We start from the raw sequence: 41566 nt of genomic DNA on the forward strand, positions 1-41566 counted from the left end.
AGATCGATTGTGGGTGAAAAATTCCCTGGATCCCGAAGTCGAAAAACTACGTATCCCAAAATAGGTGCGGTTTAAATAAAAAACTTCATTTTTTCTTTTTATTTAAGTTCAAGAGCAAATTCAAAAACGGAGAATGAAGCTTTTTGTTTATAGTCAAAACCTTGAGAGGAAAAGTCCCCCAAACCCCTTTTTTCTTTCGATAATTTTATAACTATGTATTTCAAGCTGGGTGCGGCTTAATGTAGGGGGGGGAGGAAGAGCTGAACGGTTATCAGCCCGAAGCGACTGAAATACAGAGATGAATCATGCCAATTGATGCTGATCGGTTTCCCATGTCATCCATCAGGGCTTTCTGTGAACGCTGGAAGATCACGGAATTTTCCCTGTTCGGTTCTGTGCTGCGGAAGGAATTTTCGGGCAGCAGCGACGTCGATATTTTGGTCTCCTTTGCAGACGATACCCATTGGACCCTCTTTGACTTTGCCGACATGCGGGATGAGTTGAAGGGGATGTTCGGACGAGAAGTGGATCTGGTAAGCCGCAGGGGGATTGAATCCAGTCGGAATTTTCACCGCCGTCAAGCCATCCTGGAGTCCGCAGAGCGCGTCTATGGATCGTGATACGGGCTACCTGATCGACATGCTGACCTCCGCGAAGCTGGCCGTTGAATATTTGGAAGGAACCGACAAGGCGGGTTTCGTCACAGATGTGCGCACGCAGGATGCGATAGTACGGCGACTGGAGATTATCGGAGAGGCATCCAGGCGATTAACTGAGCAGGGCCGTGCCTCATTGCCAGAGTTACCCTGGCGTGCCATGGTGTCCATGCGGAATTTAATGATCCATGAATACGATAGTGTGGACTACGCCCTGGTGTGGGAGACGGTCAAACAGGATCTTCCGTCGTTGATCCAACTTTTGGAAAGAAGACTTGGAAAGGGAACAACCCAGCGCGCCCTGTGAGGAGGGAAATGCAAGACCTGACCCCATTCTGTCACAATTCAAGACATGATCCCATTCTGCATTCATTCTGACATTCTGTCGCAATGCAAGACCTGACCCCATCCTGTGACCGCAAATCGACCTGGTTCGAACCCGAATTGCGCGATGGCCTCGTGATCCAGCCTGTTTGAGCCGCGCCGCGACATCCCCAACCTCCAGGCTTTTCTGTTCTGCGGCGGTTCGTGTACCTTTATCATTGTCAAAATAAGGGTCAAGTCTTGCATTACGGCATTCAAGACGGCACAATGTCCGGGCAGACGGGCAATAGAACGTTTCGAAAGGCAATCTGACCCAATGAAAAATAATAAATACTCCATAAATTTATTGATTACCACTCGCAGGAAATGTACCTTAATATTAATAACCATTTTTATTTTCTTTCTGCCAATAAATTGTTTCTCTTTTGATTATATTTGTGAATCAAACAATATCGTTCTTGATGAATTGGGAATTAAATTAATTTCAAATAATTATGGGTACTGTACCATATCAGGAATTATAAAAGTGATCAACTGCACCAAGGATATGAAAACTCTTACAATACGAATTGATGGCCTTGACTCCTCTGGATATAATATTGAACATTTCTATGTTCGCGGGAAAATTGGCCCCCTGAGGTGGGAAAAACTATCGGAACAGAGTGGTATTGATTGCAAATATCTTAATAAAATAAAAACATGGAAGGGCACCATATCATACTTTGACTGAAAGATATTTCATGTTTCGTCTGATGTACTAAATGCGGCAGGAGACGTCGTCATCAAAGACTTGATAGAGGCAGATCGAGTCGTAAGGTTATCCCGTTTGCACATCACTTGGCAGGCCCGAAGAGTCGCACCGCTTCAAACGAGGATGGGAATTCCTGATCTGAAATAGCGCATCGAAATTAGTATAGTCCCTCGGACGACAGAAAGCGTTTGGGTGGTCGTCCCAGGAACAGGTCAACCGTCGTCCTTCTTCCCGAGTCACAGCACCGAAGCGCACAAGGCACACGAGAAGATCCAGGACATCCCCAACTTCCAGGCGTTTCTGTTCCGCAGCGGTTCGGGCGCCTTTATCATTGGAAATAAATGCGGGTCTTTGACCTTTGGGCTGCCCCGTGATCCAGGCAATCGCCTCGGCCTCGCCCTTATGCACACCATTTTGGATCAAACGTCGATATTCCTTGTATTCGTCTGTCCCTGCGAAAACCTGGACGATTGTCAGACAACCGTTTTCCACCAACGACGTTATTTCCTTGGCGACATCTCTCAATTCATGATGCGCAATATAACTCGTCATCATTACCGACAGCGCATCCGTGCGGCACAGAAGTTCCAGGATGGAAAGATTCCGCAAACAATGGAAAACATCCGAATCGAGGAGGATACCCAGGCCATTCATGCGTGATCCGGCAACATCGGGGGGTCTGTGTCGAAAAAGTCCAAGACCATTTCCAATGCCGCACTCGGAGGCACACCCAACATCTCGGCAAAGAAATCCCTTTGAATATGACGCTCCGCGTACAGATAGGCCGCATGCCGAGCAACAAACGTGCGGCGTTCCACCGAAACCTCGGGAAGCGGGAAATCGGCAACACCTGCCGGGGCCTCACAGTCCTGCCAGCATTGATCAATACCAACGCGCAAACCTGGCACTGGTCGAACTGGAATGGTTCTGCCACAAGTATGCGATAGATAATTTCTCGCCGCACTATACGGCAAACCAAATTCCTTGATCAGATATTCGGCAGTTTTTTCAGCATCATTGCTTTTGTCAAGGTGACGTTGAACCACCGATTCCGGACACAAAAGACGAATGGCGAATGCATTGGCGCGTTGTTCAATCTCCTTCTTCCGGTCGGAAAGATACCCGGATAGCGTCGCCAGAGGATCAGGACGGCGCCAATCGATCCAATAGTGACAAAGTTCATGAGCCAAACTCACGCGCCTGGCAGTCGGATTGGTGTTTTTTCCATCCATATTGAGCGCCAGGACCGCCCCTTCCTGAGAATTGGCAAAGGTTAATCCGGCAGGCCCATCCGCACCCAATTTGCAGTACAACAATGTGACAGTGATAACATCCAGTGCCAAATCACGAACAGACGGTAAAGGTTCTTCCCCAAGACAAAAATATGTTCTGAATGCCTGCGCCAATTCACGCCCTTGCTGCCAGGGCGGAGAATTGTTGTTGATTACGGGCAAGGGAGGCAGATCCGCTCCAGGCCGGACCCGGTCACCATCCGCGGGAACCATCGACCGAAGCCGGGCCAAATCTTTTGCCGCATTGTGAATCTTGACGATGCCATGACGAATATGCTCATTCCATTCCTGGAATTCATTGTTTCGTGCCAAAAGATGAACGCCATCTTGCGGCAAAACGCGGATTGGATCTTCGGCAAGAACCTCCGGGGAAATACCATACACCAACGCCATCGATTCGATCTCTGCAATATCCGGCGCTTCTCCATTCTCGATGCGTTCAAGCCGATCCAGGGGAATCCCCGTGTACCGGTGAACCGTTTCCAGACGAAATCCAAGGATGGTTTGGCGAAGCTCTTTCAGGTTCATTTTTCATTTTGTCCCGAAACTGGAAGGGATACCAAACGGATTGAATCAATGCGCAGGGAACATCTTGAGAATGGCGATAATAAACATTGCCTGTCCAGCGGCGATGCCGAACATCCACTTGATGGTCTCGGCTTTGAGTTCAGCAATATCTCTCTTGGTAGCCAACTCCTTGAGAAGAGAGGCTTCGACATGATCCAGGAGGTCCGTCTGGGCTTCGGCCAAAGCCTCGGCCTGTTTTTCATCAAAACCGAAGGTTTTAAGCGTCTTGACATATTTACAGGAAAGCATACCACACCACCCTGCCTATCGAGCAACAGGAGCGTATCGTAGAACCGTTCTTTGATCCGGCGTCAATACCTCCTGCGCCGACCGCACCCCGCCCCACGAGGTAAACGGCGTCCAAAACATCAGATTATCCGCCCCGGCCCCGGCACATTCTTCCAATTCCAGGGTTCCCGAGGCATTGACGTCCATGAAAGGGAGACATTCGGGCGTATCGTCCAGAGGATCCTGGGGGGTGCCGGTCGATTCACTGGTATGAAACAACCCCAGAAAATGCCCCATCTCATGAGCCGCCGTCTCCCCGAGAAAATCGGTATCCACCCGCCCCGCGACTCGATGCGGCGCCAGGCCGATCAGGATACCGTTGAAGCCACCCGTCATCCCCATCGAACCGGGAATGGCGGCAGCAATGCCCAGAGCGCCATAATCGGTAAAATCATCGACGAAAAAAATGTTGATCGCATCGACAGCCCCACGCGAAACCAGTTCCGCCGTCACCGGATGGGTAAAATCAAGATCAAGCACCTCGAACCGGGGATCGTCGATCACCGTCATGGCACGCAGTTCGACGATCAGGTCATTCTTTGCATAAATGGCCACAAGGTTCGCCAACGCCTTTTCAATGTCGTCCGTGGCGCCCCGCGTTCCCCGGACCCAATAGGGGGCAACGATCAGACGGGTATCCGCTCCCGGAGTCGCACCCGAACGCATGGTAACCGACACGGTGAAATTGTCCGGATTGGCCATGGCGCTTTGAAGACGAAAGCTCCAGACAGAATCCACACCGATCATGGAAGGGGTGCGGGGGATGAGCACGGGACAATAGTAGGTCACGCACGGTTGCTGGGAGAGATCCAGCGTTTCCCCTCTGGAATTGGTCACCGACTGGAACGAAACCGCACCCTCTCCGACACTGGTTCCGCTCAGATGGAGAAGCAAGGAAACCGGAGCCAATGAATCGCTCCGGGCATTGGTCCGTGACCCTGCCAGGGCCGCCACCGCGGAACCGTCGAAAGTCATCACCGACGAAAGATAATTCGTTCCCTCCCTGGAAAAGGAAATGTCGCTGTTGCCTCCCAGGGATACCGCAACGATCCCCGGTCCCACGGTGGTTGCAACCATGTTGCCGCTGCGCGCGGTCGTCGTGGAAGACGCCGTGGATCCGCTCGTGGCACTGGTAATGCTCGTGCTTGTGGTTGCGGAGGTCGATGATCCCGATGACCCGGATCCCTCCGCCCCCCCGCCACCACATCCGCCCAAAATCATCAAGCCCATCGCCAACAGGCCGCCGATCAGCAAACGCCCGGATTTGCACTCCACCCGGCCAGACCCGTCCCATGCACCCGGCATCCATCCCACCCCTTTGTCCTATTGAAACAAGGACTCCCGCCCAGACACGTTGCCGGACGGGAATCCCCACGCCAATCGACTACCGCGCCTGCAACATGCCATTGATCACGGCAGGGGCCTCGGGAAGACCGGTCAGAGCGCCCGGATCACCCAGCCGGGTCGCCGGATCAACCTCTCCCATCCAGGACACGGTCGCCGGAAAGACCTGTTTCTCGATGGAAAGCGCTGTACAGCCGGCATCGTCCTTGAGCATCCGTTCTTCCAGGTCCAAGGCCTTGACAAGATAGGTATTTCCATCCTTGTCCGCAACCACCGCCCCGGTATCGATGGAAAAGTCGGGTACCCACCGCGACTCCGGACCACAGGTGATCTCCTCATCACTGCCAAACCCGACACAACGCCCCGGAATCCCCTGCAAATTGCCCGCTCCCTCATAGTTTAGACTGTATTTGGCAGTGCTGTCGGCACTCCAGGAATGGCTGTAGCTCACGACCAATGGCGGATCGAATTTCAGGAAATTGCCGCTGGAATCCTTGAGCGCCGCATATTTGTTCCAATCGTTCGGGCCGGTTTCCCAGGTGTAAAAGACATCCAGACGGTCCCAGGCCTGCCAGGGACAAATGAAATTCTTGTCCCAATCACATTTGATGGCATCAAGGTTGGTACTGGTGTTTTCAAACAGGGGACCGCTGTGAATCCCGAACTGATACATCGCATTATTCGTCGAGCCCACGACACTTGCGCCATTGTATTTCAATTCCATGGCGGTCTTGTCGAAGGTAAACGTATAGAACTTTTGACTGAGATCGGTCGTGGTCCCTTCACCGCCCATTTCCTTGTTGTCAAGAAAGGGACTGGAAGCATCGGTGGCGGAGATTTTTTCAGGGTTGGGACAGGACTCACCACACAAAAGACTCGAAGGTACCGCATCGAACGAGGCAGTCCCCGGTTGGATCATCTCCTCACGATTGAAAATGACAGAGGTGGTGTCGGCGGCGGAACAGGACCAGGTATCGCCAGAGGTATCGTTGATGATCGCCTGTTCCTTGATCCGTGCGGCATCGGCATTGTTGGCGGCGTATAATGTCTCCACTTCCTGCCATTGACTCTGTTTCGAATTGACGCAACCATCCAGCTTGACCCGGACATTGCCGCCAAGGGCCTCGCCCCAGAACTGCAAACCATCCCAGGGCAGGGTGGTCAGTTCCATCGGTTGTTCCGGTGTCAGTTTTTCAAAAAACCAGTTGGTTTGATTGAGTTTTGCCTTCTTGATGAACTGGGTCCCATTCCATTCGACCGTGTATTCGGTACGCATCCCGGTCGTCTTGTTTTCCTCGCTGTATTGCAACGGAATATTTTTTATGTCCGCCAGGGTCTGCGCCACCTTGGTATGGCGAATCAGTTTGCCGCCGGCGCGGAACAGGGTATAAGGCGATTCCTGAACGCCCGTGCGTTCGAACACCTGTTTGGTGACCGAGGCCCCGTTGGCAATCGCCACATCGCCGGGAAACCACGGGCCATGATAACCAACCCATCCGTGCCATTCCTTGCCGCTGGCATCGGTATAGCTGATGGGGAACCCTGAATTGACTTCGACATGATCGCCCGGCGCCCAGGTCGTGGTCGCTCCGACGGGCGGGGGGGAAAGATGATAGAGACCATAGCTCCAGACATCGACCTTGTAGGCATTGCGGGACAGACACGCCCTTTCGGCCCCCGAATCATCCTGGCGCAAAAACCAGTTTTCATCAAACGCAAAGTGAAAAACCTGATTCTTCAAGGTCATCTTCTGCGCCGATTCATCCCACTGCGGTTCGGTAAAATCGACACTCCCCGTTCCCCCCTTGCCATCGGCGGAACGGACAAGGATCACCTTTTCGGTAACCGTATCCTCATGGTGCTTGTATTGGTCCATGAATGTCACCTTGACGCGGTTGTCCGCCGTCTCTTCGACATCCATGGATCCCCGCGTCGTCTCCACCAGGGTCGGCCTGCCATCGTCCCCCTTGGCGACCCCCTTGAAATCCATGTTAAATACGCCATAGGGATTGGTCGCGCTCGCCCCCTTGTCGATTTGGGTGTAGGCATAAATCAAATCCCCGTTTCCATCCGGTTCCTCGTCCCCGCCATCGCCATCGTCCACCCACACCTTGACAATCTGCGGCACCTCGTCACTGTCACGTTGGGAATCGACAATCCAGGTTTCAAATTCCGGAGCGCCCGCCCCGGAGGATTGATTCTGGGCCCCCTTGCCCGCCTTGGAGGCATCCTTTTTGTCAGCACTGCATTTGGACAAGTCCAACTGGGACTTGTAAGGCCCCAGATTGAGCATCCTGTCATAACGGGTCTGACCGATGGAACACAAAATTTCGTTCACCGTCTTGAGCGCCTCGCCCGAGCGCTCGCTGACGAACACATTGGGCTCATCCATGTAGAAATCGGAAACCGGACTGATCGCTTCCATCTCGGTGGCACTGGCCGTCCGCAGGGCGCGATTCCACGGCGCCGACCGCGTGGTCGTCCCCTTGGCGGAGGCACCCTTGGATTTGGTATCAACGACACTCACCTTGTTGCCCAAGGTCAGGGCATGGGCCAGTTTCTTCTTGAGCGAAGGATCGGTGAAATCAACCGATCCCGAACTTATTTTGCTGGTGTCGATGACCGCCTTGGTCACATCGAGCGTCGCCACGCTGCCACTGAGAAGGGTGGCTTTCTTTTCACCCTCGGCGACAAGTTTAAGTTTGTCGATCACCTGATAGCCCCCGGCGGCGTTGACGGAAATCTGAACGCCATCGAATACCTTGTCCAATCCCTTGCCCTGCTCGATCTTCGCCGCGAAGGGATCGACCTGGGCGCCGGAATATCCCTGGTCCTCCATCGTCTTGAGAAAGGTTCCCTTGAATTCGTTCACCTTGGCTTCGAGTTCGGCAGGCGTATCGATTTTGGCAACCTTCTCGGCAACCGCGGAACTTCCCAGATTGCTGAAAACAGCCGCGGGATCCCCCCCGATGGCGTTGGAAACCACCAGGTTGGTCATGGGATTGACGTTGGCCTGCCCCGCCTGCTGGGCCACGGAAAAGAGGGTGAATTCCTTGCTGGCCGCCTTTCCGGTCACCTGAATGAAATAGGGCGGATTGGGGGTTTTCATCGTGTCAAGGTTACAGGTATAAGTGGCCCCGGAGGTTGCGCAGGTGACGGAATCGCCATCCTTGTCCTTCATGATGACCGTCACATCGGTATTGATCAGCGCCCCCGCGCTCATCGTGCCGGTCACGACATTCGTCCCCCCAGATCCTGTCGCGGTCGATGCTCCCGATGTTCCTGTCGCCCCCCCGGTCGTGCCTGAAGTTGCCGTGGCACCGCTCGAAGCGCCCGAAGATCCACTCCCCCCCGAGGTGGAACTTCCAGCCGGCTTGGCTGGAGCGATCGCCGAAACCGCCGAAACGAGCACCTCCGATGAATAGGTTTTGTTCCTGATCCCCCCCGTGACGGTATTGACGGATGATTCGACATGGGAAACGATGGTCGGATCGATCTTGCTCGTCCCGGTCTTGCCGACCTCCAGGTTGCCGATGGCACTTTCAAGCGAGGTCATGGTGGCGGTATTCACCCCCAGGGTTTCCATGACTTTCTTTGCATTTCCAACATCAAGCGTCATCTGGGTCTTCAGTTTCTCGGAGACCGGCACCGCCTCCATCTTGGCCAGGGCCGTATTCTGGCTCAGGCTTGAATCGACCTTGTTGATCGACTGGGAAAACCGGGTCTTGACCTCGTCGGAGGTGAGTTGCGTACCGTCCGCCTTGGTCACCTTCATGGTATTGTTCACCACTTCCATGCCAACCAGGGCCTTCTGCTGGGTTACCGCCGAAACCATGGTCGTGGCGTCGAACCCGGTGGGCATGGGTTTGCTCAGGGTGGCGCCACTTTTCTTGCCATCCATCGCCCCGTCCGCCATGTCTTCGCCGATGACCTGGAACGCCTTGGCCATGGTCTCCGGGTTGGATCCGACCGCGCGCCGGACCGTCTCCGCCATCGCCTCCGAGGACTTCATGACCGATGCAATGTTGTTCGAGGTAATGGGACTGGATATGGGATCGAAGGCGGCATCCTCCGAATCGATCCCAAAACCGAATTTGGACACGACATCGGCCTTGACGGTGGTCACCGTCGTCGCCGTCACCTTGTCCAGGCTGCCGGCATTGGCCACTGCCGCCTGATACACCACCGAAGTGATGGGGGTGACGTTGGCCGTGGTTTGGGTGGCGTCGGTCACCAGCGAATCCATGGCCATCGGGGTCTCTCCGGTCACCTGATCGGTACCGCCCGAGGTCGCGACCCGCAGCGGAAATGTCGTTCCCGCCGGAATGGGGATACTGAATTTTGCATCCGTGCCACTCGTCGCCGTTCCGATGACCTTGTTGTTGGCGTCATACAGGGTCACGGTGGAACCCGTGACCGGTCCGTCGATGACGGTACCCGACAAACTGGTCGATGAAGCGGCGGAATCGGAACTGCCGCCACCGCCGCCACAACCCGAAGCCGCGATCCACAATGGAAGTGCCCACGCGGCCAGGGCCGCCTTGCGTAACGTGTGTGTCATGAAACACCCTCATTAAAAGTTAATCCCATGAATCATGAGAAAAGTTACCTGAGGACAGGAAGTTCCGCCGATTGAAACTGTTCGGTTTCCAGGGCCAGGCGGGTTGACGGAGACAGCGCATCCCAGGGCAGTTCTTTCAAGGTGGCGGCGGCCTGGGATCGTATCTGCCCATTGTCATGACGGAGCAGTGGCGCGGCAAGTTGCGCAACCCTGTCCGGATCGCTTTTGCCAAAAGCCTGGGTGTAGGCTGCAAGTCCGCGGCGCAGCAGCTCTGGGGATGGGTTCTGTCCGATCAGCGTCTCAAGGAAAGAAGCCACTGCGGCATTGGGAAAAAAGCGCAATACCGCCAGGGCGCGAAAACGGAGGACGCCATGCCATCGGGGGTCGGAGGCGATCTCCATCAACACCCGGTCCGCCCCCTCCCCGACCGCGACAAAACGATCCGGACGATCATTCCATTCGAATCCCTGAAGGAGTGGCAGGATACGATCCGACGTGGCCATCTCCGCGGCAACCGGAAAAACAACAGAAAATGCCAGGGTCAGAATCAAGGGGACAACCATCCCCCTGCCAGAGACCTTTCGCCGGACTGCCGCACCGTCCCCATTCAAGACCATCCCCGATACAATTCCCTTCACGCTCAAGGCCCCTTCACACGGTCGGCCCGCGAGGCCCTGTTCAGAGGGCCTCCCTCAAGGCAATGACCTCCAGCCGCGAGGTCAAAAGACGATCGACATGTCCTTACGGCAAAAAAAAGATTGTTCAGTATAACGCATCGGAATGATAAAGTCCATTTCATTTTGCAATATCTCCCTGCACTTCCAATGTAACCGTTCAGACCCCCTCTCCCTCCGGGAGAGGGTCGGGGTGAGGGGAAACAGAAACTCCATCATTCAAAAGGCTGTGGTGATCCTTGAAGAACCATTCCAATTGCTTGATTTCGTGACGAGATCTTTCTATGGAATTACCGTTGATCAAAGCGCCGGTTCCCTCACCCCTGCCCCTCTCCCAGAGGGAGAGGGGAAAAAATCCAGGGGGGGTCTGAACGGTTACCTTCCAATTCAATCGATTTTCTTTAACCTTATGGGTTAAACTTTTTTATGTCGATTTCCTTTACCCGATGGGTTAAACTTTTTATGGAAATTTTTTTTCGCGACCGGAAGCTGAAAAAAGAGTGTAACAGCCAACAATCCTTGCAAAAAGCCTATGGAGAGAAGCAGGCCCGATTGATTGCCCTCCGTCTCAAGGCCATTCGTGCGGCGGTTCACCTTGGTGAATTCTGGCCGACCCAAAAACACACGGGGCGTTGCCATGAACTGAAGGGCAATCGGGCCGGTCAGTTGTCCATGGACCTGGACCATCCCTATCGCCTGATCTTCGAACCTGCCAATGTTCCCATCGAACAACGTCCCGAAGGTGGGCTCGACTGGCATCGGGTCACAGCCATTTTGATCATTGGTGTGGAGGATACTCATGAATAAGCCGATTGCAAATCAGTATGTTCCGGACCATGCCGTTCATCCAGGCGAAATCCTGGAGGAGTACCTCTCCGCTCTGGGAATGAACCAAACCGAGCTGTCGGCACGTACCGGCATCGTACTCAAACATATCAACGAGATCATTCGTGGAAAAGCTGCAATCACGGTCGATACCGCACTGAAATTGGAACGCACGGTTGGCCACTCCGCCAGTTTTTGGAACAACCTGCAACAACTGTATGAACAGGACATTGCCCGTTTGGCCGACAATAAGCGTCTTGAAGAAGATCTTGGATGGCTGAAACAGATTCCGGTTCGGAAGATGGCGGAGGCTGGGTGGATCAGGACATTTCAGGACAAGAAAGAACAGCTTGCCGAGATTCTCCGATTCTTTGGCGTGGCTTCACGGGCGCAATGGGAGTCTGTTTGGAGTGGATCCCCCGTGGCAGCCTTTCGCCAGTCCAGAAATGGAACGATCAGCGAAACCGCCGTGTCTGCCTGGTTGCGTCAGGGAGAAATTCAGGCGCAGGCAACCCAATGCGCGTCGTTCGATAAAGCGGGATTCGAAAATGTATTGACGGAGGCCCGCCATTTGACCAGAGAGCCGCCACGGATTTTTCAGCCCCGCCTGATCGAACTGTGCGCTGGAGTTGGCGTGGCCGTGGTCTTTGTCCCGGAACTGCCCAAAACCGGCATCTCTGGCGCAACCCGATGGCTCACCCCCAACAAGGCATTGATTCAACTCAGTCTGCGTTACAAGGCTGACGACCAATTGTGGTTCACGTTTTTCCATGAGGCGGGGCATATCCTGCGGCATGGAAAGAAGGATGTGTTTCTGGAAGGTGTTGCGGGTATGAATCAAGAGAAGGAGAATGAAGCCAACCAGTTTGCCGCCGATTTTCTCATTCCCGCCGACCGTTGGGCTACCTTCAAACAAAAGCACCCATACACCTTGGCCACGGTGAGGTCTTTTGCCGAAACATTGGAAATCGCCCCCGGAATCGTCATCGGGCGGTTGCAACACGAGAAGATTGTGGCTTTCAAGTGGGGCAATAATCTGAAATGTCGATTGACATGGCAGAAGGCCGGGCAAGACAACTCGGGTTGGAGAAATACAAATGACGCCATCCTTGACGAATGACCACGGCATGATCCGGTATGGAGCGATTTCATCCGAAACCATCGATAAGATTGTGCGCACCATCGTGGAGCATTGCCATCCTGCAGAAGAGCGATCATGATTTGATCACGGCGCGTAGCGTTCTGGTTCCATGCGTCAAAACAATCCCTGGCGCGGATCGAAGGAAAATTCCCTGGAAAACCGTTGATAGGCTTCGATCTGTTCCGGGGATCGAGCCTCGGGGATAACCATTTTCAGAACGACCGTCTGGTCCCCGGGCGGTGAACCGGGCAAACCCTTGCCCCGCAATGCCAGACGCTTGCCCGACTGGCTGTTTTCGGGAATGCGCATCCGTACCTGCCCACCAAGGGTGGGAACAGTCACCTGACACCCCAGGGCCGCTTCCCAGGGACTCAAGGGAAGATCCAGTTCCACATCGCGTCCCGACAATCGAAACCACCGGTGCGGCAGAATGGAGATGGCAAGCAATACTTCTCCCTGTGGAAAATCACTGCCACGACCACCCCCGCCAATGCGCAAGGTCTGGCCGTCGAGCATCCCCGGCGGAACGGTCACCAGGATCTGGCGGTTGCCCTGGGGCGTATGAAGGTCGATGGATCGTTTGCAGCCCTGATACGCCTCCTCCAGAGTGATTTCCAGACGGGTTTCCGGTTTCCGGGACCGGCTGGAACACGAGGAAGGACCGGATCGTTGCGACCGGGAACAGGATGCGTCACCATCGAGACCACCACCAAAAAAAGGAAAACCACCCGAACGGGCACGGGAAAAAGGATTGTTCATCCCCTTCTGACCGAAAAATCGATTGAAGATTTCCTCGATCTCGGGAGACGTTCCGCTCGGATCGAATTCAAAAACAAATCCCTGTTGACCCCGGGTCTCCGGCCTGGCACCCGGCCTGGAACGGGGACCACCGTTTTGCATATATTGATACAAGGTATCGTATTCCCGACGCTTTTCCGCATCACCCAAAATGTCGTAGGCGGCGGAAATATCCTTGAAGCGACGTTCACTTTCGGGAGCCTTGTTGACATCGGGATGAAATTCCCGGGCCAGACGGCGAAAGGTTTTCTTGATCTCTCCCTGATCGGCATTGGGAGACAGGCCAAGAATCTTGTAATAATCCTTGAATTGCGTTGGATCCATCATGGTTTTCCTGCCTTTGCACGATTTCGGACGGCCACATGTTTCGAGAAGTCACCGGGTGATGACTCGATGTTTCAACCCATTTGTGTTATCAATGATGGATCAAGAAAGCGTCCCGATCCAGCAGGTAGGTCTGAATATCGCCTTTTTCAAGAAGGAAACAAAAAAAACGATCATCCTCCCCTTGTTTCAATCCGAAACCGAATTGACCATCGCCATGATCCCGCAACCCGTGACGATGCCGTCGATCGAACCCTTGTCACACTTCAACCTCGAACGAGACCACCACCATGGACCCGCTCGCGTCTGCCGTCAACCGATCGAAAATTTTCCAGGATCTGGATTGGGACATTTTCATGGAAGACCTCCGTGCCTGTCCCCATCGTACCGTCGATGAACACGAAATCCTCATCCGTCCCGGACAGGAAAATCATTCGGTCTATTTCCTGATCACCGGAACACTGTCGATTCACCTGGAAAAACCGGGAAACAACCCGATCCGAATCGTCCATCCCGGAGAAACGGTCGGCGAACTGTCCATCATCGCCGCGACCCTTTCCTCGGCCTATGTCGTGGGGATGGAACGGGCGGAACTGGCGGTGATCGACCAATCGCTGCTGTGGGACCTGGTGGAACGAGAACCCAGAATCGCCCGCAACCTTCTTCTGGTCCTTTCCGGCTGGGTCATCACCGGAAACGTCCAGACCGGAAAACAAATGCGCACCCTCGAAACCCTGGAGGGTCTGGTCCGCATGGATGGACTCACCGGCATCTACAACCGCCGGTCGTTCGACGAAATGCTCAAACGCTTTCTCACCCGCAGCCAAAGGGTGGGCCATCCGATGGCGCTGGTTCTCATCGATGTCGATTTGTTCAAGCGTTACAACGATACTCAGGGCCATCAGGCCGGAGACCAGGCCTTGATCGCCCTGGCCCGGGTATTGAACGATTCCATCCGTCCCTCCGATTTCGCCGCGCGATACGGTGGCGAGGAGTTCGCCTTTCTCCTCGCCGACACCTCGCTTGAAGAGGGGATCATGATCGCCGAGCGTGTCCGGCAGGCGGTCATGGAAAAAAACATTTTTTCCCAGGATGGCCACCCCCTTCCCGGCATCACCATTTCTCTCGGTCTTGCCCTGTCCCATCCCGGTTCCACCCCCGAAGGGCTGATCCGCATCGCCGATCAAAACCTTTATCGAGCCAAACAAGAGGGACGCAACCGCTGCTGCCACCACCACACGGAGGAATGATTCTGCCCCTCCAGGAATTTCCATTCATGATCCCCGCGACGCGGACCGGTCCATGATTCCATTCAAGCGGGGCCGCATCGCCGCCGTGATCCTGGTGCTGTTCGCGGGATTGGGATTTTCCGTCGTCGCCGCCATCGTCAAGGCGGTCAGCACCGAGGTCCATCCCTTCCAGCTTGTCTTCCTGCGTACTTTTTTCGGTCTGATATGGGTATTTCCCTTTCTGCTGAGGCGGGGCGTTGCCCTGTCCCTGATCTCGGACCATCCCCGGCTGCATCTTCTGCGCGGCATGGCCGGAATTCTCGCCATGGGAAGCGCCTTCTACGCCTATGCCCACCTGCCCCTCGCCCTGGTGACGGCCATCGGCTTCACCACACCGCTGTGGGTCATCGGGCTGGCCTGGTCGCTCTTGCATGAACGCATGGACCGGTCCTCGGGTCTGGCGACGATCATGGGCTTTTCCGGGGTTCTCCTGATGAGCCCCCCGGGGTCCAACCCATGGGAAATCGCCTGGCTTGCCGCCCTGTGCAGCCCTTTTTTCGAAGCCTTGGTCCTGGTGCTCGTCAAACGCCTGACCGCCACGGAACCCATACTCAACATCATCGCCACCTACAGCTTCATTTCGGTCGCCTTCTGGCTGCCCGTAGCCGTATGGGTGTGGCGACCGATCACCAACCATGATCTCTTCGCCATGATCCTGGCCGCCGGCATCGCCACATCAAGCCAGGCCGCCACCATCAATGCCTATTCCATGGCCCCAGCCACCCTCATCACCCCATTTTTCTATGTTCGGTTGATCTTCATTGGGATTATCGGGTATCTGTTCTTTCGGGAACTCCCAACCTGGAATACCTGGCTTGGCGCCATGGTGATCATCGGCAGCAACGTCGCCATTCTCAAACTCAAAGGATAACCGTCGTGCCATTTTGCGGTTTCGCGCCGTCCCGCAATGATGCTCCGCGAAAAAAACGGGGTCCCTGGATCGCCCTCCTGACGATGTTTTTCGCTTTCCTCGCCCCCGCCCCGGGATTTTCCGCCCCGGGGGGAGGATTTCTCCTGGTCATGGACCCGCCCGGTCATGCCAAGGCCACCTGGGCCTGGGAACTGCTCCGGAGTTCACAACGGATGGAAACGGTGGTGCGGATCCTGGAAAACAGTTTCACGCTGCCACGGCCACTGACCATCCGCTTCGGCGAGGGACAGGGACCATCGTATGATCCGGAACAAACGGAAATCCTTCTCCCATATCCCTTCATCGCCGATATTGCCCACCTTCTGTCCCATGGTTCCCAGAGGGATACACAACCCATCGCAATCGATTCCAGGGCGGAATCGATGCGGAACGAAACCCTGGATGTGGTCGAATGGGTCGTCTACCATGAACTGGGGCATGCCTTCATCGATCTGTTCCATCTCCCCGTTCTGGGACGGGAAGAGGATGCCGCCGATGCCCTGGCCACGCTTCTGGCCATCGAACTGGTCGAAGGAGGGGGACGCATCGCCCTGACCGCCGCCGACCTCCTGGGCCGCGTCGCCACCGGCGCCAGAAAAACCACAAACGCCGCCTACTGGAGCGAACACACCATCGACAAGCAGCGATTTTCCCAGGTCGTCTGCTGGGTCTACGGCAGCGACACCATCACCTTCGCCCCTCTGGCGCAAGCGGGAACCATTCCGCCTCATCGGGCAAAACGCTGCCCCGATGCCTTCGCCTCCATGGCCCAGGGATGGATGCGCCTTTTGAACCAATACATCAAACCCGCTTGATAAAGACACGCTTTCGACCACTCATCCCAACCGTCCAAACACCGTACAGGGGGCACTGTCAATATCTTCCATCCACAGCGGCGCGACGATCACCTGCGACAAGGTTTCAAGGGAATGATCCAGATTCATGTCCTCGATCAGCCGAATCGGCCTCCCTGAAGATTGGGGATCAAGAAAGGTCCTGTGACTTTCCCGGCCTTCCGGTCGATGGCGCCGCGCCGTCAGGGATACGAAATCCATCCCCAAGGCCCGAACCCCAGGGCGATTGTGCCGCAGCCACAACCCCACTTCCTTGTCCACGCCAGGGTTGTCCATGCTGTAGACCTCCGTGCCGCGATAACGCTGAAAACCGGTCCGGAAAAGAACCAGATCGCATTCGCTGGTCACATGTTCCATAACCGCCAGGACGCCGATCATTTCTCCCGGACCGCAGGCGATGTCGATCAGACAGGGACTGTCGAAAATCCATTCCCCGGCGGTAAACCCGGTAACCCCCGGCCCCTGATCGAAAAAATGGGCCGGGGCATCGACATGGGTCCCCCAATGATTCTCCAGGGCGATGCGGCAAACATTGGCCGTATCGCCGCCTCGGATCGATTTGACCATCGTTCGTTCAGGCCGTGCCGCCACATCACCATAAACAGGAACAGTCTGGCCCAACGGGTGCGATAAAAGGACCCAGCGTGTTTTTTTCATAATGGCAGTTGGATTCCCATGGGTTTTCCTCCCGTCGAATGATTGCGGGAGCGGCATTTTCAATAGAATGTCATACCATATCCGCGACTGCCACCCAAACAAAAGAACAACCTGTATCCAAAAGCACCGAAGGGCCCAGGTCGAAAAGAGAAACCGGGTCGATTCAGTTGCATTCATTTAAATTTGCCGACCGCTTCGTCCCCGGACCATGGTTCCTGGAAAAATAACGCCAATGGCCCTATTCTTGGACCGATCGGAATTCTCATACCACTTCCGACACATTCCGAACCCAAAGCCGTCCAGTCAAGGAGTCTTGCAGTGGCTGTATCCTGGTTGCATGGTCCCGTTCGCCCCTCCAGCATCGCAGCACGGGAAGAGGCGAAAAAACATCTTGAAACCATGGAGAAACCACCGGGCTCCCTTGGCGTGCTCGAAGAGACTGTCATCCGCCTGGCCGGCCTTTACGGTACCTCCCGGCCCGACCCCGATCCCGCGCGCATCCTTCTCTTCGCCGCCGATCATGGGGTCGCTGCCGCCGGGGTGACGCCCCATTCTCAGAGCATGACCCTGGCCATGGTCGAAAACGCCCTGAAAGGGCGCAGCGCCATTGCCGTCATGGCCCGACATCTTGGATTGCAGTTGGAAATCGTCAACGTCGGCATGTGTCATTCTCCGGAAAATACCCCAGGACTGGTCAACCAACCTGCCGCCCCCGGTTCCAACGACATTCGTTTCCGGCCTGCCATGGACGAGGAACAACTGGCTCTGGCCATGGAGGCCGGTCGAGACGCGGTGCAACGTGCCGTCAATGACGGCATGCGCATGATCATCGCCGGTGAAATCGGCGTTGGCAAAAGCACCCCAGCCGCCGCGGTCGCCGCAGCCCTCCTTGGTATCTCACCCGAATCGGTGGCGGGACCGGGTTCCGGCCTTCATCCAGACGGAATGGCGCGCAAGGCCCAGGTCATTCAACAGGCGCTGGATCTGCATTTGCCCGGACTCAACGGCTCGATGCAAACGGTCCGGCGATTGGGTGGATTCGACATCGCCGCCCTTGCCGGGGCCTTCGTGACGTGCGGTCAATCGGGAATTCCCGCCCTGGTCGATGGTTTGACCGCCTCTACCGCGGCTCTGGTAGCGGTTTCGTTGCATCCAACGCTCAAGGACTGGCTTTTTTTTGGCCACCGCTCCGCCGAGCCGGGACAGTTGCCCTTGATTCGCGCCATGGATGTCATGCCTCTTTTGCACCTGGACATCAGCCTGGGAGAAGGAACCGGCGCCACCGCCGCATTTGCGCTGTTGCGCATGGCCAGTTTCCTTCAACGTGAAATTTCCTATTTTCATTGATCTTGCCTCCATCGAGAGGCACGGTCCGAGTCCCTCTCATGTCGCTTTCACCTTCCCCTGCCCCGGATGGTCCGGGAGACCGACACAAGGAACGGGGCAATGCGTTTCTTGCCCAGGGGCGGTTGGCGGATGCGGCGCAGGCGTATCGTTTGGCGCTGGCCTGTCAACCCGACCATCATCGTGCCATGTCCAACCTGGGAATCGTTTTCCAGGCCCAGGGACGGCTGGAAGATGCGGTGGATTGTTTTTCCAGGGCCTTGGCCATGCAACCGGAATTTGCCGCGGCACACTCCAATCTGGGCGTCGTCCTGCATCGCATGGGACGATTGCACGAGGCCCGGACCCATCTTCTGCGCGCCCTCGAACTGGAACCGGCCTATCCCGAAGCCCTTTCCAATCTGGGCAACCTGTACCTTTCCCAGGGGCGTTGGTTGGACGCCGTTGCATGCTATCGGCGGGCCCTGACGGAAAACCCCGCTTTCCCCGATGCCCTGGCCAATCTGGGAGTCGCGCTGCAGCATCTGGGAAACCTTTCCCAGTCGGCCCTTTGCCTCGAAGGTGCCCTGAACCTTGAACCCAACAGCCATGAATACTGGACCAACCTCGGAGTCGTCCGGTATCGCCAGGGAAACCTGGAATCGGCCATGGCGTGTCTTGACCGTGCCTTGCGGCTCAAACCGGATCATCCCGACGCCCTGGCCAATCTGGGTTGTCTTCTCATGGAGCAGGGACACCTTTCCGAGGCCCTGTCCTGGATCGGAAAAGCGGTGCATATCGCACCGGAGCTTGCCGAGGCCCATTTTGCCGAAAGTCTTGTCTTGTTGTTGTCGGGCGATTTTAAAAAAGGATGGGAAAAGCATGAATGGCGGTGGCGGCGGTCCGGATTTCCTCCGCATGGACGGCCCGAGCCGCTTTGGGACGGGCATTCCCTTGCGGGACGCTCGATTCTTCTTCACTGCGAGCAGGGGTTGGGTGACAGTATCCAGTTCGTTCGCTTCGCCCCGGAGGTCAAGGCCAGGGGTGGGACGGTTCTTCTCAGGTGTCCGCAACCGCTTGCCCGCTTGATGGCCACCGCCGCAGGCATCGATCGATGGGTATTGGAAGGGGAAGAGGGTGTGTCGTGCGATACCCAAGCCCCCTTGATGAGTCTTCCCTGGCTGCTGGGAACGACACTGGAGACCCTTCCCGCCGTCACTCCCTATCTGCACGCGACCCACCCCTCCCCCCTGCCCCGTTCCTGGATGGCTGGACCAAACATGAAAGTCGGGCTGGTCTGGCGTGGCAACCCTATGTTCCGGGATGATGGCAAACGGTCGATGGATCCCTCCCACCTGGTTCCCCTGCTCGGTCTTGCGGGAATCACCTTCATCGGATTACAGGTGGACCTGTCCCCGGGTGAACGGGAGTTTTTCGCGTCCTTCCCCAATTTTTTCGACGCCGGGAATCTTTTGACCGATTTTGCCGTTACCGCCGCCGTCATTCAGGAATTGGATCTGGTCATCTCGGTCGATACGGCAGTCCTTCACCTGGGAGGGGCCCTGGGACGGCCCACCTGGGCCTTGTTGCCCAAAACTCCCGATTGGCGCTGGCTTCTGGAACGGGAAGATTCCCCGTGGTATCCGACCATGCGGCTTTTTCGGCAGAAAAATCGCGGCGATTGGCTGGAGGTCATGGACCGAATCGCCAGGAAACTGTCGGCGGCAAAGTACCCCCAATGATGTGACGACCCGGTGGATACGACACCATGGCCCACTACCACACCCTGGGCGTAAATCCCTCCTGATTGGCGATTCGAACCGTGTTTCCAGACGGGACAATGACAAACAGCCCCTGGTTCATGGCATGCCGCGCTATGTCCTCTTCCACGGTCAATCCCGCGACAACCCCCATGATGCGATAGTCATGGTATGTTGGAGATAATTCTCTAAACAACGGCATTTGTTCCAACAGCAAGTCAACAAAGTCCACCATCATGTTGCGCGAAACAGAAAGAAGAAATATATCTCTGTCAATGATGACTGTCGGACCAAATTTGGCACTGAACCCCTTGTCCTGTCTGTCATATATGATCGTCGCTCGGGCTGTTTGTATTGCAATATTATTTGGATAACCGAACATGGTCGTCCAGTTTGGAAAAATGTGTTCATCAATCAAAATTTCGATCTCATCATCCCAATGTAATCCACTCTTCGAATCAACCGCATTGTCCTCCACGGCATCGATACCATGATTTATTCTGTGAACTATTTCGGTGACCTTCTGCCAGACGGCATCGAACGTTATCTTGTCGGACATGCCAAGGCACTCTTTCTCTCAATTTTTTCCAGTCGGAACACAATACCCACCTTCGGTGTCATTGCCAAACCTGGCACCCCCATGATCCGTCGCCAAGACATCATCACTCCAGCCACCATACGGAAACTCATCGTCACCAGGTACGTGGTACAAACGTTTCCTTATTGGCCAGCTTGACGCTGTCGCCAGACTGAACGATAACGAACAGCCCTTCATTCATGGCGAATCGATCGACATCTTTATCGATCAGGATGCCGGCCACGGCACCCATGACCTGGGCGCCACCCTCGCCTTCGTAGAATTCCTTGAACTCGCGTATCCGTTTCAGATGATCACGGACATCCTCGACGGTCAGACGACTCTTGACCTCCACCAGGACAACGCTGTCGGTGTTGTCCACCAACAGGTCAATCTCCATGCGCTGGCGACCGTCCAGACTCATTACCTTGACCCGAGGCGCGACACGATGCACTGGAACGCCCCGTTCGGCAAACAAGGTCTCGCAGGCCGGAGCAACAATGCCTTCGACGAACTCACCCCACCGACTACCCAGGTTGCCAACCTGCTGGCTGACCTCCTTGATCTTGCGGTCGGTTTCCTTCATCTGCCGGTCGGTTTCCTGCATCTTGCGGTCGGTTTCCCTCATTTGCGCAGAAACTTCCTTGATTTCGCGGGCGGTTTCCCTCATTTGCGCGGAAACTTCCTTGATCTGCTGGTCGGTTTCCTTGATTTTCCGGTCCAACTCCGCTCGCCGCTCACGATCCTCCTGCCGATCCCTCCGTCTCCGCTCACGATCCTCCTGGACCATTTCCTGGAACATTTTCCAGATGTCATCAAAAGTCAAGGCCTGCGACATCACGATGTCTCCCGTTTACAATGACGAAATCGACGCATCCTTAAAGGATGGTTGCGGTTGGCGGAAAAAAAGTCAAGGTTCAATGCGGATTCCAGAATCCATTCCGACAAGAAAATCAATGAACAATCAATCTGTTTTCAGCAAGGTACCCAGGTCTTGAAGATCGGTCCGACTCAACGTCCCCACTGCCTGCTTCAAACGCAGTCGATTGACCAGATAATCATATCGCGCCTGAAGATAATCGCGCTTCGCGGAATAATACTGGCGATAGGCATCGACCACCGTCAAGATATTGCCCACTCCGGCCTTGAATCCTTCCAGACGGGCCTGCAAAGCCCCGTCCTGGGCAACGACCGCCTTGCGCAAGGCAGCCAGGGAGCGGGCGCTCGCCTCCACCGACTGGAACGTGGCTCGGGTCATCCGTTCGGTGCGCCGGAACTCCTGCTCCCGCTCCTGGGAAGCCTTCTCACGTCGGGCCATGGCCTCGCGCACCAGAGAAAGGGTCATCCCCCCCTCGAAAATCGGTACATTGACCTTGACCCCCAACTCCACGTTGTCCACCTTCTGGCCATCCCCATACAAGGAACCATCGCTGTCCTCACGGCTGATCGTACTGACCAGGTTGACCGTCGGCAAATAACCCGCCTGCTGCCGCAAGATTTCCAATCGGGCGATTTCCATCGCCAGATTTCGCGACTGCACCGCCAGATTCTGCTCCAGAGATGCCTGAACCCAGGCATCGACCGACGCGGGTTGTGGCGGGGCGGCATCGAAATCGACCCGAAATCCCTGAATGTCCTCCAGATCGACGCCAACGATCTCCTTGATCCCCTGAAGGGCGTCATCATATTTGTTGCTCGCATCGATCTCCCGCGCCTCGGTCAGAGCGAATCGCGCCTCGGTGTCGTGCAACTGGGTAATCGTCCCCAGACCACTGTCCAGACGCGCCCTGGCCAATTCAAACTGTTTTTCATTGGCCTCCCGCTCCGCCTTCGCCAGCTCACGCGCATCCTTGGCCGCCAACAGATTGAGATAGGCACTCGCCAGACGCAAAATCAAATCCTGTTCCGAAGCGATCAGATTGACCTGCGCCTGCTCGACCGCCAGACTCGCCTGATTCATCTTGACCAACGCCTGCGCCTTGAACACCGGTTGGGTGATCGTCAAAGTCAAATCCTGGCTGGGATAATCGGAGTTGCCCGTCGAAAAGGTTGGATTGGAGGCGCGCAGGATGTTCTGATACATGCTGACATGCTGATAATCGAAGGAGGCAGTCGGCAGATGACCGGCACGCGCCTGGGGAATCGCCTCCTGATTGGCATCGAGATCCGATTTCGCCACTTGATATTTGGGATCGTTGCTCATGGCCTGCCGAAACAGGCCAAGGAGGGTTTTCGCCCCCTTGGGTATCTCGACCGGAGGCGTCTTGCGCACCCAATACCCCTCCTGCTCCAATTGCACTGGCCGAATCACGACCACCGGACGGGCACGATCATGCAGATCACGCCGCAAATCAGGACGCCGCCCATCACGTCCGACACGAGTCGCCGGGACCTCGCTCCCCGGAGCGGGTTTGCGTACCGCAAGCGTCAAAGTCTTCTGCTGCCCTCCCAGCTCCGAATGAGCGACGTCGAAGGTCTTGGCAATCATCGGTGACGAACCGGACAACTCGAAAATCAACCGTCCCGATCCCAACCGGGTCGATTCGACCCGGGCACTGCGCACCGAAGGATGACTCGATGTAAATCCCGCAACCGCCGCATCCAAACGATTGGGCGTCCATCCGAGAAAATCGACGATCAGTTCCGGTGGATCATCGACGGTGTAGGCGTTGACGCGACTGCCGTCAACTCCGGGAAGCACGAAGGTTAATCGTCCCACCAGCTCGTCGATCCGGATCCGTGACAACGCCGACATCCCGGCCACCATCCGCGCAGGCGCCGCATCCGGCGCGATGCTGATCGAGATTCGGCCCGTATCCCCCTCCAAAGCCCCCGAACCAGCCACCAGGTCGGAAGTCTCGGCAAGATGAAACATCAGACGGCTGCTCCCCTTGTCGATCGGACGTACCATAACCCCACGGATCATGGGATTGGAGGTCCGAAAGGAACGCGCCACTGCCACCAGCTCCTTGTGTCCCACCCCCGGCAGATCGACCAGAAGACGCGGCGGCTTGTCCTCGAAGGAAACCTCCGCCACCAGACCGCGGTTGCCCGCCAACTGCAGTTCGATCCGCCCCTCGTGCCCCACCAGGCCGATGGAAGACAATACCGCCGCTTCCCGCGGTCGTTCCTGGCCCAGAGTCGCCGGTCCCAACACCAGTTCCCAACGTGACCGGTCGCCGCCTCCCGCGACAATGGTCTCGTCCAATACCTCCGACGGGCCACGCAACTGGACCAATAATCGCGCTGATTCCCCCTCCCCCGGAAGAACATGAACCCCGCGAACCGCAGCCAATGGTTTCCGCGATTTCCCGATCCGGTCCATCAGTTCCCTGGCGTCGGTCCCCTTGAGCTCGATGATCACCTCCTGCCCGGAGTTTCCAAGCGCGGCGCCATTGAACACCCCGACCCGGGTTTCAAGCTGAATGCGAACGATCTCCCCATCCTCCCGAACATCAAACTCCGATACCGCCTCCACAGCGGCCAACGCTCTTCCTGAAATCGACAAAAAAATACAAGCCATTGCTATAATCCATGGCCATACCTTATTCTTCATCCACCCCGGTAATCGATTCATAGACGCAGAGCCTTGGCAATCCTTATCTTGGATTCATGTTGCCCACACCATACCACCTCATCCCTTCGCTGTAGCGCACTCATATCCCGAGCGCACGATCAACCCAAGCGACATGTTCTTATTTTACCAGTTTCCATGCATTCCAATCCATGAACAATCATTTTTGACGATCAAGTCTTTTTCAGTCCATTCAACCCCCATGGCGGACATATCATTACTCATCGATATAACAATATAAGAATTGACGATCGTCAATTCTTGCATAAAATGACCAACAAATAATTCTGAATGACACCACCGGAAAACAATTCCCGAGACAAAAAATGACACGATAAAACATACCATTGCCAAAACAGTCCTTGACATCCCCGGATCAACAGGGCCAACCTGTCTGCATGAATGTGTCACTTTCTTTATCAATGCCAATGGAGGAATCCGTGGACAAACCCCTTCCTCTCAATAATACGATCCCTTTCCCCCATGCCCCCCCCAGCACCGAGCCTATGAACGAGGAACAACAGGGCTACAATTGCGACGAACTCGCGATGCTTTTCGACATGGTGGACAGCACGACTTTGTTGGACCTGATCGATGGCACCACCCTGCCGGATTGTTCCAAACCGTAACGCCCGGTCTTCCGGCCCCCCCACGAAAACGATGGATCGTGTGGCTCCCGCAGGGAAGAAATACATTCGGGAAATAAAAAAAAGGGGCGGCGCCTTTTCGGCGCCGCCCCTTCTCGTGCTGCGACTGTTCTTACTGCAACTTAAACTTACTTGCCACCGAAGATGGCTTTGCCTTGACCGGCGGAACCAAGCACATTCTTGTTCTTTTCGATGATCATTTTCTTCAGTTCGTCACGGGCCGGTCCAAGGTATTTGCGGGGATCGAATTCGGCGGGCTTGTCGGCGAAGACCTTGCGAATCATCGCGGTCATGGCCAGGCGTCCGTCGGAGTCGATATTGATCTTGCAAACGGCGGAACGGGTCGCCCGGCGCAGTTGATCCTCGGGAATGCCGACCGCGTCTTTCAGGGCGCCGCCATGGCCGTTGATCATGCCCACATAGGTCGGAACCACCGACGAGGCGCCGTGCAACACGATCGGGAAGCCGGGGATGCGGCGTTCGATCTCTTCCAGGATGTCGAAGCGCAACGGAGGGGGAACCAGGACGCCCTCGGCGTTACGGGTGCATTGGGCGGGGGTGAACTTGTTGGCGCCATGAGAGGTGCCGATCGAGATGGCCAGTGAATCGACTCCGGTCTTGCTGACGAACTCTTCGACCTCCTCGGGACGGGTATAGGTCGATTTGTCCGCCACGACATCGTCCTCGATCCCGGCCAGAACCCCAAGTTCCCCTTCAACGGTCACGTCGCGACCATGGGCATATTCCACGACCTTCTTGGTCAGGGCGATGTTGTCGGCGAAGGAGTGGTGCGACCCGTCGATCATCACCGAGGAAAACCCGGTGTCGATGCACGATTTGCACAGATCCAGGGTATCGCCGTGATCCAGGTGCAGCGCGAATTTAAGGTGGGGATTGATTTCCTTGAGGAGTTCCGCCGCACCCTGGGCCATGTAACGCAGAAGCGTCTGGTTGGCATACTTGCGGGCGCCCGAGGAGACCTGAAGAATGAACGGGGAGTCGGACTCACCGCAACCGGTCACGATGGCCTGCAACTGTTCCATATTGTTGAAGTTGTAGGCCGGGATGGCAAACTTGCCCTCGAAGGCGGCCTTGAACATGGCTTTGGTGTTGACGAGTCCTAATTCTTTATAGCTGACGGTCATGTTTTCCTCATTTTCGTTGACGTGTTTAAGGCGGTGGTCCCCGGTCCCGATCCGAATCCCTTCCATTCCGGAAAACCCGGTTCACAACCGATACCTGTACATCACTGATGCAACTTTTTCGGGATGGTGCTTCATTTTCGATTCCCGGATGTTAACAGCACCGACACCAATCGGCAATCCATTTCCTTCGATAATACCAAAGATGGGAAGCCCGACTGGCTGTCCTTGCGAACCCGACTCCGGCAATCCTGGTCTGAATCAACCGTAACGCCGCTCGAACTCTTTCATGAACTCCGTCAATGCCGTGACCCCTTCGTCGGGCATGGCGTTGTACAGCGACGCCCGCATCCCGCCGACCGAACGATGTCCCTTCAAGGTCATCAATCCCGCCCGGGTCGATTCGGACAGGAAGGTTTCGGTAAGATCCGGATTGCTCAGCGTGAAGGGAATGTTCATGCGCGACCGGCTCCCCTTTTCGTTGGGGCAACGATAGAAGCCCGACTGGTCGATCACCCGATAGACCTGATCCGCCTGACGGATGTTGCGCTGTTCCAACCCTGCCACCCCGCCCTGATCCCGGACCCAGTCGAGAACCATCCCGAGAATATAGATGGCATAGGTCGGCGGTGTATTGAGCATCGACTGCTCGGCGGCCTGGGCCTTGTAGTCGAGCATCACCGGAAGGTTGGCGTGGCGCCCTTCAAGGTCCTTGCGAATGATGACCACGGTCACCCCGCTGGGGCCCAGATTTTTCTGCGCCCCGGCATAGATAATCCCGAACCGGTTGACATCGACGACCCGGGACAGGATGTTGGAGGACATGTCGGCAACCAGAGGCACCTTGCCGGTATCGGGGGTATAGTGAAACTCCGTCCCATAAATGGTGTTGTTGGTGGTCATGTGGGCATAGACGGCCTCGGGGTCGAGCTTGAGTTCGTCCTGGGTCGGAATCCGGGTAAACCGGACATCCTCGCTCGAAGCGGCAACCCGGATTCGGGAAAATATTTTTTTCGCCTCCTTCATCGCCTTTTTCGACCAGCTTCCGGTCAGGATATAGTCGGCGGTTTCTCCCTGGGGGTCGGTGATCAGGTTCATCGGCACCATGGCGAACTGCAACGTCGCACCCCCTTGAAGGAACAACACATCGTAGTCCTCGGAGATCCCCATCAGGGACCGGAGCATCGATTCGGCATGCTGGATGATGCCCAGATATTTTTTCGAACGGTGACTCATTTCCATCACCGACATGCCGGACCCCTGATAATCCAGCATCTCGTCCCGGGCACGTTCCAGCACCGCCACAGGCAAGGCGGCGGGACCGGCACTGAAGTTGTAAACACGTCCCATCTGTCCTCTACGCTCCTTCATCGTGGTAAAAGAAAAAGGGCGCATGATCCAATGAATGGGCGCGCCCAGGAATAACCGATCATGAATACGTCACCCGCCCGACTGGCGGGTGCGTTCGTCATGCGTGCGGGGGGGCTATTTGTTGGCCCGGTTGCGAATCAGGTTGTCCACCACCGTCGAATCGGCGAGGGTCGTTGTATCACCAAGGTTTTCCAGCTCGTTGGCGGCGATCTTGCGCAGGATGCGCCGCATGATCTTGCCGGAGCGGGTCTTGGGAAGACCTGGAGCCCACTGGATGATGTCCACCTGGGCGATGGCGCCAATCTCCTTGCGCACCAGAGCGGTCAGTTCTTTCTGCAACTTTTCCGACGGCTCCACCCCCTGCATCAAGGTGACATAGGCATAGATCCCGTTGCCCTTGATGTTGTGCGGATAGCCCACCACGGCAGCTTCCGAGACGCTTTCATGGAGCACCAGGGCGCTTTCGATCTCGGCGGTTCCCAGATTGTGCCCCGAAACGATGATGATGTCATCGACCCTTCCCGTGATCCAATAATAGCCATCCTCATCGCGTTTGCAACCATCTCCGGTAAAGTATTTTCCCGGAACCGCGGAAAGGTAGGTTTCGAGAAAACGCTGATGGTTGCCATAAATGGTCCGCATCATGCTGGGCCAGGGACGGGCCATGACCAGGTTGCCCTCGGTCGCCCCTTCGAGCACCCGCCCCTCCGCATCGGTCAACTGCGGCTCGATGCCGAAGAACGGGCGCGTCGCCGATCCCGGCTTCAGCGGGGTGCATCCGGGAAGCGGCGTGATCAGGATCCCCCCCGTTTCCGTCTGCCACCAGGTATCGACGATCGGACAACGCCCCTCTCCAACCACATGATAATACCATTCCCACGCCTCCGGATTGATCGGTTCCCCCACCGAGCCCAGGAGCTTCAGGGATTTGCGGCTGCTTTTCCGGACCGGTCCATCCCCCAATCCCATCAGGGAGCGGATGGCGGTCGGCGCGGTATAGAAGGTATTCACCCGGTGTTTGTCGATCACCTGCCAGAAGCGGGAGGCGTCGGGATAGGTTGGAATCCCTTCGAACATCAACGTCGTCGCCCCGTTGGCCAGGGGACCATAGACGATGTAGGAATGCCCGGTCACCCAGCCGACATCGGCGGTACACCAAAACACATCCCCATCGTGATAGTCGAAGATAAACTTGTGGGTCATGGCGGTATAGAGACAATATCCGCCGGTACAATGTTGCACCCCCTTGGGTTTGCCGGTGGAGCCCGAGGTGTAGAGAATGAACAGCGGGTCCTCGGCGTCCATGTGTTCCGGAGGACACGCCGGCTCCACAAGCGCCGCGGCCTCATGATACCAGACATCCCGCCCCGCGACCCATTGGACCTCCGTGCCACTGTGACGCACCGTCAAGACCGTGTGGACGTTGGGACAACTCTTGAGGGCCTGATCGACGTTGGCCCGCAGGGGCACCACCTTGCCGCCACGGAAGCCGCCATCGGCGGTGATGACGGTCCGACAGTCGGAATCGAGAATCCGGTCCTTGATGGAATCGGGAGAAAATCCGCCGAACACCACCGAGTGGATCGCGCCGATCCGGGCACAGGCGAGCATCGCCACCGCCGCCTCGATGATCATCGGAAGATAGATGCAGACCCGATCCCCCTTCGAAACGCCACGTCCCTTGAGGACATTGGCCATCCGGCACACCTCGGCGTGCAACTGGCGATAGGTGATCCGGCGGTCCGAACCGGGATCATCCCCTTCCCAAATGATGGCGGTCTGGTCACCCCGCGTTTCCAGGTGACGGTCGAGGCAGTTGTACGAGGCATTGGTCGTGCCGCCCTCGAACCAGCGGATGTGCCCCTTGCGAAAATCATGATCCAGCACCCGGGTCCAGGGAGTGAACCAATGGACAAATTCACGCGCCCGGTCACCCCAGAAGGTCTCGGGATCGTCGATGGATTGCCGGTACCATCGCTGGTACGTTTCCTCGTTGATGAAGGCGTTCTCGGCAAACTCCTTGGGTACGGGATAGACCTTGCTCATGTCGATTCTCCTGGTATGCGCCATGGCCTGGCGGCAGGCATCGTCGCTGTTTGGATCGCGTAAAAAACGGACCTTCGGATCTCCTGGAACCGCCACCCACGGCGTTTCCCCTGGTCCCATCACTTGCGGGTTCCCCCCTTGACGACGGGCATTGTAACACTTCATCCGTCAGGAATCAGTCCTCTTTTTCCATTCGTGTCAAAAAATTGGATCGCGCCCGGGAAAGGCTCCACGATGACATCGGCAACAGCCCCCGTCCTGAAACGATCCCCGAAATCCATCTCTTTCAATCATGGCACGGGTCCTGCGTGACGGCATTGTCGCCGACCTTGAACAAACCCTCGGGAAGCGAACGCTTCCGTTCCTACGACAACCAAATGAAAGAATTCGACAATGGCCATTTCCAAAGTAAGCGCCCTCATGTCCAGCGTCAGCCATCTGATGACCACCCGGGCCATGCAGGCAAGCCAGAAACTGGGCGAAAAGGTGCATGCCAGTTCTTCCCAGACCGCCAACGCCATTCACGAACGTTCCAACGTCCCGCAATATGGCAAAAGCCAGGCCTTCAAAATCAATATTTCCAAGACCGGAATGGCCAATTTTGAAAGCATGCAGGCCAACAATAAATGACCCGGGCGTCATTCACGAAAGCGTCGTCCGACCCGCCGCGACCTCGATCAATTCCAGTTCCGTCTTGCGGATTCGTTGCAGCCTGATCTCTCCGGTTCCCGAGTGAAAAACGATCCTGCGGCCCCACGGGCCGCCCACATCGGAAGAGACAAGGCGCAATTTTTTCTCCCGGATCAGGTCCATCGCCACCTCGACGTTCCTCCGCCCGATGGCGATCGATTCTTCCTGGGTCTTGCCGGGAAGGGTGAACATCATGGCCCCGCCGAACAGTTTGACTTCCAATTCCCTGGCCGCGATTCCCATCTGGTCGAACCATGAGAGCATGAAATGGAACGCACAGGAGACATAATCCCCCATCAACCGACACACCTTCAATCCATTGCAGCCGTGATCGCACGGGCGCGACGGAAGTTTGCCATGGCAGATCGCGCCCAACTTCCGATGGGGATGAAACAGCACCACGGAAACACACGATCCCAGGACGGTATGAACCTCCATGGGCCGAATGCCCAGAAACAGTTCTCCAGGATCCAGGGTGACGAAGCGGCTCGCATGTTCCATGAGGGCCATGGGCTGGCTCAAACCGACCGGGTGGCGATGAAGCGACGAATGGCCTGTCGAAGGCCGACCTTGTCGGTCCAGTCGAGCCAGATCACGACCGAGCCCCCCACCATTCGCAACGGAATCGAAAAATCGACGCGAAGATTGGCAACCTGTCTTTCCCCGAACGATGACGCCTCCTCGACCTGGCCATCGCGAAGATTGAACGAGGCCATGCTCATGTTCCAGTCACGCGGATTTCCCCTGAAGAACACCGGTTTCTTTCCTTCCAGATCCGCATCCAGCAGACCGCTCAAGGTGCTGACGCACGTATAGAGCAACAGGTCCCCGACATCGGTGAATGTTTCCCGACACACTTCATTGTGCATCGATTCCGGGACATGCTCGCCATACAGGGCATCCAGAAGCGGGGCCACCGATTCGCCGCGCAGCAACAAAAGTGCTGTCCCCGCCACTTCTTCCGTTCGCGCCAGAATCAGCTTGAAACCCATCTGCACCAGACAGGCCGCCGATCCCACCAATTGTTCAATGTTTTCGATCAGGCGTTGCGCCGCGGTCATTTCGATGCATGGAGGAGAAAACTCGATCTCCGCATCGACCATTTCACTCAGGGTGGGAACCGCATGCCCCAGACTGAGGTTGAACATCTCCCTGATCGCGTCTTCCTCCAGTTCGTCCAACATCTTCCGCCCCCCTGCCCATGAAGCGATGTCGCCGAAAAATACCGCAACCGCCGTTCATCGAAGCCCCTTCGAACCGTCCAGCGAAAGACAGGACCTCGTTGAACGATACTCCTTGTTCACCTCTGGTTGCCATGTTTTTTTCCGATCCGATTCCCCGCTTTCTCCTTCCGTCAACGGCAGTACCACCTTGAACATGGATCCCTTCCCCAACACACTTTCGACGATGATTTCACCCCAATGGGCATCGACGATCTTCTTGACGATGGACAAACCCAAACCAACGCTCTTTTCCCGGCCCGTGGGACGCGCACTCAATTTTTCGAAAGGGCCGAACATGCGTCCCTTGTCTTCCTCCGAGATGCCCGGTCCCTCGTCGGTCACCGAGAACCAGACGCCCCTTGGATCCCGACCCGTGCGAACGGTTATGGTGCATGAATCATTTGAAAACTTGATGGCGTTGCCAATCAGGTTATCGACGACCTGCCCCATCCGGTCCTCATCGAAGAAAACCTCTCCGGTCGTGGAAAACTCCGAGGCGATCCGGATCGATTTCCGATCCGCGGAAAATTGAAGCAGTTCAATGCGGGATTGGACCATCCGTTCCAGGTTGTGCGGTTTGCGGCACAATCGGAACTGGCCACTTTCGATGACCGAGACATCGAGAAGATCATCGATAAGATGGCGCATCTGCATGCCGACGTTGTGGATGGCGGAAAGAAATCGATGCTGCTCATCCCGCGCCAGCTCCAGGTTGAGCAACAAATCGGACATGCCACAGATGGAGTTGAGTGGATTGCGCAGGTCGTGAGCGGCCATGCCGAGGAATTTATTCTTCAGATCATTCAATTCCTGCAAGCGTTTCCTCTGCCGCAAAAGTTCCAGATGGGTGTGAATACGCGCCAGAACCACCCCTGGACTGAACGGTTTGCGGATGAAATCGACCGCGCCCAGTTCCAATCCATGCGTTTCATCGGCAGGATTGCTCATTCCGGTAATGAAAATGACCGGTATCCCCGCCGTGGCCGGGTCCGCCTTGAGTTGACGGCACACCTCCAGTCCATCCATTTCCGGCATGAGGATATCCAGAAGAATCAGGTCGGGAAGGGGCAAGGTACGGGTCCGCTTCAAAGCCTGAAGTCCATTCTTGGCGACGATGACGCGAAACTCGTCGCTCAGAAGCCCCACCATGACATCGATATTTGCCTTCTCGTCATCGACCACGAGAATTCTTGCCGACTCGTCCTCGATCATCGCTCTTCTTCTCCACCACGGGCATCCCGAATCATCGGACCCCGGCCCATTGAAAACATGACGATTCCCACTCCTTGTTTCTCCCCCTCCGGCACGCCATCGTCAACAGGTTCCACCCTCCGAAAACTGCCGCACCTGATTGCGTCCACGGGACTTGGCCAGGTACAACCCCTTGTCGGCCATCTCGATCAAATGACCGCGGGCGATGTCGAGCGTGGGGACGACCGTTGCGGTCCCCAGACTCAAGGTGACGATTTCGTCCGCGTCGGACCGGGGATGGGGCAGACGCAAATCCCGGCAATTGGCCAGAATGCGCCGCGCCACGATTCCCGCCCCTTCGGCGCTGGTTTCGGGCAAGACGCAGGCAAATTCCTCGCCACCATAACGACAGGCCAGATCCACGGTTCGCGGCATCGCCTCGGCGATCGACCGGGCAATCTTGACCAGACATTCATCCCCCGACGTATGCCCCAGGGCATCGTTATAACGTTTGAAAAAATCAATATCCATCAGGATCAGTGACAAAGGGTGCCGATAACGGAGGGATCGTTCCCATTCATATTCCAGGAATTCGTCAAAACGACGGCGATTGGCAATTCCTGTCAGACCATCGAGCACCGCCATTCGTTCCAGGGCATCGCCACGCCGCTTAAGTTCGACATGGGTCTTGACCCGCGCCAAAGTGATCATGGGACTCAAGGGTTTGCTGATGTAATCGACCGCCCCCACCTCGAAACCCAAGGCCTCATGCTTTTCCTCGGTCTGACCGGTGACGAAAATGACAGGTATTTCCCGGGTCAACATGTTTTTCTTCACCAGACGACACACCTCGTAGCCGTCCATCCCCGGCATGACGACATCGAGCAGAATCAGGTCCGGCAGTGGTGGCCGTTCCAATCGTTTGAGGGCCTGAATCCCATCCTTGGCGATGGCCGTTCTGTAATAAGGTTTCAGCAATCCATCAAGGATATCGATGTTGATTTTTTCATCATCGACGATGAGAATCTTGGCTTTGTTGTCCGCGCCGTTTTTGGAGGGCAAGGGGCTCATGGTCTGTTTCATCGGGGGTTGGAAAACGACAGATTCAGGGTTGCGGCAATATCGCGGAATGTCGCCTGGGCCGCGTCGAATTCATACTCATCGATTTGTGATTCAAGATGCCGCAACGGTTCCGACAACCGGGAATCGGACAACAGTTCCCGGGTCCGGATCACCAGGTTCAAAGCGTCCGAATCGCCCTCGTCGAGCATTCGGTGCAGTTCGGCGAACAACGGCGTCAGACGATCGATTTCCAGGGGTTCGACAGGCCGATCGTTCGTTTCCGCGACGGGTGTTTTCCGTTCGACGCCCGTATCGAGGTCCGAAAGAAAGGATTCCAGAGCCGCCATCACCCGCTCGACCGCGACCGAAAAGGGACGGATGAACCCGTCGATCCCTTCCAGGTTCTTCTCCTTCAATCGCGACTCCAACCGTTGCGCCACCTCCATCAATTCTTTCGCGCCGATGGTTCCGGCCATTCCCTTGAACGTATGAACCAAACGGTGCGCCGAAACCGGGTCACCCGTTGCGAGCAGGTCACCGACCCTGGTCACGACATCACGATGGGAAGAAAGAAGATTCCTGATTATTTTCAGATACAAGGATCGTTTTCCACTGACATTCCCAAGGCCGAGGACAACATCGACGCCATCGAGGAATTCCGGCCATGGCGTCGCGTCCGGCCCCTGTATCACGGGAGAAGGACCCTTATGGTCCAAACCTTCGCCCACGCCCGCGGACGGCGAACGCGGCGAAACCACCACCAGCCGGCACAAGGTTTCGAACAGGGCGGGGGGATGAATCGGTTTGGTCAGGTGTTCGTTCATTCCCGCCAGAAGGCATTTTTCACGGTCACCGGCCATGGCGTTGGCGGTCATGGCGATGATGGGAACCGAGCGTCCCTCCGGAAGGTTCCTGATCTCCCTGGTAGCGGTGTAGCCATCCATCACCGGCATCTGGATGTCCATGAGAATGGCATCGAAGGTTTCCACGGCAACCGTTGCCACCGCTTCGGCGCCGTTGTTGGCGATCCGCACCGAAAACCCCTTGTCCTCCAACAATTCCCGTGCGACCTGCTGATTGATTTCGTTGTCTTCCACCAGCAACAGTCGCCCACCACGAATGCGCGACAGGTCCGCTTCGATGCGCTCCGGTGGAGGTAAAGAGATCCTGGGATATTCCCTGTTTTCCCCGAGAATGGTCAACACCGTGTCGAACATGACCGAAAGATTGACCGGTTTGGTCAACAGCATGTCGATTCCCGACTGGCTGGCCGCCAGGGCGACATCCTCCCGCGAATAGGCGGTCACCATGACAATTTTGGGCACCTTGATGCCGGGAAAACGTCGATTGATCTCGCGGGCGGTCCGGATCCCGTCCATCTCGCCCATTTTCCAGTCGAGGAAAACCATCCGATACGGTCGTCCCTCGCGACCGGCCCGTTCCAGTTCGGACAAGGCTTCCTCCCCCGAGGAGACCGCGGTCACCCGGAACGAAAAGGATTCGAGCGATTTTTGCACGATTTCCCGCGCCACCGGATTGTCATCGGCGACCAATACCCAAAGCCCCACATACGCCCGCGAGGGCAGCCGAAAACGGCGCCGGTTCGTATCCTTGCGACCAAAGATGGCGGTAAAATGAAACGTCGAACCCTGACCGGGAACGCTCTCCACCCAGATTTTTCCCCCCATCATTTCCACAAGCCTTTTGCAGATGGTCAACCCCAGTCCGGTGCCACCAAATTTCCGGGTCGTCGAAGAGTCGGCCTGGGAAAACGCCCGGAACAGCCGGTCCATCTCCTCCTCGTTCAAACCAATGCCGGTATCCCGGACCTTGAAATGGAGTTCGACACGAAATTCCTCGCACTGTCGCGGATGAATCGCAAGGACAATGTTTCCCTTTTCGGTAAACTTGACGGCATTGTTGGCCAGATTGATCAATACCTGCCCCAAACGGAGCGGATCACCGATCAATTTCATCGGCACCCCGGTATCGACATGGAAACTGACCTCCAATCCCTTCTCGTCCGCCTTCATGGAAATCAGGTTGGCGACATCGTTGAGAACATCATCCACATGAAACGGCACCGTCTCGATGGTCAGTTTTCCCGCCTCGATCTTGGAGAAATCAAGGATATCGTTGATGATTCCGAGCAGCGATTGCGCCGAGGAGGAAATCTTGGAAACATAGTCGCGCTGCCGGGGATCGAGATCGGTCTTCAAGGCCAGATGGGACATGCCGATGATGGCATTCATGGGCGTGCGAATTTCATGACTCATATTAGCCAGAAAATCGCTTTTGGCCTGATTGGCTTTTTGCGCCGTCTCCTTGGCAATCTTGAGTTCCCGGGCCTGATTGCGCAGCAGGTGTTCACGGGAAACGGTATTGGTGATGTCCTGGATCTGGATGCAACAGTGTCGCACCCCATGGCCATCGCGAATCGCCCGGATCTGCACCATCTGATCCATGCGCGCATTCCCGGAACTTTTTTCCGAGGCGGTGAACAACGGAAACGGAGTCGGGGTCAGACGGTGCGACAGCATGGTCGGCAATCCCGAACCCAGGGCACTCTCGATGGCCCGATGGATCCGGGAGCTTTCAAGTTCGCCGAACACCGCGAACAGGGACCGTCCAAGGACCTGCCGGGCCTGTAATCCCGTTGCCTTGTGCATCCATTCGTTCCAGAACACGATCACCTGACCCGGATCAAGAATGACCGTCCCCACCGTTCCCACTTCGAGGGCATTCAGCAACAGATCGAGGTCCAAACCGGTCATGTCGTCCCATGGCGCGGCACAGCCGCAATGCTGAAAGAGTGCCAGTCCCAAGGATGGATCCGTTCCCGACCCGTCGGATCGAACCCCCTACAAGTTCTCCAGAATCACCGCCAATTCACGTTTCAGGATCATCATCGCCTGTTGCGAGAACAAGAGAACGACAAACCCGCTCAAGGTATGTTGTGCTTCATTTTCGTCACTGGTCTTGAAATCCATCATCAACACGAAGGCCCGTTCGTCATCGTCATCCTCCCCATCCGCCATCAACGACTGCCTTTGTGCCGCAAGGTGCGAGGAAACATCCAGTAAAAATCGGCTCGATCCCCGCAAATATTCCGCCGCTTCGAACTCGAACTCGATGCTCATCATCTGGGTAAAACTTTCCAGGAATGCGTTGAGAATGACATTTCCGACATCGAGCAGGGTTTCCTGTTCCAGTTCGGTCAGCACCTCCAGGGGAATTTCCTCGTTCAACAATGTCCGTACCAGTTCCAGGCTTTCACTGCCCGGAAAAATCAACAGGGCGGTTCCCGTCAGTTCCCCTCTGAAATTCTGCCGGACCGCAACCAGTTTTTCCTCATGATCATCCCGAAGCAACATCCGGGTCGCCTCTTCATAGGGGACAACCTTGAGTTTTGGCAGCGTCAGCAGCACTTCGTTGTTGACCATCCGACTCAATGAATTGGCCGCCATGCCCAATCCAAGATTAAAAAATTCCTTAAGCGCATCTTCCTCCAGTTCGCTCAGACGAAACATTTCCTCCTTCTCCCGGCGCATGATCGTTCCATTGTTGTTATTAATTGATTTCTCGTTGGAAAAGAAGCCGATGGACAGCCCTGCCGATCGTCCCCTTGAGATCTGGAAGTTTCGAGATATCCAAAAACAGCATCACCTCCCCGGCGATTTCCCGGCTTGCGGAACGAAATTCGACCACCAGTTGCAACACCTTGTCCTGAAGTTCCACAGGTCGGCGTTTTTGTTCGTTTGGCCCCGTCATCGTCATCGCCTGGCTTCCCTGGGCGCGGGAGATTTCGATCAGAAGATCCGCGGCGCGATGAAGGTGGACCTCGGGCAGCTTCGAATCAAACTCCGTCTCGATCATGTCGGCCAGGCTGGACAGGCAGGCGTGCAAAAGCAGATTCCCCAATTCCGCCAGGACATCTATTTCGCTGACTTCCGAACCACAAAGCATTGACGCCAGATTCCGACTGCTCACCTGGGAAACGATCAAAAAGGCCTCTCCCGAAAAGCCATGCGCGTTTTTTTCATCGACAAAAGATTGGCGAATGGTATGGGCGTCGAAATCAAAACGGGCGGCACAGAGATCGATGGCGGCGCGCTTGGGAAGAATGTGGACGGAAGGGACCGTGACGTGAATTTCTTCACCCAGCAATTCGCTCAAGGCGGCGGAACCCGATCCGAGACCAATGTTAAACGCCTCGGCCAGAAGGTCGAGTTCCAGTTCACTCAGAAAGCCCATGGACCCATCCGAAGTGCATGATGATCGTGGCGCAACCACCGCTCGCGCGCCACGTCCTGCATGGCGGCAGTGCGTTATCGCTCATTGCGCATGGCTGCGGTGATCTTGTCCTGATTGACCGGTTTCTTGATGAAGCCGATCCCGATGGATTCGGCGCGTTGCTGCATCCGTTCCTGAATGTTGGCCGTCACCAGGTGAATGGACAGCCCCGGTTGTTTCCGCAGCAACCGTTCCGCCAGATCGATTCCATTCATTCCCGGCATGTTGAAATCGACCAATGCCAGATCAAGTGCCACCCCCTCGGTCTTCTCCAGGGCCTCCTGACCATCCTTTGCCTCCAGGAGTTCCCAATCCTTGAACCCGTCCGCAAAAATTTTGCGCACCATCATCCGAGCCAGACTGCTGTCATCCACAATCAAGGCCTTCATCTTTGTCATCACATCATCTCCAATTCAATTCAATCCGCTCCTTAACCATCCATTGCCAGGAGCAACTCATTCCCGCTTTTCCGATCCCTCCAGCAATGCCGAAACATTGAGCAGAAAGGTAATCCCCCCGTCGGGCAGGACCGCGGTCCCGGCAAGAATCTGAATATGCGAAAACATCCGATCGATCGGTTTGATCAACAGCGATGCGTGCCCCAGAATGGCTCCAACCTCCAGGCCGAACAGTTGTTCCTGGGCCTGAAGAATCGCGACATGGAGTTCCCTGGCGGAATGAATCCGCTCCAGTTCCCTCTGGCCACTGCGTCCTGGACCATCGCGACGGAGCAACCGTTGCAGCGGCACCAGGGGCAACAATTTTTCCCGTACCCGAACCATGGGCGATTGCATCTTGCCCTCGATGTTACGACGAATATCATCGCCATAGAAGGAAACCAGTTCCACGACATTGGCCTGGGGCAGAGCGAACGTTTCACCGCTGTCGTTGATCATCAAGGCGGATACGATGGCCATGGTCTGGGGAATGGACATGCGAAAGGTCGATCCCACCCCCGGAGTGCTGTCGATGACGATGGTCCCGCCAATCTTGTCGAGCGCGGCCTGAACTACATCCATTCCGGTTCCACGTCCCGAAATCCTGCTGATTTCCCGAGCGGTCGAAAAACCAGGAGCCATGATGAGCCTGATGATTTCCGCCTCTTTCATGGAGGCGGCCTGTTCGGGGGTGATTCGCCCGGTGGCAAGGGCCTTGTTCAGGATCGCCCCTGGATCGATACCTCTGCCATCATCCCTGATTTCCAACAGGATCTGTCCATGTTTCTGTTCGGCGGCGAGCGTGATCCGCCCCGCCGGCGGTTTTCCCAGAGCGGATCGTTCCCCGGAAGGCTCGATGCCATGATCGACGGCATTGCGAATCAGATGGCCCAGAAGTTCATTGATGGCGACAAGGACATTGCGATCCACCTCCGTTTCCTCGCCAACCAGTTCGAGGACAACCTTCCTTCCCGTCTCGACCGACAGATCCCGGACCAGACGGTGATACTGTTCCCAGATCCGGCCAATGGGCTGGAGACGATATTTGATCACCTCCTCCTGCAACCAGTGAATCTGTTTGCCATGGACTTCGAGAATCTGATCCACCTGGCCGGGGCGCTCCGACAAAACATACTTGAGCTGGTTGAAGGAAGCCCCCAATTCACCGACCTGATTCATCAAGGTGTCCAGACGGCTCAAGGACAACCGGATCGATTCCAGCGAGCCGGGATTGCCGGCGGTTTCGGTTTCTCTGGGGCTGGCGACGCCAACCGGAAGCGTCACCGTTTCGTCTCCGTCCCCGGCCAGGGAAGAAGTTTCGGCGGGCTTTGCGGAGCGGGTGGTGGTTTCTGGTCCGTGGCAAGAAAGAATCGCCCGGTCCGGTTCAGTCGATTTGTGCGTCAATTTTTCGGCGATATTATTGAAAGGTTCCGGGACCATCTCCGTCGGAGGCGACAAGTCGACCGCCACGGACGCCGGGGTCGCGAATCCTTCCAGGGCGCCGATGATCGAAGAAAAATCACTCGCCCCCTCCGATCCCGACCGGGCGATTTCCTCCAATGTCCGTCCAACCCCGTCCACGACTCCGAGCAGGATCGTCCCGATTTTCTGGTCCATGACGAGATGACCGTCACGCATCAAGTCCAGAACCGTTTCCGCCCTGTGCGCCAATTCCTCCAGGCGCGGAAAACTCATCATCCGGCAATTGCCCTTGACCGTATGCATGTCGCGAAAAATGGCATTGACCCGCTCCCGATCCCCTGGATCGGTTTCCAGGTCGAGCAAACCTTTCTCGATACGGCGCAGCGCCTCCCGGTTTTCCGAGAAAAACTCCTCCATGAGCGCCTTTTTGGTCTCTTCGTCGAACATGATGCCCTTCAGGCAAAAAGAGAACAACCAAAGTCAAGAGAAAACCGTGACGATACGCCATTACAGGCGGATTCTCTACCGCAATGCCTTGGAAGGCAAGAGAAAACTTCGCAGGGCTATCAGTGGAGAGCGAAGTCGGCGTTTTGGGAAATCCTCCATCTTCATGCCCGAGCGGCAAACACCTCGTCCAGGGATTGGGAATCGAAGATCCGCAGGCTCCATTCTTCCAATGATTTGGAATCAGCCTGGGAGAGCTTTTCCTGGGCCCAATCGGGCAATGCGCCAAAACGGCGTTGGAGAATGCCGACCAGAAGATTGGCCTGGCCGATTTGTTCGCCTTTTTGCAAGCCTTTTTGCAAGCCTTCTTGCAAGCCTTTTTGCAAGCCTTCTTGCATGCCTTTTTGCAAGCCTTTTTGCAAGCCTTCTTGCAGGCCTTCTTGCTTTCCATCGATCAATCCGGCGCCATAGGTGGACTGCACCATGCTCGCCTGGAAATGCAGATCATCCTGATAGCGCTCGTAGGCCTGTCGTTCCGACTCCGGCAGGTTCAGAATATCGAACAGATTCTTGGCCTTGAGCAAACCGCGCGCCGTGAATTCATCCCGGATCTCGCCTGTCTTGAGAAAATAGATCCACTCATCCAGACTTGTCCGTGCCACTTCATTAAAACGGTTGACCTTGATCAGGTAATATTCCGGGAAGATTTCCCGGATCGTTCGGCGACAGAACAGACTCTTCTGCCCTTCATTGAGTTGCAGTTCATCCTTGGTGTTCAGGCCATGGAACGAGGTCGTGCCATGGTAGATATAATCCCTGCCCTCGCCAAGATCAAAATACAAAATGCTGATCGATATGATCCTTGGTATGTTTGCATAGGCATCACCTGCCTTCAGATGCTCCGTGACGGCCTTGGAGGAGGCAAAGACCAGGCGTTGCAGGTAGTCATGTTCCCGTTCGAATTGCAGTTCGATCAGGATCAATTCACCCTGGCCGTTCTTGACCTTCATGTCAACGCGGTTGTACTTGTCCAGAGGGTCATCGCGGTTGCTTTCGCTCTCCAGGATTTCGACGATGCGCACGTCGGTCATAAGCAATTCGCTCAGCAG

Annotated in this window: 36 protein-coding genes; 13 read left to right on the forward strand and 23 right to left on the reverse strand. The window is 56.0% G+C overall.

Going from position 1 to position 41566, the window contains the following annotated elements:
* The first annotated feature begins 332 nt into the window (after positions 1 to 332).
* From HQL76_09785 to HQL76_09795, 3 genes are all read left to right on the forward strand, one after another.
* The gene (locus tag HQL76_09785) at positions 333 to 620 is read left to right on the forward strand and encodes a nucleotidyltransferase domain-containing protein (protein MBF0109455.1); all 288 of its coding nucleotides are present in this window, start codon (positions 333 to 335) and stop codon (positions 618 to 620) included.
* Positions 610 to 963 carry a DUF86 domain-containing protein gene (locus tag HQL76_09790; protein ID MBF0109456.1) on the forward strand — a complete coding sequence of 118 codons (354 nt, stop codon included), beginning with the start codon at positions 610 to 612 and terminating at the stop codon, positions 961 to 963. Before HQL76_09785 ends, HQL76_09790 begins: the two co-directional genes overlap by 11 nt.
* A 960-nt stretch (positions 964 to 1923) precedes the next feature.
* Positions 1924 to 2391, forward strand: coding sequence for a hypothetical protein (locus tag HQL76_09795; GenBank protein ID MBF0109457.1), 468 nt, complete (start codon positions 1924 to 1926; stop codon positions 2389 to 2391).
* On the opposite strand, the gene HQL76_09800 is transcribed toward HQL76_09795, so the two are convergent.
* The 3 genes from HQL76_09800 to HQL76_09810 are packed head-to-tail and all read right to left on the reverse strand — an operon-like array spanning position 2382 to position 4955.
* Entirely contained in the window at positions 2382 to 3551 is a 1170-nt protein-coding gene (locus HQL76_09800) for an ImmA/IrrE family metallo-endopeptidase (GenBank protein ID MBF0109458.1), read from the reverse strand. The genes HQL76_09795 and HQL76_09800 overlap by 10 nt on opposite strands.
* A gap of 45 nt (positions 3552 to 3596) precedes the next feature.
* Entirely contained in the window at positions 3597 to 3839 is a 243-nt protein-coding gene (locus tag HQL76_09805) for a hypothetical protein (protein ID MBF0109459.1), read from the reverse strand.
* Between the two features lie 15 nt (positions 3840 to 3854).
* Positions 3855 to 4955, reverse strand: coding sequence for a hypothetical protein (locus tag HQL76_09810; GenBank protein ID MBF0109460.1), 1101 nt, complete (start codon positions 4953 to 4955; stop codon positions 3855 to 3857).
* Between HQL76_09810 and HQL76_09815 the strand changes: the two genes are divergently transcribed.
* Positions 4954 to 5208: a hypothetical protein gene (locus HQL76_09815; GenBank protein ID MBF0109461.1), complete on the forward strand. Its 255-nt coding sequence runs from the start codon at positions 4954 to 4956 to the stop codon at positions 5206 to 5208. The two genes, HQL76_09810 and HQL76_09815, sit on opposite strands and share 2 nt — an antisense overlap.
* 54 nt (positions 5209 to 5262) lie before the next feature.
* Here the strand turns inward: HQL76_09815 and HQL76_09820 are convergent, their stop codons facing one another.
* The gene (locus tag HQL76_09820) at positions 5263 to 9783 is read right to left on the reverse strand and encodes a hypothetical protein (protein ID MBF0109462.1); all 4521 of its coding nucleotides are present in this window, start codon (positions 9781 to 9783) and stop codon (positions 5263 to 5265) included.
* 44 nt (positions 9784 to 9827) lie between these two features.
* On the reverse strand, positions 9828 to 10421 hold the full coding sequence (locus HQL76_09825; protein MBF0109463.1) for a hypothetical protein: 594 nt from the start codon (positions 10419 to 10421) through the stop codon (positions 9828 to 9830).
* A 498-nt stretch (positions 10422 to 10919) separates the two neighbouring features.
* Between HQL76_09825 and HQL76_09830 the strand changes: the two genes are divergently transcribed.
* Positions 10920 to 11264, forward strand: coding sequence for a killer suppression protein (locus tag HQL76_09830; protein MBF0109464.1), 345 nt, complete (start codon positions 10920 to 10922; stop codon positions 11262 to 11264).
* On the forward strand, positions 11257 to 12402 hold the full coding sequence (locus HQL76_09835; GenBank protein ID MBF0109465.1) for a HigA family addiction module antidote protein: 1146 nt from the start codon (positions 11257 to 11259) through the stop codon (positions 12400 to 12402). Before HQL76_09830 ends, HQL76_09835 begins: the two co-directional genes overlap by 8 nt.
* Positions 12403 to 12537: 135 nt before the next feature.
* Here HQL76_09835 and HQL76_09840 read toward each other — a convergent pair whose 3' ends face one another.
* A complete protein-coding gene (locus tag HQL76_09840) occupies positions 12538 to 13548 on the reverse strand; it encodes a DnaJ domain-containing protein (protein ID MBF0109466.1) in 1011 nt (336 codons plus the stop codon).
* Positions 13549 to 13835: 287 nt separating this feature from the next.
* Here HQL76_09840 and HQL76_09845 point away from each other — a divergent pair, with 287 nt between their 5' ends.
* The 3 genes from HQL76_09845 to HQL76_09855 are packed head-to-tail and all read left to right on the forward strand — an operon-like array spanning position 13836 to position 16559.
* A complete protein-coding gene (locus HQL76_09845; protein ID MBF0109467.1) occupies positions 13836 to 14795 on the forward strand; it encodes a GGDEF domain-containing protein in 960 nt (319 codons plus the stop codon).
* Positions 14796 to 14847: 52 nt separating this feature from the next.
* Positions 14848 to 15705, forward strand: coding sequence for a DMT family transporter (locus HQL76_09850; protein ID MBF0109468.1), 858 nt, complete (start codon positions 14848 to 14850; stop codon positions 15703 to 15705).
* 5 nt (positions 15706 to 15710) lie between these two features.
* Complete coding sequence (locus HQL76_09855; GenBank protein ID MBF0109469.1) at positions 15711 to 16559, forward strand: hypothetical protein; 849 nt, start codon at positions 15711 to 15713, stop codon at positions 16557 to 16559.
* Positions 16560 to 16580: 21 nt separating this feature from the next.
* Here the strand turns inward: HQL76_09855 and HQL76_09860 are convergent, their stop codons facing one another.
* Positions 16581 to 17255 (reverse strand): cyclase family protein, encoded by a 675-nt coding sequence (locus HQL76_09860; protein MBF0109470.1) that lies wholly within the window; start codon positions 17253 to 17255, stop codon positions 16581 to 16583.
* Positions 17256 to 17573: 318 nt separating this feature from the next.
* Between HQL76_09860 and cobT the strand changes: the two genes are divergently transcribed.
* The gene (gene cobT, locus HQL76_09865; GenBank protein MBF0109471.1) at positions 17574 to 18602 is read left to right on the forward strand and encodes a nicotinate-nucleotide--dimethylbenzimidazole phosphoribosyltransferase; all 1029 of its coding nucleotides are present in this window, start codon (positions 17574 to 17576) and stop codon (positions 18600 to 18602) included.
* A gap of 38 nt (positions 18603 to 18640) precedes the next feature.
* On the forward strand, positions 18641 to 20320 hold the full coding sequence (locus tag HQL76_09870; protein MBF0109472.1) for a tetratricopeptide repeat protein: 1680 nt from the start codon (positions 18641 to 18643) through the stop codon (positions 20318 to 20320).
* A gap of 34 nt (positions 20321 to 20354) precedes the next feature.
* Here HQL76_09870 and HQL76_09875 read toward each other — a convergent pair whose 3' ends face one another.
* The 3 genes from HQL76_09875 to HQL76_09885 form a co-directional block, all read right to left on the reverse strand.
* Positions 20355 to 20897 (reverse strand): hypothetical protein, encoded by a 543-nt coding sequence (locus HQL76_09875; protein ID MBF0109473.1) that lies wholly within the window; start codon positions 20895 to 20897, stop codon positions 20355 to 20357.
* Between the two features lie 133 nt (positions 20898 to 21030).
* Positions 21031 to 21753 (reverse strand): DUF3782 domain-containing protein, encoded by a 723-nt coding sequence (locus HQL76_09880; GenBank protein MBF0109474.1) that lies wholly within the window; start codon positions 21751 to 21753, stop codon positions 21031 to 21033.
* Between the two features lie 126 nt (positions 21754 to 21879).
* Positions 21880 to 24438: a TolC family outer membrane protein gene (locus tag HQL76_09885; protein ID MBF0109475.1), complete on the reverse strand. Its 2559-nt coding sequence runs from the start codon at positions 24436 to 24438 to the stop codon at positions 21880 to 21882.
* Between the two features lie 491 nt (positions 24439 to 24929).
* Here HQL76_09885 and HQL76_09890 point away from each other — a divergent pair, with 491 nt between their 5' ends.
* A complete protein-coding gene (locus tag HQL76_09890) occupies positions 24930 to 25118 on the forward strand; it encodes a hypothetical protein (protein MBF0109476.1) in 189 nt (62 codons plus the stop codon).
* A 146-nt stretch (positions 25119 to 25264) separates the two neighbouring features.
* On the opposite strand, the gene HQL76_09895 is transcribed toward HQL76_09890, so the two are convergent.
* The 3 genes from HQL76_09895 to acs form a co-directional block, all read right to left on the reverse strand.
* Entirely contained in the window at positions 25265 to 26281 is a 1017-nt protein-coding gene (locus tag HQL76_09895; GenBank protein MBF0109477.1) for a class II fructose-1,6-bisphosphate aldolase, read from the reverse strand.
* 258 nt (positions 26282 to 26539) lie between these two features.
* Entirely contained in the window at positions 26540 to 27628 is a 1089-nt protein-coding gene (gene serC / locus HQL76_09900; GenBank protein ID MBF0109478.1) for a 3-phosphoserine/phosphohydroxythreonine transaminase, read from the reverse strand.
* 135 nt (positions 27629 to 27763) lie between these two features.
* Complete coding sequence (acs, locus tag HQL76_09905; GenBank protein ID MBF0109479.1) at positions 27764 to 29695, reverse strand: acetate--CoA ligase; 1932 nt, start codon at positions 29693 to 29695, stop codon at positions 27764 to 27766.
* Between the two features lie 393 nt (positions 29696 to 30088).
* Here acs and HQL76_09910 point away from each other — a divergent pair, with 393 nt between their 5' ends.
* A complete protein-coding gene (locus tag HQL76_09910; GenBank protein ID MBF0109480.1) occupies positions 30089 to 30325 on the forward strand; it encodes a hypothetical protein in 237 nt (78 codons plus the stop codon).
* Between the two features lie 12 nt (positions 30326 to 30337).
* Here the strand turns inward: HQL76_09910 and HQL76_09915 are convergent, their stop codons facing one another.
* From HQL76_09915 to HQL76_09960, 10 genes are all read right to left on the reverse strand, one after another.
* Entirely contained in the window at positions 30338 to 30895 is a 558-nt protein-coding gene (locus HQL76_09915; protein MBF0109481.1) for a chemotaxis protein CheD, read from the reverse strand.
* 8 nt (positions 30896 to 30903) lie between these two features.
* Positions 30904 to 31569, reverse strand: a complete 666-nt coding sequence (locus HQL76_09920; GenBank protein ID MBF0109482.1) for a hypothetical protein — start codon at positions 31567 to 31569, stop codon at positions 30904 to 30906.
* A gap of 54 nt (positions 31570 to 31623) precedes the next feature.
* Entirely contained in the window at positions 31624 to 32820 is a 1197-nt protein-coding gene (locus tag HQL76_09925) for a hybrid sensor histidine kinase/response regulator (GenBank protein ID MBF0109483.1), read from the reverse strand.
* Between the two features lie 102 nt (positions 32821 to 32922).
* A complete protein-coding gene (locus tag HQL76_09930; protein MBF0109484.1) occupies positions 32923 to 33882 on the reverse strand; it encodes a diguanylate cyclase in 960 nt (319 codons plus the stop codon).
* Positions 33879 to 36686, reverse strand: a complete 2808-nt coding sequence (locus tag HQL76_09935; GenBank protein MBF0109485.1) for a response regulator — start codon at positions 36684 to 36686, stop codon at positions 33879 to 33881. The genes HQL76_09930 and HQL76_09935 overlap by 4 nt, the downstream gene beginning before the upstream one ends.
* 36 nt (positions 36687 to 36722) lie before the next feature.
* Positions 36723 to 37412, reverse strand: coding sequence for a hypothetical protein (locus HQL76_09940; protein MBF0109486.1), 690 nt, complete (start codon positions 37410 to 37412; stop codon positions 36723 to 36725).
* 19 nt (positions 37413 to 37431) lie between these two features.
* Positions 37432 to 38115, reverse strand: coding sequence for a hypothetical protein (locus HQL76_09945; GenBank protein MBF0109487.1), 684 nt, complete (start codon positions 38113 to 38115; stop codon positions 37432 to 37434).
* A 74-nt stretch (positions 38116 to 38189) separates the two neighbouring features.
* The gene (locus tag HQL76_09950) at positions 38190 to 38552 is read right to left on the reverse strand and encodes a response regulator (protein ID MBF0109488.1); all 363 of its coding nucleotides are present in this window, start codon (positions 38550 to 38552) and stop codon (positions 38190 to 38192) included.
* 57 nt (positions 38553 to 38609) lie between these two features.
* Positions 38610 to 40460, reverse strand: a complete 1851-nt coding sequence (locus HQL76_09955; GenBank protein MBF0109489.1) for a chemotaxis protein CheA — start codon at positions 40458 to 40460, stop codon at positions 38610 to 38612.
* Between the two features lie 161 nt (positions 40461 to 40621).
* Positions 40622 to 41566 (reverse strand): Rpn family recombination-promoting nuclease/putative transposase, encoded by a 945-nt coding sequence (locus HQL76_09960; protein ID MBF0109490.1) that lies wholly within the window; start codon positions 41564 to 41566, stop codon positions 40622 to 40624.

This window comes from Magnetococcales bacterium (genome assembly GCA_015228815.1).
GTDB lineage: Bacteria > Pseudomonadota > Magnetococcia > Magnetococcales > UBA8363 > UBA8363.

What these genes read in the sequence shown, in the direction of transcription:
- HQL76_09785 (MBF0109455.1), top strand. Translation starts at nt 333, where the DNA reads ATGTCATCCATCAGGGCTTTCTGTGAACGCTGGAAGATCACGGAATTT.
- HQL76_09790 (MBF0109456.1), top strand. Translation starts at nt 610, where the DNA reads ATGGATCGTGATACGGGCTACCTGATCGACATGCTGACCTCCGCGAAG.
- HQL76_09800 (MBF0109458.1), bottom strand. Translation starts at nt 3,551, where the DNA reads ATGAACCTGAAAGAGCTTCGCCAAACCATCCTTGGATTTCGTCTGGAA.
- HQL76_09805 (MBF0109459.1), bottom strand. Translation starts at nt 3,839, where the DNA reads ATGCTTTCCTGTAAATATGTCAAGACGCTTAAAACCTTCGGTTTTGAT.
- HQL76_09815 (MBF0109461.1), top strand. Translation starts at nt 4,954, where the DNA reads ATGTTGCCGCTGCGCGCGGTCGTCGTGGAAGACGCCGTGGATCCGCTC.
- HQL76_09810 (MBF0109460.1), bottom strand. Translation starts at nt 4,955, where the DNA reads ATGGTTGCAACCACCGTGGGACCGGGGATCGTTGCGGTATCCCTGGGA.
- HQL76_09820 (MBF0109462.1), bottom strand. Translation starts at nt 9,783, where the DNA reads ATGACACACACGTTACGCAAGGCGGCCCTGGCCGCGTGGGCACTTCCA.
- HQL76_09830 (MBF0109464.1), top strand. Translation starts at nt 10,920, where the DNA reads ATGGAAATTTTTTTTCGCGACCGGAAGCTGAAAAAAGAGTGTAACAGC.
- HQL76_09835 (MBF0109465.1), top strand. Translation starts at nt 11,257, where the DNA reads ATGAATAAGCCGATTGCAAATCAGTATGTTCCGGACCATGCCGTTCAT.
- HQL76_09840 (MBF0109466.1), bottom strand. Translation starts at nt 13,548, where the DNA reads ATGATGGATCCAACGCAATTCAAGGATTATTACAAGATTCTTGGCCTG.
- HQL76_09845 (MBF0109467.1), top strand. Translation starts at nt 13,836, where the DNA reads ATGGACCCGCTCGCGTCTGCCGTCAACCGATCGAAAATTTTCCAGGAT.
- HQL76_09850 (MBF0109468.1), top strand. Translation starts at nt 14,848, where the DNA reads ATGATTCCATTCAAGCGGGGCCGCATCGCCGCCGTGATCCTGGTGCTG.
- HQL76_09860 (MBF0109470.1), bottom strand. Translation starts at nt 17,255, where the DNA reads ATGAAAAAAACACGCTGGGTCCTTTTATCGCACCCGTTGGGCCAGACT.
- HQL76_09870 (MBF0109472.1), top strand. Translation starts at nt 18,641, where the DNA reads ATGTCGCTTTCACCTTCCCCTGCCCCGGATGGTCCGGGAGACCGACAC.
- HQL76_09875 (MBF0109473.1), bottom strand. Translation starts at nt 20,897, where the DNA reads ATGTCCGACAAGATAACGTTCGATGCCGTCTGGCAGAAGGTCACCGAA.
- HQL76_09880 (MBF0109474.1), bottom strand. Translation starts at nt 21,753, where the DNA reads ATGTCGCAGGCCTTGACTTTTGATGACATCTGGAAAATGTTCCAGGAA.
- HQL76_09885 (MBF0109475.1), bottom strand. Translation starts at nt 24,438, where the DNA reads ATGGCTTGTATTTTTTTGTCGATTTCAGGAAGAGCGTTGGCCGCTGTG.
- HQL76_09895 (MBF0109477.1), bottom strand. Translation starts at nt 26,281, where the DNA reads ATGACCGTCAGCTATAAAGAATTAGGACTCGTCAACACCAAAGCCATG.
- serC (MBF0109478.1), bottom strand. Translation starts at nt 27,628, where the DNA reads ATGGGACGTGTTTACAACTTCAGTGCCGGTCCCGCCGCCTTGCCTGTG.
- acs (MBF0109479.1), bottom strand. Translation starts at nt 29,695, where the DNA reads ATGAGCAAGGTCTATCCCGTACCCAAGGAGTTTGCCGAGAACGCCTTC.
- HQL76_09910 (MBF0109480.1), top strand. Translation starts at nt 30,089, where the DNA reads ATGGCCATTTCCAAAGTAAGCGCCCTCATGTCCAGCGTCAGCCATCTG.
- HQL76_09915 (MBF0109481.1), bottom strand. Translation starts at nt 30,895, where the DNA reads ATGGCCCTCATGGAACATGCGAGCCGCTTCGTCACCCTGGATCCTGGA.
- HQL76_09920 (MBF0109482.1), bottom strand. Translation starts at nt 31,569, where the DNA reads ATGTTGGACGAACTGGAGGAAGACGCGATCAGGGAGATGTTCAACCTC.
- HQL76_09925 (MBF0109483.1), bottom strand. Translation starts at nt 32,820, where the DNA reads ATGATCGAGGACGAGTCGGCAAGAATTCTCGTGGTCGATGACGAGAAG.
- HQL76_09930 (MBF0109484.1), bottom strand. Translation starts at nt 33,882, where the DNA reads ATGAAACAGACCATGAGCCCCTTGCCCTCCAAAAACGGCGCGGACAAC.
- HQL76_09940 (MBF0109486.1), bottom strand. Translation starts at nt 37,412, where the DNA reads ATGCGCCGGGAGAAGGAGGAAATGTTTCGTCTGAGCGAACTGGAGGAA.
- HQL76_09945 (MBF0109487.1), bottom strand. Translation starts at nt 38,115, where the DNA reads ATGGGCTTTCTGAGTGAACTGGAACTCGACCTTCTGGCCGAGGCGTTT.
- HQL76_09950 (MBF0109488.1), bottom strand. Translation starts at nt 38,552, where the DNA reads ATGACAAAGATGAAGGCCTTGATTGTGGATGACAGCAGTCTGGCTCGG.
- HQL76_09955 (MBF0109489.1), bottom strand. Translation starts at nt 40,460, where the DNA reads ATGTTCGACGAAGAGACCAAAAAGGCGCTCATGGAGGAGTTTTTCTCG.